General features: G+C 37.9%; 37 protein-coding genes (1 of these 37 cut by a window edge). 21 read left to right on the top strand and 16 right to left on the bottom strand.

The window, feature by feature from the left end; genetic code table 11:
* Together ACFIK4_RS06475 and ACFIK4_RS06480 are read left to right on the top strand one after the other, a co-directional pair.
* Positions 1 to 270, top strand: partial view of a ParA family protein gene (locus ACFIK4_RS06475; protein ID WP_273790170.1) — the 3' end only. The gene continues 528 nt to the left of window position 1, outside the view; only the last 270 of its 798 coding nucleotides appear in the window; its start codon lies beyond the left edge, outside the window; it ends in the stop codon at positions 268 to 270.
* 41 nt (positions 271 to 311) lie between these two features.
* Complete coding sequence (locus tag ACFIK4_RS06480) at positions 312 to 1,208, top strand: ParB/RepB/Spo0J family partition protein (RefSeq protein ID WP_375612765.1); 897 nt, start codon at positions 312 to 314, stop codon at positions 1,206 to 1,208.
* A gap of 23 nt (positions 1,209 to 1,231) precedes the next feature.
* Here ACFIK4_RS06480 and ACFIK4_RS06485 read toward each other — a convergent pair whose 3' ends face one another.
* The 7 genes from ACFIK4_RS06485 to dapF form a co-directional block, all read right to left on the bottom strand.
* Positions 1,232 to 1,699, bottom strand: a complete 468-nt coding sequence (locus ACFIK4_RS06485; protein ID WP_375611337.1) for a hypothetical protein — start codon at positions 1,697 to 1,699, stop codon at positions 1,232 to 1,234.
* Between the two features lie 194 nt (positions 1,700 to 1,893).
* Entirely contained in the window at positions 1,894 to 2,391 is a 498-nt protein-coding gene (locus tag ACFIK4_RS06490; RefSeq protein ID WP_375638140.1) for a hypothetical protein, read from the bottom strand.
* A 2-nt stretch (positions 2,392 to 2,393) separates the two neighbouring features.
* Entirely contained in the window at positions 2,394 to 3,155 is a 762-nt protein-coding gene (gene gloB / locus ACFIK4_RS06495; protein ID WP_375628534.1) for a hydroxyacylglutathione hydrolase, read from the bottom strand.
* Positions 3,156 to 3,217: 62 nt separating this feature from the next.
* Positions 3,218 to 3,904, bottom strand: coding sequence for a septation protein A (locus ACFIK4_RS06500; RefSeq protein ID WP_375620900.1), 687 nt, complete (start codon positions 3,902 to 3,904; stop codon positions 3,218 to 3,220).
* Entirely contained in the window at positions 3,901 to 5,154 is a 1,254-nt protein-coding gene (gene ftsY, locus ACFIK4_RS06505; protein ID WP_375638139.1) for a signal recognition particle-docking protein FtsY, read from the bottom strand. Before ftsY ends, ACFIK4_RS06500 begins: the two co-directional genes overlap by 4 nt.
* A gap of 14 nt (positions 5,155 to 5,168) precedes the next feature.
* The gene (gene mtaB / locus ACFIK4_RS06510; protein WP_375612759.1) at positions 5,169 to 6,452 is read right to left on the bottom strand and encodes a tRNA (N(6)-L-threonylcarbamoyladenosine(37)-C(2))-methylthiotransferase MtaB; all 1,284 of its coding nucleotides are present in this window, start codon (positions 6,450 to 6,452) and stop codon (positions 5,169 to 5,171) included.
* Positions 6,452 to 7,303: a diaminopimelate epimerase gene (dapF, locus tag ACFIK4_RS06515; protein ID WP_375628539.1), complete on the bottom strand. Its 852-nt coding sequence runs from the start codon at positions 7,301 to 7,303 to the stop codon at positions 6,452 to 6,454. The genes mtaB and dapF overlap by 1 nt, the downstream gene beginning before the upstream one ends.
* 225 nt (positions 7,304 to 7,528) lie before the next feature.
* On the opposite strand from dapF, the gene ACFIK4_RS06520 reads away from it, so the two are divergent.
* From ACFIK4_RS06520 to lpdA, 8 genes are all read left to right on the top strand, one after another.
* Positions 7,529 to 8,074 carry an AprI/Inh family metalloprotease inhibitor gene (locus tag ACFIK4_RS06520; RefSeq protein ID WP_375620904.1) on the top strand — a complete coding sequence of 182 codons (546 nt, stop codon included), beginning with the start codon at positions 7,529 to 7,531 and terminating at the stop codon, positions 8,072 to 8,074.
* A gap of 98 nt (positions 8,075 to 8,172) precedes the next feature.
* Positions 8,173 to 9,372, top strand: a complete 1,200-nt coding sequence (gene zapE, locus ACFIK4_RS06525; RefSeq protein ID WP_375675505.1) for a cell division protein ZapE — start codon at positions 8,173 to 8,175, stop codon at positions 9,370 to 9,372.
* Between the two features lie 289 nt (positions 9,373 to 9,661).
* Positions 9,662 to 10,624 (top strand): malate dehydrogenase, encoded by a 963-nt coding sequence (gene mdh / locus ACFIK4_RS06530; RefSeq protein WP_375628541.1) that lies wholly within the window; start codon positions 9,662 to 9,664, stop codon positions 10,622 to 10,624.
* A gap of 88 nt (positions 10,625 to 10,712) precedes the next feature.
* On the top strand, positions 10,713 to 11,909 hold the full coding sequence (sucC, locus tag ACFIK4_RS06535; RefSeq protein WP_375612755.1) for an ADP-forming succinate--CoA ligase subunit beta: 1,197 nt from the start codon (positions 10,713 to 10,715) through the stop codon (positions 11,907 to 11,909).
* Positions 11,910 to 11,912: 3 nt separating this feature from the next.
* A complete protein-coding gene (gene sucD / locus ACFIK4_RS06540) occupies positions 11,913 to 12,815 on the top strand; it encodes a succinate--CoA ligase subunit alpha (RefSeq protein ID WP_375628543.1) in 903 nt (300 codons plus the stop codon).
* 163 nt (positions 12,816 to 12,978) lie between these two features.
* Positions 12,979 to 15,978, top strand: coding sequence for a 2-oxoglutarate dehydrogenase E1 component (locus ACFIK4_RS06545; protein WP_375628545.1), 3,000 nt, complete (start codon positions 12,979 to 12,981; stop codon positions 15,976 to 15,978).
* Positions 15,979 to 16,010: 32 nt separating this feature from the next.
* Positions 16,011 to 17,222 (top strand): 2-oxoglutarate dehydrogenase complex dihydrolipoyllysine-residue succinyltransferase, encoded by a 1,212-nt coding sequence (odhB, locus tag ACFIK4_RS06550; protein ID WP_375612752.1) that lies wholly within the window; start codon positions 16,011 to 16,013, stop codon positions 17,220 to 17,222.
* 31 nt (positions 17,223 to 17,253) lie between these two features.
* Positions 17,254 to 18,660 carry a dihydrolipoyl dehydrogenase gene (gene lpdA, locus ACFIK4_RS06555; protein WP_375611323.1) on the top strand — a complete coding sequence of 469 codons (1,407 nt, stop codon included), beginning with the start codon at positions 17,254 to 17,256 and terminating at the stop codon, positions 18,658 to 18,660.
* A 1,133-nt stretch (positions 18,661 to 19,793) separates the two neighbouring features.
* Here the strand turns inward: lpdA and ACFIK4_RS06560 are convergent.
* The gene (locus ACFIK4_RS06560) at positions 19,794 to 21,032 is read right to left on the bottom strand and encodes a saccharopine dehydrogenase NADP-binding domain-containing protein (RefSeq protein WP_375675509.1); all 1,239 of its coding nucleotides are present in this window, start codon (positions 21,030 to 21,032) and stop codon (positions 19,794 to 19,796) included.
* Between the two features lie 55 nt (positions 21,033 to 21,087).
* Positions 21,088 to 22,185, bottom strand: coding sequence for a carboxynorspermidine decarboxylase (locus ACFIK4_RS06565; protein ID WP_375612883.1), 1,098 nt, complete (start codon positions 22,183 to 22,185; stop codon positions 21,088 to 21,090).
* 167 nt (positions 22,186 to 22,352) lie between these two features.
* Between ACFIK4_RS06565 and ACFIK4_RS06570 the strand changes: the two genes are divergently transcribed.
* From ACFIK4_RS06570 to mnhG, 7 genes are all read left to right on the top strand, one after another.
* Positions 22,353 to 22,850 carry a BA14K family protein gene (locus ACFIK4_RS06570; protein ID WP_375632101.1) on the top strand — a complete coding sequence of 166 codons (498 nt, stop codon included), beginning with the start codon at positions 22,353 to 22,355 and terminating at the stop codon, positions 22,848 to 22,850.
* 229 nt (positions 22,851 to 23,079) lie between these two features.
* Entirely contained in the window at positions 23,080 to 26,001 is a 2,922-nt protein-coding gene (locus tag ACFIK4_RS06575) for a monovalent cation/H+ antiporter subunit A (protein WP_375612749.1), read from the top strand.
* Positions 26,001 to 26,342 (top strand): Na+/H+ antiporter subunit C, encoded by a 342-nt coding sequence (locus ACFIK4_RS06580; RefSeq protein WP_273790150.1) that lies wholly within the window; start codon positions 26,001 to 26,003, stop codon positions 26,340 to 26,342. Before ACFIK4_RS06575 ends, ACFIK4_RS06580 begins: the two co-directional genes overlap by 1 nt.
* Positions 26,342 to 27,964, top strand: a complete 1,623-nt coding sequence (locus ACFIK4_RS06585) for a monovalent cation/H+ antiporter subunit D (RefSeq protein WP_375611319.1) — start codon at positions 26,342 to 26,344, stop codon at positions 27,962 to 27,964. The genes ACFIK4_RS06580 and ACFIK4_RS06585 overlap by 1 nt, the downstream gene beginning before the upstream one ends.
* Positions 27,961 to 28,446, top strand: a complete 486-nt coding sequence (locus tag ACFIK4_RS06590; RefSeq protein WP_375612748.1) for a Na+/H+ antiporter subunit E — start codon at positions 27,961 to 27,963, stop codon at positions 28,444 to 28,446. Before ACFIK4_RS06585 ends, ACFIK4_RS06590 begins: the two co-directional genes overlap by 4 nt.
* Positions 28,443 to 28,724 carry a K+/H+ antiporter subunit F gene (locus tag ACFIK4_RS06595; protein WP_375606068.1) on the top strand — a complete coding sequence of 94 codons (282 nt, stop codon included), beginning with the start codon at positions 28,443 to 28,445 and terminating at the stop codon, positions 28,722 to 28,724. Before ACFIK4_RS06590 ends, ACFIK4_RS06595 begins: the two co-directional genes overlap by 4 nt.
* Positions 28,721 to 29,131 carry a monovalent cation/H(+) antiporter subunit G gene (gene mnhG / locus ACFIK4_RS06600; protein WP_375675513.1) on the top strand — a complete coding sequence of 137 codons (411 nt, stop codon included), beginning with the start codon at positions 28,721 to 28,723 and terminating at the stop codon, positions 29,129 to 29,131. Before ACFIK4_RS06595 ends, mnhG begins: the two co-directional genes overlap by 4 nt.
* 16 nt (positions 29,132 to 29,147) lie before the next feature.
* On the opposite strand, the gene ACFIK4_RS06605 is transcribed toward mnhG, so the two are convergent.
* The 4 genes from ACFIK4_RS06605 to ACFIK4_RS06620 form a co-directional block, all read right to left on the bottom strand.
* Positions 29,148 to 29,540, bottom strand: a complete 393-nt coding sequence (locus ACFIK4_RS06605; protein WP_375671698.1) for an MliC family protein — start codon at positions 29,538 to 29,540, stop codon at positions 29,148 to 29,150.
* Positions 29,541 to 29,557: 17 nt separating this feature from the next.
* Positions 29,558 to 29,953, bottom strand: a complete 396-nt coding sequence (locus tag ACFIK4_RS06610) for an MliC family protein (protein ID WP_375617422.1) — start codon at positions 29,951 to 29,953, stop codon at positions 29,558 to 29,560.
* 416 nt (positions 29,954 to 30,369) lie between these two features.
* The gene (aroB, locus tag ACFIK4_RS06615; RefSeq protein ID WP_375638134.1) at positions 30,370 to 31,503 is read right to left on the bottom strand and encodes a 3-dehydroquinate synthase; all 1,134 of its coding nucleotides are present in this window, start codon (positions 31,501 to 31,503) and stop codon (positions 30,370 to 30,372) included.
* The gene (locus ACFIK4_RS06620) at positions 31,478 to 32,110 is read right to left on the bottom strand and encodes a shikimate kinase (protein ID WP_375606223.1); all 633 of its coding nucleotides are present in this window, start codon (positions 32,108 to 32,110) and stop codon (positions 31,478 to 31,480) included. Before ACFIK4_RS06620 ends, aroB begins: the two co-directional genes overlap by 26 nt.
* 260 nt (positions 32,111 to 32,370) lie before the next feature.
* Between ACFIK4_RS06620 and ACFIK4_RS06625 the strand changes: the two genes are divergently transcribed.
* The 3 genes from ACFIK4_RS06625 (at position 32,371) to ACFIK4_RS06635 (ending at position 35,134) form a co-directional block, all read left to right on the top strand.
* A complete protein-coding gene (locus ACFIK4_RS06625) occupies positions 32,371 to 33,309 on the top strand; it encodes a site-specific tyrosine recombinase XerD (protein ID WP_375611313.1) in 939 nt (312 codons plus the stop codon).
* A 78-nt stretch (positions 33,310 to 33,387) separates the two neighbouring features.
* Positions 33,388 to 34,344 (top strand): acetyl-CoA carboxylase carboxyltransferase subunit alpha, encoded by a 957-nt coding sequence (locus tag ACFIK4_RS06630; protein ID WP_375611312.1) that lies wholly within the window; start codon positions 33,388 to 33,390, stop codon positions 34,342 to 34,344.
* Between the two features lie 40 nt (positions 34,345 to 34,384).
* Entirely contained in the window at positions 34,385 to 35,134 is a 750-nt protein-coding gene (locus tag ACFIK4_RS06635) for a L,D-transpeptidase family protein (RefSeq protein ID WP_375628563.1), read from the top strand.
* A gap of 890 nt (positions 35,135 to 36,024) precedes the next feature.
* On the opposite strand, the gene ACFIK4_RS06640 is transcribed toward ACFIK4_RS06635, so the two are convergent.
* The 3 genes from ACFIK4_RS06640 to ACFIK4_RS06650 form a co-directional block, all read right to left on the bottom strand.
* Positions 36,025 to 37,086, bottom strand: a complete 1,062-nt coding sequence (locus ACFIK4_RS06640; RefSeq protein ID WP_375675517.1) for a CobW family GTP-binding protein — start codon at positions 37,084 to 37,086, stop codon at positions 36,025 to 36,027.
* A 405-nt stretch (positions 37,087 to 37,491) separates the two neighbouring features.
* Positions 37,492 to 38,589: a D-alanyl-D-alanine carboxypeptidase family protein gene (locus ACFIK4_RS06645; RefSeq protein WP_375611309.1), complete on the bottom strand. Its 1,098-nt coding sequence runs from the start codon at positions 38,587 to 38,589 to the stop codon at positions 37,492 to 37,494.
* 691 nt (positions 38,590 to 39,280) lie between these two features.
* Positions 39,281 to 40,087: a lysophospholipid acyltransferase family protein gene (locus ACFIK4_RS06650; protein WP_375628565.1), complete on the bottom strand. Its 807-nt coding sequence runs from the start codon at positions 40,085 to 40,087 to the stop codon at positions 39,281 to 39,283.
* Between the two features lie 129 nt (positions 40,088 to 40,216).
* Between ACFIK4_RS06650 and thiD the strand changes: the two genes are divergently transcribed.
* A complete protein-coding gene (gene thiD, locus ACFIK4_RS06655) occupies positions 40,217 to 41,071 on the top strand; it encodes a bifunctional hydroxymethylpyrimidine kinase/phosphomethylpyrimidine kinase (protein WP_375612742.1) in 855 nt (284 codons plus the stop codon).
* The last annotated feature ends 435 nt before the right edge of the window (positions 41,072 to 41,506 follow it).

Raw genomic sequence — 41,506 nt, forward strand, 5'->3', positions numbered from 1 at the left:
CTTAATCCATCTTTAGAGATCCAAGGTATTGTTCTAACAATGTATGATGGACGTAATAACCTTTCAAATCAAGTTGTTGAAGATGTACGTTCTTTTATGGGAGATAAAGTTTATCGTACTGTTATTCCACGAAATGTAAGAGTATCAGAAGCGCCTTCTTTTGGCAAACCTGTATTGCTTTATGATCTTAAATGTGCTGGGAGCCAAGCTTATTTGCGTCTAGCATCAGAAATGATTCAACGTGAAAAACAAGCACGTGCTGCTGCTTAAAAATGTAAAATTTTTTGTAAGAAAACTCAAAGAGCAAAATTATGAACGATGATCTATCAAAAAAAAGACTAGGACGTGGATTAGCGGCATTGATTGGAGATATCAATTTAAACAACAATATTGCACGTTCATCAAGCTTTGATAAATTAAATGAATCCGGTAGTCTTTCTGAGCGATTTATTTCTATTGAATCTATTTCATGTAATCCTCACAATCCTCGGCGTCATTTTACTGAAACAGAGCTTGATAATTTGACACAATCAATTCGTCAACACGGTGTGGTTCAACCGGTTATTGTGAGGCCTTTAAGAGATCATCCTCATCGGTTTGAATTGATTGCGGGTGAACGGCGCTGGCGTGCAGCACAACGTGCAAATTTAAGTCAATTACCCGTTATTATTCGTGATGTGGACGATAAAACGGCTTTGGAATTGGCAATTATTGAAAATGTTCAACGTGCAGATCTTAATCCTATCGAAGAAGCAAAGGGATATGAGATGCTTCTAAATGAACATGATTATACGCAAGTAGATTTAGCGCAAGTTATAGGAAAAAGTCGTAGTCATGTTGCAAATACGCTTCGTTTGTTAAAACTTCCAGAAAAAGTACAACAATTCTTAACTGATGGACAACTTTCTGCAGGTCATGCACGTTGTCTTATAACCGTTGATGATCCACAAAATTTAGCTGAGAAAATTATTCGTGAAGGGCTTTCAGTACGTCAAACAGAAATACTTGCATATGAGCAAGCTAATCCTAAAACTAAAAAGCGTACCAATACGGAGAAAGATGCTGAAACAAAATCTTTAGAAAAATTACTTGCAGATGTGATAGGAATGAAAGTTATTATTCGACATGGTAAAAAAGGTGGAGATTTAAAAATACATTACTCTTCATTAGAACAATTAGATGAAATTTGTCGGCGTTTACAAAGTTAATCAATTGTTCTAAAAAGATTTTTTTAACAGTTATCTTTTAAAATTTTTATTATTCTATACATATGCTCTTTAGCAAATTCTATATTTCTTGCAGGTAAAGAGTTTTTTTCATAAGTAGAATTTTCTTCATCAGTAAGTACATACAATGTCGCTTGAAGTGCTAGGTGAGCAACAACAAAATCTTTCGGTGTTATATTATTTTCTTTTAAAATATTTACAAGTTTTGGATTATTAAAAATATAGGAAGCGTATTTTTCAATATTATCATCATAAGTACTGAGATCACTTTTTGTATTTGTTTGTTCTGGTTCTGAAGATAAATTTCTACATTCTGCTTTGATTTTTTCCAGCTTTAAAAGAATATCTTCTGTTAAGGGATAATTTGCAATGAAAGGCGGTATAAAAGAAGGATCATCTATTTCTTGTTTTTTTTCTTGAGCGTATGATACAAAAGGAAAAATGAAGAAAAAACACAATAGAAGTTTAAACATGACGAAAAATTATCCTTTCTTTTTTGAATTTCAATAAATATTTTTCCGTCTGTTATTCTTTATTTTTAGAAAAACATTTGTAAATATAATCGAAATAAAAACAATTATTAGGAATGGTAAAAACACGGTGTTTTTTTAATGCACGTACTTTTTTATTAGATTAATGGGATAATATTTTTTAATCTCATAGCTGATTAGTTGCTCAAAATGAGTTTTTCACAGCTATTTAAAAGAATTGTTGCTTTGTAAAAATGTTTTTTAACAAATTCAAGATTGTTTAGAAATATAGTATTTTTCTCAGTAGAATATTCCTTTTCAGGTACAAATATGAGAAGCGCTGATATTTCTTTAAGTGCTGAGGTTCCCGCAGCAAAATCTTTCGGTGTTATATTATTTTCTTTTAAAATATTCACAAGTTTTGGTTTACTAGAAATATAGGTAGTGTAGTTTTCAATACTAGAGTGGATACTAGAATCATAAGTTATAAGATTATTTTTTGTTTCTGGAAGTAAGTTTTTACATTCTTTTTCAATTTTTTCCAGCTTTAAAAGAAAATCTTCTGTTAAGGGATAATTTGCAATGAGAGGTGCTATAAGAGAAGAATTATCTGTTTCCTTTTCCTCTGCCATTGTTTGTTGAATATGTATCACGAAAAGAAAAAGCAGGAACAAACGTAATACGAACTTACGCATGGTTAAAAATTGTCCTTTCTTCTTCGAACTTCAGCAAAAACTTCTTCATCTGTTTTTTCTTCCATTACAAGGTTCTTTCGCAATACACTATCATCCCAGCGGAGAAAGGGATTGGTGGCTTTTTCTTGCCCTAAGGTTACTGGTAAAGTCATAGCGTTTTTTGCACGTAGCAAAAAAACTTCCTCTATTCTTTGGTGGAGTTTTTTATTATGTGGGTCAATTGTTAGTGCGAAAAGAGCGTTATTTTTTGTATATTCGTGTCCACAATAGAGAAGTGTTTCATCAGGAAGTTTACGAAGTTTTTTTAAAGAATTCAGCATTTGTGCTGGTTTTCCTTCGAAAAGACGTCCACAGCCCAATGAAAAAAGTGTATCTCCAGCAAAGAGTAAATTCTTTTCAGGAAAATAGTAAGATAATGCGCCTAGAGTATGACCAGGTGTTGAAAGAGCTAAAAGAAGGAGTGAGCCAAAAGAAAAACTTTCATCAGGTTGAAGTGTTTTATCAAGATGATTGATCTTTTCTTTTTCTGCTTCTGGTCCGATAACCGTAGCGTTGTAAACTTGTTTTAATTCTGATAGGGCTTCTACATGGTCGTGATGATGATGAGTTACAAAAATAGTGTTAAGTGTCCAATTGTGGCGCTTTAAGGCATTGTGAATCGCTTTGCCTTCAGGAGCATCTATTGCAGCTGTCATACCACTTTTTTCATCATGAAGGAGTACACCGAAATTGTCTTCTCGACAAATAAACTGTTCAATCAACATATTTTTTCTCCCGAACAGTGTTTGGCGATGAATCTATAAAATAATCGGTAGTGATGATTTTTTTAAGAATCAGATTTGTCCTCTTCTGTAAAAAGTCCTTTTGAATGTTTTATAATTATAGGCATTTGGGTAAGCATGAAAAGGACTGTTATAGGCATGACGCCAAATACTTTGAAACTTGTCCAGAAATTATCGCTAAAATTACGCCAAATTATTTCATTCAAAATGGCAAGAAAAATGAAAAAAAACGCCCAACGATAGGTAAGTTTTTGCCAACCTAAATCATCAAGTTTTAAGGTAGAATCAAGAGCATAACGTAAAAGTGGTTTTTTAAAAAACATCCCTCCAAAAAGTATAAAAGCAAATAAGCTATTAATGATTGTTGGTTTCATTTTTATGAAAGTTTCATTATGAAGCCAGAGAGTTAGAAAGCCAAAAACTAAAACAAATATTCCTGAAATAAGAGGCATAATAGGAATTTGTCTTGCAAGGATCCATGATAAGCTTAGGGAAATAATAATAGCCACCATAAAAATAGCTGTTGCAGGGAAAATAGGCTTACTAAAATTTTGAAAAAATCCAATGTTTTTTATCAGCCATTCTCCCTTATAATTGGCAAAAAAGAAGGCAACCAATGGACCCATTTCCAAAAGAAACTTAAGTGTTGGTGAGAGAGAAATTTTTTTATTGTTATTCATCTTTTTTTCAGAATTATTGTGTAAATTAAGATTAGATAAAGGCTGTTTCATGCGTGTTTTCCTGCAATAGTTTCGGCAAAGTCAGAAGCAGAAAAGGGTTGAAGGTCTTCAATATCTTCTCCTATACCGATAAAATAAACGGGTAATTTATATTTTGCTGCGATAGCGACAAGAATTCCTCCTCGTGCAGTCCCATCTAGCTTTGTCATAACTAAACCATTAACACCAGCAATATCACTGAAAATGTCCACTTGGTTGAGTGCATTTTGTCCGGTTGTTGCATCAAGAGTTTGAAGGATTGTGTGGGGTGCTTGGGGGGTGTGTTTTTTTAAAACACGAATAATTTTTGCCAACTCATCCATTAATTCAGATTTATTTTGTAAACGCCCTGCTGTATCAATAATTAATACATCACTGTTTGTTTTTTTTGCTTTTTCATAAGCATCAAATGCTAAGCTGGCGGCATCTGCACCCAATTTTGTCGAAATAACAGGAGAATTGGTACGTTCACCCCAAATGTGTAGTTGCTCAATAGCAGCGGCTCGGAAAGTATCACCTGCTGCCAGCATAACTTTTAATCCCCCTTCTGTTAATTTGGCTGAAAGTTTTCCAATAGTTGTCGTTTTTCCAGTGCCATTTACACCTACCAGCAAAATAACATGAGGTTTATGGCTGAGATCAAGTTCTAATGGTATTGCAACAGGTTCCAGAACTTTTTTGACCTCATCAGCTACAATAGTATGAATATCATCTGGGGAGAGGTTTTTTCCGTAACGACTGGAAGCTAAAGTATTTGTGATGCGTGTTGCCGTCTCTACACCTATGTCAGCTTGGATAAGAATATCTTCGAGCTCTTGCAGTGTATCTTCATCAAGTTTTCTTTTAACAAAGAGATCGCCAATTGATCCGCTTAGGCGTTGTGAAGAAAGGGATAGGCCTTTTTTAAGGCGCCCAAACCACGCTGTCTTTTTTTGTTCAACAGAAGGTTCAGATAAAATTTCTTCATTCTTTTTTTCACGGATGTTGTCTGTGACAATAATTTTACCAGAAAAGGGAATTTTATCAGAATGGGATTCTAGAAATGGAGATTTTTCATCATATTTTGTAAGTATTGACTCTGGATTTTTTGTTTGTTCTTCTTTTTCTGTGTTTATAGAGATTTGATTATTTTTTGTCTTTTCATTTTTGTCTTTATTTTCTTCTATTATATCGCTTTTATCAGGAATAGAAATCTGTTGTTCAATTTCTTGCTCTTGAGATTTGTTAAAAGAGAATATTTTTTTTATAAAAGATTTAGTCATAAGAATTCTCCTGCTCAAGCAGCGTTTAATTTTGGAGGGACAGCAATCAATTTATCGCCATCATGATCAACGATAAGGGCTTGAACAATTGTTCCTGCTTTTGCACCTTTAACTTGTACAAGAGTATAATCTTCTGTTCGTCCGATTTCATCTTTTTCAACGAGAATTGTTTGTAGACTGTTTTGTAAATGAGCAAGATGCTTTTGGTAAGCCATATCACCTGCTTTACGCAATTTTTCAGCACGCAGCTTAACTATTTTACGGTTGATTTGTGGCATACGTGCGGCAGGTGTTCCTTCTCTTGGACTAAAGGGGAAGACATGGAGATGGGTTAAATTACAATCTTTGATTAAGGCAAGACTATTTTGAAACATCTCTTCTGTTTCTGTAGGAAAACCAGCAATTAAGTCGGCACCATAAACCATTGTAGAACGTTTGGCACGCAATTCTTGGCAAAATTGAATGGCATGTTCGCGCAGATGACGCCGTTTCATCCGTTTTAAAATCATATTATCACCTGCTTGCAAAGATAAATGCAAATGGGGCATGATTCTTGTTTCATAAGCTAAAAGATTTATGAGTTCTTCGTCTGCTTCAATAGAGTCAATAGATGAGAGGCGTAATCGGGCTAAGTCAGGGACATGATGCAAAATAGCTGAAGTTAATTTTCCTAGAGTAGCTTTTCCAGGAAGATCGTGGCCATAACTTGTAAGGTCAACACCTGTAAGGACCACTTCTTGGATACCCCCACCTATCAGCTTTTTAATTTGTTCTATGACAGCACCCATGGGAACTGAACGAGATGGTCCTCGTCCATAAGGAATAATGCAAAATGTACAGCGGTGATCGCATCCGTTTTGTACCTGTACAAAAGCGCGGGTGCGCTCTTGCATTGCACTGACCATATGTGGAGCAATTTTTTGTACTTCCATAATGTCATTGATATGCACCTTTTCAGAATGATTAATACCAAAATCAGGAAGTTGACGATAAGAATGAGCGTGAAGTTTATCTTCGTTTCCTAAAACAAGATCTACTTCTGTCATTGAGGCAAAATTTTGTGCTTCTGTTTGGGCTGCACACCCTGTTACAATGATACGCGCATGAGGATTTTCACGTCTTGCTTTGCGGATAGCTTGTTTTGCTTGTCGTACGGCTTCGGCAGTGACAGCACAGGTATTAAAGATAATAGCACCATCTTTAAGTTGATCTAGCCCTGAAGAAGTACTTTCTTTGCGAATGATTTCCGATTCGTAGCTATTAAGTCGACAACCAAAAGTTACAATTTCTATTGCCATCAGGAGTGATCCTTTTTGTAACACCCTGTTAAAGGGCTTAAAAAACCACTAAAGTGATATTTAATTGGTCCTGTCATGATAATATGATCGTCTTCTCGGTAAAAAATATTAAGTTTTCCCTTTGGTAAATTTACATCAACATGGCGCTCTGTAAGTCCACGACGATAAGCAGCCACTGCACTTGCACAAGCAGCACTCCCACATGCTTGTGTTAATCCTGCCCCTCGCTCCCATGTACGTAAATTTAGACTTTTCTTTGACGTTATGCAAGCAATGGAAATATTGCACCGTTCGGGAAACAGGGGATCATGTTCAAGTTTTGGCCCATATTTTTCTAATGGAATATGTTGAATATCATTTTCAACAAAAAAGATAGCATGGAGATTGCCAATGGATATGAGACAAGCGTCTTTTAGGGGACCAGCGATAATTTCTACGTGATTGGTATCAACTATTTCACGTGAAACAGGCATCTCTTTTGCATTGAAATTTGGGCATCCCATATCAACAGAAATGAGATTATCGGTTTGGTATTTTCCTTCAATAATTCCAGCGGGAGTTTCTAAATGAAATTTTTCACCAAAATTGTGATCTTTAAGCCATGCGATGACACAGCGGGTACCATTGCCACAAGCTTTAGCCATTGATCCGTCGGCATTCCATATTTCTATGCGGAAGTCGGTTTTTTTCTGGGTTGGTGTGTGGATAGCCATGATTTGATCAAAATGCATTTCAGGATCTGCCGACAAAGCAAGGATTGCTTGTGGTGTAAGAGCGTATGTGCTTTCACGCATATCAACAACAATAATTTGATTTCCAAGACCGTCCATTTTGCTAAATGGCGTTTTCATGAAACTTCTCTATTTCTAATGATTACTTATAAAAAGATATATGACTGAAAATATTATAAATTTCTAGTGTTTAATAAATATAAAATTGGGCACATAAATTATTTCTTTTAAAATAAGTGATTTTAACCTGTTTTTTTTAATTTGTTAATTTATCTTTGTAACTATAACAAATATTCGCTTAATTTTTTTGTGAACTTATTTATTGTCGTGGGAGAGAGTACAGACATGGCGTTTTCAAAAGTTTCGTTTTTCGTTGCACTATCAACTGTAATGTTTTTAGGGGGATGTTCAACAACACGGTTTGATGGTAATGACGATGGTAACGCATTAGAAGTTTTTTATCCATCTCAACAAATGACAATATTAGAAGCGTCTGATCTGTCGTCTACTTCTTCGTCGATATCTGAAGATGCAAACGCTCCGATGTATGAAAAAGGAGATTCTCAGAGCGATGGACGAATGGCTAGTCTCGAATTGCCAAGTAATGCTACTGATTTATTTCCTGCAAGTGTTGCTGGGGTGTGGAATCTTTCTATGGGAGGAAAAGTTTGCCGGATTGCAACTCCACAAACAAAGTTTGGACAAGGGTACCGTGCTGGTCCTTTACACTGTCCAGGAATTGCTTCCCAAGTGAGATCGTGGGCTGTTAAAGGAAAAAGATTATATTTTTATAATAACTCTGGACGTGTTATCCTCGTTCTTTATTCTTCAAATGTTGATCGTTTTGAGGGACGTACACTTGATGATCATCCCGTTATTTTAAGTCGTTAAATTATTTTTGATCGTTTATGACAAACTAAACTAGACGGACAGATTCTTGAAAAGTATTTGTATTTTTCATTGAGATCGGTTTGAAAAAGGTTTTTTGGATGATTCTCGTTTCAACATGTTATAAGGAGCTTGTTGCTAAAGGAGAGGTTTGTTTTGATCCCGCTCAATTAGCTATAACAGAATATTTTGATCATTTATTAAAAAAAATTGCGGAACAAAATATCTCTCATCCTTTGCCTTGGATATTTTGCTCTTTCTTTAACAGAATATTTAAAAGGAAAAAACAAAATATTTCTTGTGTTGTAAAACAAGGAGATGAAACAGGTTTTTTTCAGGGACTGTATATTTATGGTGAAGTAGGACGGGGCAAAACCATGCTGATGGATTTGTTCTTTTCTTGTTTGCCTAAAGGTCATAAAAAGCGTGCCCATTTTAATGATTTTATGGCTGATGTGCATGAGCGTATTAATTTTTATCGTCAAGCATCTGGGTGTGCAAAATTTAAACAAGATAATCCTATTTTAGCTGTTGCTGAGGATCTTGCACGAGAAGCAAAAGTACTTTGTTTTGATGAGTTTAGTGTAACGGATATTGCTGATGCTATGGTATTGGGGCGGCTTATTTCTGCTCTGTTTGATAAAGGAATTTTCTTTATTGCGACTTCAAATGTGGCGCCAGATAACCTTTATTGTAACGGTTTAAATCGTGAGCTCTTTTTGCCTTTTATTCAAGTTTTGAAAGCATATGTTCGTGTTGTTAATCTTGATGCAAAAACAGATTATCGCCTTGAAAAATCAAATCTACAACAGATGTATGTATCGCCGTTGGGGGTTCAAGCAAATGAATATATGGATCAAGCATGGACACTTGTATTGCAAGGACATAAGGAGATGTCTGATGAGCTTTCTATAAAAGGGCGCTTTATTCCTATTCCGCGCTTTGGTGCAGGATGTGCTCGTTTTGATTATGGGGATTTATGTGCAAAGCCTTTGGCCGCGGCTGAATATTTGTTATTAGGAAAGCATTATCATACGATTTTTATTGATAATGTACCGGTCATGGATGATACATGTCGTAATGAAACAAAACGGTTTATTTTGCTTATTGATATTCTTTATGAGCGCCACATACGGTTGTTTATGTCGGCAGCCGCAGGGATAGGGGATTTGTATAAAGGGCATGCGCAGATTACGGAAACATTTGAAATTCAAAGAACACAATCACGTCTTTTCGAAATGCAAAGCTACGATTATTTAAAACTTTGGGAAGAACATTTTCTTTTGAAGAAGAAGCATTGATTATACTTTTACCTTTACGTAAACTGTCAAAACAATAACTTTTTGAAATTAAAGAAATATAATAATTCTGTTGTATTTTTTTTAAATTCACTTTATCGATACATCGTGATAATTTTCTAATAGTTGTTTCAGCGGAGGGTTGTTGTTTCTGTAAGGAGAGAAATTTGTAAATTTCATTTCTTTACTCCTTTTTATGATATTGTTTGAATATGGTTGAAGTCAAAAATATTCAGTATACGGACGTTGATTGGGTGTGCGCTGAATTATCTAAAAGTTAGGAAAAAATAAAATGGCACGGAAAAAAATAGCTCTCATTGGTTCAGGTATGATTGGTGGTACTTTAGCACATATTATTGGGCTTAAAGAGCTTGCTGATGTGGTCTTATTTGATATTACAGAAGGTGTGCCACAAGGTAAGGCTCTAGATATAGCCGAATCTTCTCCTGTTGATGGTTTTGATATCAGTCTAAAAGGTGCTAATGCTTATGAAGCAATTGAAGGTGCTGATGTTGTTATTGTAACAGCAGGCGTTGCGCGAAAACCTGGTATGAGTCGTGATGAACTTTTGGGCATTAATTTAAAGGTTATGGAACAAGTTGGAGCTGGAATTAAAAAATACGCTTCTTCAGCGTTTGTTATTTGTATTACCAATCCCCTTGATGCGATGGTGTGGGCATTGCAGAAATTTTCAGGTCTCCCTACACATAAAGTGGTTGGTATGGCTGGTGTTCTTGATTCAGCGCGTTTTCGTCATTTCTTATCTGAGGAATTTAAGGTCTCTATTAAAGATGTGACAGCGTTTGTTTTAGGGGGCCACGGTGATACAATGGTTCCTCTCGTGCGTTATTCAACGGTTGGTGGTATTTCTTTGCCTGATCTTATAAAGATGGGCTGGACAACACAGGGAAGAATTGATCAAATTATCCAGCGTACCCGTGATGGCGGTGCAGAAATTGTTGGTTTGTTAAAAACAGGTTCTGCTTATTATGCACCAGCAGCTTCTGCTGTTTCTATGGCTGAGGCCTACCTAAAGGATACTAAGCGTGTTGTGCCTGTTGCAGCTTATCTTTCAGGAGAATATGGGGTTAATGATACCTATGTTGGGGTACCTGTTGTACTTGGTGCAGGTGGTGTTGAACGAGTCATTGAAATTGATCTTGATAAAGAAGAAAGAGGTGCTTTTGATCATTCAGTAAATGCGGTTAAAAAGCTTTGTGAAGCTTGTATTGCTCTTGTACCTAGTCTCAAGTAAATTGAACAAGATTTAATTCATTAAAATAAGTATTTAGAATGTTAAAACTTTAGGATTAATAAGATCCATAAAAGAAAAGGACAAATGCATGAATATCCATGAGTATCAGGCCAAACGTCTGCTTCATGAATATGGAGCACCAATTGCAAATGGTGTCGCTGTTTATTCTGTAGAGCAAGCTGAAAAATGGGCGGAAAAATTGCCCGGACCTCTCTATGTGGTTAAAAGTCAGATACACGCTGGTGGTCGTGGTAAGGGTAAGTTTAAAGAACTTGGTCCTGATGCAAAGGGTGGTGTTCGGCTTGCACAATCTGTTGAAGAAGTTGTTGCAAATGTTCAAGAAATGCTTGGAAAAACTTTGGTAACCAAACAAACTGGTCCAGAGGGTAAGCAGGTCAACCGCCTTTATATTGAAGATGGTGCCGATATTGAACGGGAGCTTTATCTTTCACTTTTGGTTGATCGTAGCGTTGGTCGAATTGCTTTTGTTGTTTCAACAGAAGGTGGAATGGATATTGAAACGGTTGCTGAAGAGACACCAGAAAAAATATTCACGCTTCCCATTGATGCTGTAGAGGGTGTTACTTCTGCTGATTGTGCAAGACTTTGTGATGCGTTGAAACTACAAAGTAGTGCGCGAGAAGATGGTGAAAAGCTTTTTCCGATTCTCTATAAGGCATTTTGTGAAAAAGATATGAGCCTTTTAGAAATCAATCCGCTTATTGTGATGAAAGATGGTCACTTGCGTGTTCTTGATGCGAAAGTTTCTTTTGATAATAATGCTCTGTTTCGTCATCCAGATATTTTAGAATTGCGCGATCTTTCAGAAGAAGATCCAAAGGAAATAGAAGCATCAAAGCATGATCTTGCTTATGTTGCTCTTGAGGGTACGATTGGTTGCATGGTTAATGGTGCTGGGCTTGCTATGGCAACAATGGATATCATTAAGCTTTATGGAGCAGAGCCAGCGAATTTTTTGGATGTTGGTGGTGGAGCATCAAAAGAAAAGGTGACAGCTGCTTTTAAAATTATTACGGCCGATCCAAATGTTAAGGGCATTTTGGTTAACATTTTTGGTGGTATTATGCGTTGTGATGTCATTGCTGAAGGTGTGGTTGCTGCTGTTCGTGAGGTTGGTTTAAAGGTTCCCTTGGTTGTTCGTCTTGAAGGTACTAATGTTGAGCAAGGTAAAGCAATTATCAATGAGAGTGGTTTGAATGTTATTCCTGCTGATGATTTAGATGATGCTGCCCAAAAAATTGTTGCAGCCGTGAAGGGAGCTTAAGCTATGTCAATTCTTGTGAATAAAGAGACAAAAGTTCTAGTTCAAGGGCTTACAGGAAAAACAGGAACGTTTCATACAGAACAGGCGCTTGCTTATCATGGTACGCAAATGGTTGGTGGCGTTAATCCTAAAAAGGGTGGAGAAACATGGGAAGGTTCAGAAGGCGAAACTCTTCCTATTTTCGCTAATGTTGCAGAAGCAAAAGAAAAAACAGGTGCAGATGCTTCCGTTATTTATGTTCCTCCTGCAGGGGCTGCTGCAGCTATTATAGAGGCTATAGAAGCTGAAGTTCGTTTAATTATCTGCATTACGGAAGGTATTCCCGTTATGGATATGGTTAAAGTGAAGGCGCGATTAGAAAACTCAAAGTCTCGTCTTATTGGTCCTAATTGTCCCGGTATTCTTACACCAAATGAATGTAAAATTGGTATTATGCCTGGTTCTATTTTTAGAAAAGGTTCTGTTGGGGTTGTCTCGAGGTCGGGAACTTTAACTTATGAAGCCGTTTTTCAAACGAGTCAGGAAGGTCTCGGACAAACAACTGCTATAGGGATTGGTGGCGATCCTGTTAAGGGCACTGAATTTATTGATGTGTTGGAAATGTTTTTAGCGGATGATGAAACCGAGTCTATTGTTATGATTGGTGAGATTGGTGGTTCTGCTGAAGAAGAAGCAGCACAGTTTTTGCAAGATGAAGCAAGAAAAGGTCGTAAAAAGCCAGTTGTTGGCTTTATTGCTGGCCGTACGGCTCCTCCAGGACGGACAATGGGACATGCTGGTGCTGTTATTTCTGGTGGTAAAGGTGGAGCAGAAGATAAAATTGCGGCAATGGAATCAGCAGGGATTCGTGTATCTTCTTCGCCATCACAGATAGGTAAGACTTTGATGTCAGTTTTGAAAGGCTAAAAGAAAGTTTCACCTGAATAAGAAAAGGTTCTTAGATTCAGGTGAAAAAGCTTGAGTATAAAAAGGTAAAACTTTTTTGAATGTTCGAATCACTGCTTGTTTGTAAGCATTTAAAGGTCAAAAAGAGATATAAGGAGACGGAATAAATGTTCCGGAGAAGTATATGGCAAGGCAGGACGAAATAAATAGCCTTTTTGCACAGACATCATTTCTTTATGGTGGGAATGCGGATTATATAGATCAACTCTATGCTCAATATGAAAAAGATCCTACCAGTGTTGATTCACAGTGGCGTGCTTTTTTTGAAGGACTTCATGATAATAAAGAAGATGTTCTTAAAAATGCTGAAGGAGCAACATGGCAGCGTGATCATTGGCCATTAAAAGCAGAGGGTGAATTGATTTCTGCTCTTGATGGTGATTGGTCTTCTCTTGAAAAATATTTTGGCGATAAATTAAAGGAAAAAGCAATAACAGGTGCTGCACAAAAGGGAAAAACTTCCAGTGAACAAGATATTATTCGTGCAACACGTGATTCCGTTCATGCAATTATGATGATTCGTGCGTTTCGAGAACGGGGACATCTTCATGCGCAACTTGACCCTCTTCAATTGGCCGAAAAACAAGAAGATTATAAGGAACTTTCTCCAGAAGCTTATGGTTTTACTCCAGCTGATTACGAGCGTCCCATTTTTATTGATAATGTTTTAGGGTTGGAATATGCAACTATTCCGCAAATGCTTGAGATTCTCAATCGTACCTATTGTTCAACAATCGGTGTGGAATATATGCATGTTTCTGATCCGGTTCAGAAAGTATGGCTTCAAGAACGCATTGAAGGGCGAGATAAAAAAAATTCTTTCACACAACAAGACAAGAAAGCTATTCTGAATAAGCTTATTCAGGCAGAGGGATTCGAACAGTTTTTAGACACTAAATATAAAGGTACAAAGCGTTTTGGACTCGATGGTGGTGAGGCGCTGATTCCCGCTCTTGAACAGATTATCAAATGTGGTAGTGCTTTGGGGGTTAGGGAAGTTATTTTAGGAATGGCACATCGTGGTCGTTTAAATGTTCTTTCACAAGTTCTTGCCAAACCGCATAGGGCTATTTTTCATGAATTCAAAGGGGGATCTTACAAGCCTGATGATGTGGAGGGATCCGGTGATGTTAAATATCATTTGGGAACTACCGCTGATCTGGACTTTGATGGTAAAAAAGTTCATTTATCACTGTTGGCCAATCCATCTCATCTTGAGATTGTTGATCCGGTTGTTATGGGAAAAGCACGTGCTAAACAAGATCAACTTATGGGACCTGCGCATACTGATTTACTCCCATTAAGTGAGCGTTCAAAAGTGATGCCATTGCTTATTCATGGTGATGCCGCTTTTGCAGGACAAGGCGTTATCCAAGAAACTTTTGGTCTTTCAGGTCTTAAAGGTTATCGTGTTGCAGGCTCACTTCATGTTATTATCAATAACCAGATTGGTTTTACAACATCTCCACGTTTTTCACGTTCTTCGCCTTATCCATCAGATGTCGCAAAAATGATTGACGCACCAATTTTCCATGTGAATGGTGATGATCCTGAGGCGGTTGTTTTTGTTGCCAAAATAGCAACAGAGTTTCGCCAAATTTTCCATAAACCAGTGGTTATTGATATGTTTTGTTATCGCCGTTATGGGCATAATGAAGGTGATGAACCTTCCTTTACGCAGCCGCTTATGTATAAAGCAATTCGTAATCATAAAACAACACTTCAACTTTATAGTGACCAATTGGTAGCAGAAGGAATGATTTCTTCAGAAGAGATTGAGCAACAAAAAAAATTATGGCGCGATAAGCTTGAAGGTGAACTTGAAGCGAGTGCTTCTTATAAGCCTAATAAGGCTGATTGGCTTGATGGAAGCTGGACGGGACTCAAAGCTTTTAGTAGTTCTGATGAGCAGCATTCTAGAGCAACCGGTGTTGAAGTAAAAACTTTAAAGGAAATTGGTCAGAAAATTGTTGAAATTCCGGCGAATTTTCACGTTCACAAAACCATTCAACGTTTTTTAAATAATCGTGCTAAAATTTTTGAAACCGGTGAGGGTGTTGACTGGGCAACCGCTGAAGCTTTAGCTTTTGGTTCACTTTGTTTGGAAGGTGCACCGGTTCGTCTTTCCGGTGAAGATGTTGAACGGGGAACTTTTTCACAACGTCATTCAGTTCTTTATGACCAAGAAAATGAGGCGCGTTATATTCCTTTGAATCATTTACAAAAGGGGCAAGCGCTTTATGACGTTGTTAATTCTATGCTTTCTGAAGAAGCTGTTCTTGGTTTTGAATATGGATATTCTCTTGCTGAACCACGAGGATTAACACTTTGGGAAGCACAATTTGGTGATTTCTCTAATGGTGCACAGGTCATTTTTGATCAATTTATTTCATCCGCAGAGCGTAAGTGGCTTCGTATGTCTGGTCTTGTGTGTTTATTGCCTCATGGTTTTGAAGGGCAAGGGCCGGAGCATTCTTCTGCACGTTTAGAACGGTTTCTTCAACTTTGTGCGGAAGATAATATGCAGGTTGCTAATTGTACAACCCCTGCAAATTATTTTCATATTTTGCGTCGACAAATTAAGCGTGATTTCCGGAAGCCATTGATTTTGATGACACCGAAATCACTTTTACGTCATAAGAGAGCTGTTTCTTTTCTCAATGAAATGGGGCCAGAAACAAGTTTTTGTCGTGTGTTGCTTGATGATGCAGAATGTCTCAGAGATTCTGTCATTAAGTTGCAAAAAGATAATAAGATTCGCCGTGTCGTTCTTTGTACTGGTAAGGTTTATTACGACCTTTATGAAGAACGTGAAAAAAGGGGTATTGATGATGTTTACCTCCTTCGTGTTGAACAGCTTTATCCTTTCCCTGCAAAAGTTTTGGTGAATGTATTATCGCGCTTTTTGCAGGCGGAAGTTTTTTGGTGCCAAGAGGAACCAAAAAACATGGGGGCTTGGTCATTTATTGAGCCTTATTTGGAATGGGTTTTGACGCATATTAATGCGCAATATTCACGTGCTCGTTATGCAGGACGTCCTGCGAGTGCGTCACCGGCCTCTGGGTTAATGGTGAAACACCTTGAACAACTGGCTGCGTTTCTTAAAGACGCGTTAGGTTCTTAATTTATTACTACTCTGATGTATGGAAAAATATTATGACTACTGAAATTCGTGTTCCTACTTTGGGCGAATCGGTTACCGAAGCAACGGTTGGCAAATGGTTTAAAAAACTTGGCGAAGCTGTCGCTATGGATGAGCCTTTGGTTGAATTAGAAACTGATAAGGTAACCGTTGAAGTTCCTTCTCCTGTTGCTGGGAAATTATCTGAAATCATTGCAAAAGAAGGCGATACGGTTGAAGTAAATGCTCTTTTAGGAGTGGTGAAAGCTGGAGAAGCTGGTATCTCCCAATCACTTTCACCTTCTGCTACACTTGTTCCAGCGGCTTCATCTGAATCGGAGAAGCCTGCTTTGAGCAGTGCAATGCCTCCTTCTCCTTCAGCAGCAAAATTGATGGCTGAAAATAATGTTGCAAAAAGCGATATTTCAGGTTCTGGAAAACGTGGACAAATTCTTAAAGAAGATGTTCTTGGTGGATTAAAACAAAGTACAAATGCTCCTACACCCTCTTCTTCTGCGACGAGTTCTTCGGCACCTCCTGTCCAAGAAACACGTGAAGAGCGGGTTCGTATGACGAAATTGCGTCAAACAATTGCTCGCCGTCTTAAAGATGCACAAAATGTAGCAGCAATGTTAACCACATTTAATGAGGTTGATATGTCAGCGGTGATGGATTTGCGCAAGCGTTATAAGGATCTTTTTGAAAAGAAACATGGTGTTAAGCTTGGTTTTATGGGTTTTTTTACCAAGGCTGTTTGTCATGCATTAAAAGAACTTCCTGCTGTTAATGCAGAGATTGATGGGACAGATATTGTTTACAAAAACTATGTCAATGTTGGAATTGCTGTTGGAACGGATAAAGGGCTTGTTGTTCCAGTGGTGCGAGATGCAGATCAAATGTCATTGGCAGAGATTGAAAAAGAGATTGGTCGTTTGGGGCGTCTTGCGCGTGATGGAAAATTAGCCGTTTCTGATATGCAGGGCGGAACTTTTACCATTACCAATGGTGGTGTGTATGGATCGTTGATGTCAACACCGATTTTGAATGCACCACAATCTGGTATTTTGGGAATGCATGCGATTAAAGAGCGAGCAATGGTTGTTGAGGGTCAAGTTGTGATCCGCCCCATGATGTATTTAGCGCTTTCTTATGATCACCGTATTGTGGATGGGCAAGAAGCTGTGACTTTCCTTGTGCGTGTTAAGGAAAGCTTAGAAGATCCGGAACGCCTTGTTCTTGATTTGTAAAATACAGTTTTCAGGATGAAAGGAGAAACGGATGTCTTATGATGTGGCTGTGATCGGAGCGGGTCCAGGTGGTTATGTAGCAGCAATAAAAGCGGCGCAACTGGGACTTAAAGTAGCAATTATTGAAAAGCGTACAACATTAGGAGGAACATGTCTCAACGTTGGTTGTATTCCTTCTAAAGCGTTGCTGCATGCTTCAGAAGTGTTTTCTGAAACCCAGCATGGTTTTGAAACGCTTGGTATTTCTATTGGTAAATCTAAGCTTAATCTTGAACAAATGATGGTTCATAAGAAAGCTGTGGTGACAGCCAATACGAGTGGTGTTTCTTTTTTGATGAAAAAAAATAAAGTTGATACTTTTTTTGGGACAGCCAAAATTTTGAGTGCGGGTCATGTGGAAGTTGTTGCCAGAGATGGTAATAAACAAACAATTGAGACAAAAAATATTATTATTGCTACCGGTTCAGAGAGTTCAGGCATTCCAGGGGTGAATGTTGAAATTGATGAAAAGACTATTGTTTCTTCTACGGGAGCTCTTTCACTTGAAAAAGTACCAACGCATATGATTGTAGTAGGTGCTGGTGTCATTGGTTCAGAACTTGGATCAGTTTGGAGCCGTTTAGGTGCTAAGGTGACCATTATTGAGTATCTTAATAAAGTTTTGGGCTCAATGGATGGTGAAGTTTCACGGCAATTTCAGAAATTAATGGAAAAACAGGGGATTGAATATAAAACGGGTGCAAAGGTAACAGCTGTTACACAATCTGGCTCAACTGCTCAGGTGAGCTTTGAATCTGTCAAAGGTGGTGAATCTGAAACTTTAGAGGCTGATGTTGTGCTTATTGCTACTGGACGTTCTCCTTATACAGAGGGGCTTGGATTACAAGAGGCTGGTGTTCAGTTAGATGAACGCGGATTTATTGCAATTGATGCTCATTGGCAGACGAATGTTCCAGGAATTTATGCGATTGGTGATGTCGTAAAAGGACCAATGCTAGCACATAAAGCAGAGGAAGAAGGCGTTGCTGTGGCAGAAATTTTGGCAGGTCAAAAAGGGCATGTTAATTTTGATGTTATTCCTAGTGTTGTTTATACACAGCCGGAAATTGCGAGTGTAGGAAGGACAGAAGAAGAGCTAAAAACTGCTGGTATTGAATATAATGTTGGCAAATTTCCTTTTATGGCCAATGGTCGTGCACGTGCAATGCAAAAGAGTGATGGGTTCGTTAAAATCCTTTCTGATAAAAAAACAGATCGGGTATTAGGGGGGCATATTCTTGGATTTGGTGCTGGTGAAATGATCCATGAAATTGCAGTTTTAATGGAATTTGGAGGTTCATCAGAAGATCTGGGACGTTGTTGCCATGCACATCCTACCTTATCAGAAGCCGTGCGTGAGGCAGCTTTGGCAACATTTGCTAAACCACTTCATATTTAAAAAGCTTTTAAAAAGTAAATTTTAAAAGGCACATGAGGCAGAAAATATTTGTGAAGCATGCAACAACATTTTAAAACTTTAAAAAAGAATATAACCAATTGTATTGAAATGTTCCATTTGTTGTATGCTTTTCGATAATTACTGTTTTAGATATCTGTTGTGCAGTTTTGATTGATTATTCTGTTGTGCACTATCGTTTAGAGCGGTGGTGTTTAGTCTATGTAAAGTTTTATATATGGGGTAGTTTTTATACTGTTATAAAATATTTAAGATAGGATTCTGAGCCTATCTGGGTGCTTTGTGTTAAGAAGACATCTCTCAAAATGCTCAAATCTACTTCGCGAGGGTGTTCGTGAATGGTATAGCTTATAGCTGTAAAAGTTCCTCTTGAAATATATGAAATTCATTCAAACTGTTATAAGACCTATTGTGCACCATCATCTTTATGTTTAGTAAAAGTACACGCTGGCATTATAATACACTTTTTCAGTTCTTAATATTGCTAAAGCTCTTTATTATTTGAGAATTTTCATTCTGTTCTTTTATCATTTTACCTCACACGCTCGTTTTGTTTGTGATGTGCAGACAAAAGATTTTAATTACTTCAATGTGAGAGAGTTTGTGATTAAGAGAATTTTACAGTATTCAGCGTTATGAATCAAGTTGAAAATGATGATTTATTATTATAAATCAAATCGTTATATATGAAAAGGGAAGTCAAAAGGAATTCACTCAAAGAAATTGAATTGTTTAATGATTGGTGTAGGTTAAGGATCTTTGTCATTTAAGATGAAGAGGTGAGGAATTGAATATTCTACAAAATACCGCTCTTCTTTAAAAGAGCGGTATTTTTATATCTTTTGTTGATAACACTATCTTTTTGATGATAATGACAAGTTATACAGTGTGATTAAATTAGTTTTTTCTTCTCTGTTTTTCTTGATCATTGCTCGCTATATCTTAAAAAGATGCTATGTCTCTTCTTTAGGGTTGTTAAGAAATCGCAATGTTGCCAAAATATAACGAATAGCTAAAATTTTTTCGAAAACCATAATTACACGAGAATATTCAGTTTGTTTTCATTTGGCAGTTTTGTGATAACTTAAAAATCAAGCATATGCTTTCTATAGGTATTAAAATTGTAATTTTTTATCCTCTTGTTGTTCTCTTATAAAAGTGGGAAGCCCCATATGATCAAGATATTTAAGGAAAGGGTGGGGTGGTAATTCTTCCACATTGACCATAGTTTTAACATCCCATTCACCTGTGGCAATAAGAAGAGCTGTTGCCGCTGCTGGTACGCCAGCCGTATAGGAAATGCCTTGTGCCCCAGTTTCATGAAAAGCTTGTTTGTGATCGGCTATATTATAGATAAAAATTTCTCGCAGGTGTCCATCTTTTTCGCCTTTAATAAGATCTCCGATACAGGTTTTTCCTGTGTAGTCTGGGGCGAGAGAGGAAGGGTCGGGTAAGACGGCCTTTACGACTTTCAAGGGCACGACTTCTTGTCCTTCTGCTGTCTTAATGGGCTGTTCAGATAAGAGACCAAGATTTTTTAGAACCGTAAAAACAGTGATATAACGATCACCAAATCCCATCCAGAAACGGACATTCTCTACATCAAGATTTTTGGAAAGTGAATGAATTTCATCATGTCCTGTCATATAGGCTTTTTGTTTTCCCACAACGGGAAGATCCCATTCATGGCTGATTTCAAACATTTTATTGGAAGTCCATTTTTTATTTTGCCATGACCATACTTGTCCTGTAAATTCACGGAAGTTAATTTCTGGATCAAAATTTGTAGCAAACCAACGTCCATGATTTCCGGCATTAATATCAATAATATCAATATCTGTGATTTTATCAAAATAATCATCGCGCGCTAATGCAGCATAAGCATTCACTACACCTGGGTCAAAACCTGCTCCTAAAATAGCGGTTATACCAGCTTTTTCACATTCTTGACGTCGAGGCCATTCATAATTGCCATACCAAGGAGGTGTTTCACAAATTTTCAATGGGTCTTCATGAATTGCGGTATCGATATAAGCGCATTTGGTTTCAATACAAGCTGAAAGAACAGACATATTAAGAAAGGCAGAACCAACATTAATGACAATTTCGCATTTGGTCTTTTGGATGAGCTTTATAGTTTCTTCTACATTCATGGCATTGAGCGAATGGCTTTTGAGAACACCCTGTTCTTTCATTGTGTTTTTTTCTTTAATAGAAGCAATGATGGCTTCACATTTTTTGAGTGTTCGTGACGCAATATGAATTTCACCAAGAATATCATTGTTTTGAGCACATTTGTGTGCAACAACTTGTGCAACACCTCCAGCACCAATAATGAGAACATTTTTTTTCATTGTAGGTCCATCTCCCTTTTTAATACTGTTGTATGACGTTTTTTATGGTTTATCTTTATGAAAGGCTTTCCTGATAGTCGCTATAGCTGAATTGGCGTTGAAGTGTTAATGTACCATCGCACTCTTTGAGAACAATAGCAGGCATTGTAACGCCATTAAACCAGTTTTTCTTGACCATTGTATAACCTGCTGCATCCTGAAAAGACAGTCTATCGCCTATTTTAAGAGGTTTTTGAAATTGAAATGTTCCAAAAATATCGCCGGCAAGACAAGATTTTCCACAAATCATAATTTCGTGTGGTCCTTGATTAGGTTCTAATTTAGCATTTTCACGATAAATGAGAAGATCAAGCATATGTGCTTCAATTGAGCTATCAACGATGGCTAGATTCTTTTCATTATACAATGTGTCAAGAACGCTTACTTCCAGTGTGGTGCTTTTGGTAATAGCAGCTTCTCCTGGTTCTAGAAAAAGAGTGACACCATGAGTTTTAGAAAATTGTTTTAAGCGTTTTGCGAAAGCTTCTAGAGGATAATTTTCAGCCGTAAAATGGATTCCACCGCCAAGGCTTATCCAGTCAACAGCAGAAAAAAGTTCTGCAAATTTTTCTTCCATATACCCAAGCATTTGGTTAAAAAGATTAAAGTCAGCATTTTCACAATTGTTATGGATCATCAATCCGTTGATAAGTGGCAGAATTTCTTTGATAGCGCTTTGGTTTGTTTCTCCTAAGCGGCTAAAAGGGCGTGAGGGGTTGGCAAGATCAAAATTTGATGCGCTCATTCCTGGGTTTAACCTTAAACCTCTTTGAATGGTTTTTGTTGCATCAGAAAAGCGTTGAAGCTGTTGGATGGAATTAAAGATGATTTTATCTGCATAACCACAGGCTTCATCAATTTCATCATCTGCCCAAGCCACTGAATAAGCATGGGTTTCTTTGCCAAATTTTTCTCTTCCTAAACGTAGTTCATAAAGGGATGATGATGTGGTTCCATCCATGAACTCAGACATTAAATCAAAAACACTCCATGTGGCAAAACATTTTAAAGCAAGTAAAATTTTAGCTCCGGACATTTCCCGTAAATGAGAAATTGTTTGCATGTTTTTGATGAGTTTCGATTTGTCTATAAGATAATAGGGGGTTTTTATCATCATTTATTCATTCTTTTTTGAAGGATCTTATTGCCAAGATCAACGTTTAGTACAAAGAGTAACAGAATGTCTCAAGAAAAAAGAATCTTAAGAAAAGAATCTGTTTCTGTCTAGCAAGAGAAAGGCTTTCTGTAATTACTGTTGTTTATTATGTTGAGTTTTTTGTTATGAGTATGAAAAAAAAATTATATTATGCTTTAGCTTTTGTATTTGTTAGCATTTTTTTCATTATAACAACCACTCTTGTTAATTGGGGGCAAAATAGAAGTGACGCTAAAGCCAAACTGGTTACTCATACTTCTGTCCAAGATAGTTCGGTGCCTCTGATTTTTACGGGGCGTAGAGAACTTAATGGTTTCAAAGGTTATCGTCATTATCGGCGTGGTTATCGTAAATACAGTGATAATTGGTGGTATCCTGAAGTGGCATTTGTTACATCACCGCACTTAAGCACAAAAGGCGCATCATTAAAAGTTGTACCAGATGCTAAAAAAGTGTTTTTAACGTCTTCTTCGGAAAAATTAGAAAAAAAAGAGCCATGGATGCTTAAACAACATATTGAATCTTGCCGTGCGCGTTATCGCTCTTATAATAAAAATGATAATAGTTTTCAGCCTTTTCATGGGGGGCGTAGGCAGTGTTTATCACGCTTTTTTAAAGGATAGAAATTAAATAAAATTTTAATTGCTTCTTGTCGTGGGCGTTATTGTTCTTACAATAAAGAGAAGACTTGTGTGGTGCGCAGTATTTTCATGCAAGCATTGTTTTTTTTAAAATTTAAATGCTTTTAAGTTTTATTAAATCTTATTATCATTAAGTGTGGAATGGGGGGGTGAGAATATAAGTTTTTGTTTTGTCGATGACAAAATATTAAGGTAAAATGGAGTTTAAAGAATGACAACACGGGAAGCAATGTTGGTATTGCTCGTTTTGCTTCCTTTTGGTGGAAGTGCTGTCATTGGCTTTTTTCGTTCGACAGCAAAAAATAATGAAGCGTGGTTTGCTGGGGTCGTCGCACTTTTCTGTCTTATTTTTACAATAATGCTTTATCCGGAAGTTCGCGGAAACCACATAGTGCGTTTAGATATTTCTTGGCTTCCAGAATGGGGAAGCGATTTGATTCTCCGCATAGATGGTTTGTCCTGGCTTTTTTGCTTGCTTATTACAGGGATTGGGCTGCTTGTTGTCATTTATTCACGTTATTACATAGATCCAGCGGATTCTGTACCGCGTTTTTTTTCCTTTTTTTTGGCCTTTATGGGATCAATGATAGGAATAGTTTTATCAGGTAATCTCGTCTTTTTGGTTGTTTTCTGGGAACTTACCAGTATTTTTTCTTTTTTGCTGATCGGCTATTGGTACCATAATGCAAGTGCGCGTGAGGGTGCGCGTATGGCTCTAACGATCACAGGTTTTGGCGGCTTTGCTCTTTTTATTGGAGTTTTATTGATTGGGTATACTGTTGGCAGTTTTGATTTGGATAAGGTGCTACAGTCTGGAGATATGATCCGGTCAAGTTCTCTTTATAGTCCTATCCTTATTTGTATTTTATTGGGAGGGTTAACAAAAAGCGCGCAATTTCCCTTTCATTTTTGGCTACCTAACGCGATGGCTGCTCCAACTCCCGTATCGGCTTATTTGCATTCGGCAACAATGGTAAAAGCGGGATTGTTTTTGCTTGTTCGTTTATGGCCTGTGCTCTCTGGAACAGAATCTTGGTTTTGGCTGGTTGGCTTTTCAGGACTCTCAACTCTTCTTCTAGGTGCCTATTTTTCCATGTTTCAGCAAGACTTGAAAGGACTGCTTGCTTACTCGACTATTAGTCATCTTGGATTAATTACAACACTTTTAAGTCTTGGTAGTCCACTTGCATGTGTTGCGGCGATCTTTCATATGGCCAATCATGCTACTTTTAAAGCTTCTTTATTTATGGCTGCTGGCATTATTGATCACGAGACGGGAACACGTGATATGCGTAAACTGTCAGGGCTTTATCGTTCTATGCCTATCACAGCAACTCTTGCTTTAGTTGCGAGTGCAGCGATGGCTGGGGTTCCTTTGTTGAATGGTTTTTTATCGAAAGAGATGTTTTTTGCTGAAGCTGTTGAAACGCATATGGAATCATGGCTCGATTGGATTGCGCCTTATGTGGCAACGCTAGCTAGTCTGTTTAGTGTGACCTATTCTATACGCTTTATTCATGGCGTTTTTTTAGGACCAAAGCCTGACAATTTACCCAAGACTCCCCATGAACCACCGCATTTCATGCGTTTACCAATGGAGCTTTTGGTGTTTATTTGTTTAGCGGTTGGTATTTTTCCTAATTTAACAATAGGACCTATTTTAGATAATGCGGTCGTGTCTGTTTTAGGACCAATGACAATTCCTTATAGTTTGGCTGTTTGGCATGGGTTTAACACTCCATTAGTGATGAGCTTTGTTGCATTATTAGGGGGCGGATTGCTCTATGCTGTTGGGCATCGTTATTTTTTATCCTGTGATGATGGGGCTCCTTTTTTCCGTCACTTAAAAGGACCGCGTATTTTTGAACGCATTCTCGTAATTATTTCTTGGAAATGGGCCCGTGCGGTGGAGTCTGCTTTGTCAACACGCCGTTTGCAGATCCAATTGCATTGGATTTTTTGGGTCTGTTTTGCCTTTGTTGGTCTTTTACTTTGGTGCGATGGTTTCATTCCAGTGGGGACATTACCGCTTTTTCCACTTGATATTCCTTTTCTCGCTCTTTGGCTGGTTGGCGGATTATGTGCGCTTTTAGTTGCTTGGCGAGCAAAGTTTCATCGTCTTGCTTCACTTATGCTTTTAGGGGGAGCTGGTTTGATGACTTGTGCAACCTTTTTATGGCTTTCTGCTCCTGATTTAGCAATAACACAATTGGTTGTTGAGGTTGTTACAGTCGTTTTATTATTGCTTGGTTTACGGTGGTTGCCTAAACGTTTGCATGACCCTGGGCCAGCTGCTGTTCATTTTTGGGTTCGCTTGCGTCGTTTCCGTGATTTCATCATATCCCTTGTAGGAGGTGCTGGTGTAGCATGGCTTTCTTTTGCAGTGATGACACGTCCCCAAGGTACAACGATTTCTGATTTTTTTCTAACGCATGCTTACTCAGATGCTGGTGGTCGCAATGTTGTGAATGTGTTATTGGTTGATTTCCGTGGTTTTGATACCATGGGAGAAATTGTGGTTTTGGGTGTTGTTTCCCTTACTGTTTTTGCACTCTTACGACGTTTTCGTCCTGCGCCTGAGAGTATTGATGCGCCTTTTCAACAACGTATCCAGAAAGCCTTTGATATAGCACAGCCTAATCGAAATGTGGGAGATACAGTATTGAATTATTTAGCTGTTCCTGCTGTTATTATGGGTTGGCTCTTTCCGATTATTATCGCTTTTGCTATTTATTTATTCATGCGAGGGCATGATCTGCCAGGAGGTGGATTTGTCGGTGGTATTACTTTGGCTATAGGATTTATTTTACAATATCTTGCACGCGATATTCGGTGGGTGGAAACGCATTTGAGAGTTTTACCTTTGCGTTGGATAGGCTTTGGTTTATTATTGTCAGTCGTAACGGGGATGGGCTCTTGGTTTTTTGGATATCCTTTTTTAACATCCTTTTTTCGATATATTCATCTTCCGTTAATTGGGAAAGTTCCCATGGCATCTGCTTTTTTGTTTGATTTTGGTGTGCTTTCTCTTGTGTTAGGAGCAACTGTTCTCATTTTAATTGCACTTGCACACCAGTCAATTCGGAGTTACCGAATCGGTAAGAAACCTATTTTAAAAGAGAAGGAAAATTAATGGAAATTGTTCTTTCTTTGGGTATCGGTGTTTTTGTCGGATCAGGTATTTGGCTTGTTTTGCGTCCACGTACTTTTCAAGTCATTCTTGGTTTGTCCTTGATCTCCTATGGTGTTAATCTTTTTATATTTTCAATGAGTAGACCGCGTAGTAATGCTGCTCCAATTGTTGATCCTACCACTGTTATTAATCCAGCTAATTATGTCGATCCTCTTCCACAAGCCTTGGTTTTAACTGCGATTGTGATTGGTTTTGCAACAACAGCTTTATTTTTAGTTATCTTGTTGGTTTCACGTGGTTTAACGGGTTCTGATCACGTTGATGGACGTGAGGTGCAATAATGGAAATAGGAGTGCATCATCTCCTTATTTTGCCTATTCTTTTGCCGTTAATCACTGGAGCACTTCTTCTTTTTTATGATGAACGTCGTGCAAGACTTAAATCATTCATCAGTCTTTCTTCTGCGGGACTGTTGGTCGTTACTGCCATTTTATTGATTATACGTACTCTTGAAATAGCACCGGCTTGCGATGTTTATCGACTTGGTAATTGGCCGTCTTCTTTTGGAATTGTTTTAGTCCTTGATCGCTTAAGCGCTATGATGCTTTTACTTTCCAGCTTGTTGGTGACTAGCGTGTTGGTTTTTGCGCGGGCTCATTGGTACAAAGCTGGTTCTCATTTTCAGTCACTAATGCAATTTTTTATGGTGGGGATAAATGGTGCTTTTTTGACTGGCGATTTATTTAATTTATTTGTGTTTTTTGAAGTTATGTTAACGGCTTCCTATGGGCTTGCTTTGCATGGTTCTGGTCAGACGCGCGTGCGTGCAGGGTTGCATTATGTTGTGGTTAATCTTGTTGCTTCATTATTTTTTTTAGTTGGTATAGCGCTCATTTATGGAGTCGTTGGTACTCTTAATATGGCCGATTTGGCTGTTAAAATAAAATATATATCTTCTACAGATATTGTTTTGTTCGAAATAGGTGTTGCACTTTTAGGTATTGCTTTTTTGCTTAAAGCGGGTATGTGGCCGCTTAATTTTTGGTTGGTGCCAACTTACAGTGCAGCAGCAGCGCCTGTTGGAGCTTCTTTTGCACTTTTGAGCAAGGTTGGTATTTATATTATTTTACGTTTAACGTTGCTATGGTTTGGTCCTGAAAGTGAATATTTTAACCATTTTGGTCATACAGTTTTGTTTTATGGTGGGCTTGCCACTATGATTATTGGTTTTATTGGAGTATTGGCGAGCCAAGTTTTGGTGCGTTTGGCAGCTTATAGCGTTCTTGTCTCTTCTGGCACATTGTTGGCTGCGATCGGGATAGGCAATGCAGCACTGACAGCAGGCGCACTTTTTTATATTGTTTCTTCAACTTTAGCACTGGGAGCTTTTTTTCTTTTGGTAGAGTTGGTAGAACGCTGTCAAGATGTGGCTGCTAATGTTCTTGCTGTCACAATGGAGGTGTATGGTGACGATGAAGAGGAGGAAGAAGATGAAGTTGGCATCTATTTTCCAGTAACCTTGGCAATTCTTGGAGCTTGTTTTGGTATCTGTGCCATTTTGATTATTGGATTGCCGCCTTTTTCTGGTTTTGTTGCTAAATTTATGATGTTCATGGCAATTTTAAACCACAGTAGAGAGGATTTTTCTGCTTCTCTTCCGGTTTACCAAGATTGGCTTTTTGTAGTTTTTGTCACTCTCTCTGGTTTTGCGGCTTTGATTGCATTGACACGAACGGGTATCCGAACTTTTTGGGTTTCTCTTGAAGGGCGTATTCCTCGTGTGCAAGTGATAGAATTTGCGCCTATTGCCGTTCTCCTTGCTTTGTGTTTTCTTATAACAATTGTAGCCAGTCCTGTTAGTCATTATATGTCTGAAACTGCTAAGACTTTGTATGAACCTCAAAACTATATTGGGAGCGTTTTAACGGATTTTTCTCTCGAAAATAGGGAGATAAGTAAATGAATCGTTTTTGTCCTTCCCCTTTTTTCAGTGGTGTCATTGTCCTTATGTGGCTTATTTTAAATGGTTTTAGTTTAGGGCAATTGCTTTTAGGGATTTTAACCGCTTTGTTTTGTGGTTGGATGATACGGCTTCTGGAGCCGGAGAAGGTTGTTATTAAAAGCTGGAGTGCGGTTTTTCGTCTCGTTTTTCGAGTATTTATAGATTCTATATTCTCAAATGTTTCGGTGGCTTGGTTTGTTTTAACAAAAAGGTCTCGAGAGCAGAAATCTGGTTTTATTGTAGTACCTCTTCTGCTTCATAATCGCACTGCTTTGGCTATTTTAGCATGCATCCTTTCGGCAACCCCTGGAACTGCTTGGGTTGCCTATAATAGTAAAAAGGGTGAACTTTTGCTTCATGTCTTAAATTTAAAAAATGGATATGATTACAAACAGTTGATCAAACAACGGTATGAGCAATTGCTTTTGGAGATTTTTTTATGAGTATGGTGATTCTTTATTGGGGGCTTTTCTTTTCACAGTTTTTTTTAAGTTTAGCGGTGATTTTCGCGCTGTTTCGGTTGATTCGTGGTCCACGGGCGCAGGATAGAATTGTTGGTTTGGATGCCCTTTATATAACCACTATTCTTTTGTTTCTTACATTCGATATTCGTTCAGGAACAACCACTTATTTTGTCGCAGCTCTCATTATTGGATTGTTGGGATCTGTCTCAAGCATCGCTTTGGCGAAATTTCTTATGCGGGGGGAGATTATTGAATGAAAGATGATATATCGCTTGTGGTTGCTATTGCTATCACAGTTTTCTTAATATTAGGGTCTGGATTGACATTGATCGCAACGATAGGTTTGGTGCGTTTTTCCAATTTTTATAAGCGTTTGCATATGCTTTCAGTATGTACGAGTTGGGGCGTTGGTAGTATTCTTATTTCTTCATTTCTTTATTCAATATTTGTGGACCATTATTTTGTTTTTCATGAAGTGTTGCTGATGTTTTTTTTGTTTTTAACAGCACCGGTAGCTTCTATGTTGCTCTCACATACAGCAGCTTATCGACATCATTCAGAAGAACAGTCAGAAAAACCGCTGGCTCTTTTATTACACAAGACGGAGGAAAAGTTACCCACGTCAGAAGGAACATCAAGAGATAAGAGCCAGCACGGTTCTTGAAATGTAAGAATCTTCCTTATTCTGTGCTTTTTTCTTCTACACAGTGGCTGGGCTTTTCTTCTTTTGGATCATTAATAAGATCGTAAAATATGGCTTCATTTTTAGTTATCCACCAAATGTATTGTCCACCCACATATTTTCCTCCAGAAGCGGCAATTACATTAGAACCAACGATGCGCTTACCGTTCCATTTTAAATCAACAAGCGCAATATTGCCAGCATTATAATAAGTTGCTTCAACATACTCTTTGCTTGTTCCCATATCGCATTGATAGGAGATGGTCTCTGTTGTTGGTTCTGGATTATCTGGTACTTCAATGACTAAAGAACTTGCTAATGCATTAATTGAACCGAGGAGGAGCACACTTAAAGTAATGAAAAATTGTTTAGTAAAAGAAATTTTTTTCATAATATTTCCCGTGTTATTTAAAATAATAATGTTGACTCATCTTTACAGAGGATAGGTTTTTTTTCTTCTGGATCCTGAGCAAGGTCATAAAGCGTGACTTCTTTGTTCTTCTCCCACCAGATGTACTGAGCTCCTGCAAATTTTGCTCCTGTTGCCGCGATGACATTAGCAGCAATGACACGATCACCGTTCCATTTGAAATCAACCAACGAAATATTGTCAGCATTAAGATAGACTGCCTCTACGCGCTCTTTACCTGTTTCAGTATCACACTGATAGGTAATGGTCTCTGTTTTGGGCTCTGGATTGTCTGGTACTTCAATGATTAAAGAACCAGCTAAGCTATTGTTTGAGCTGAAGAGTGATAAACTTAAAGCGGTGAAAAATCCTAAAATGTGCAAAGTTTTTTTCATGATGCTTCCCTATATTCCTAATATTGTGCACAAAGAATAATTTGACTGATACGATGGTGTCTACGGCAGGATTCGAACCTGCGACCCCAGGATTCATACCACTTCGATTTTCACCGCCAGCCTTATCGGCTGTTTGTGGTCTGGACTGTCTCTTCACCTTGAAGCTTTTGCTCTTTAGGTGCTGCCCGTTCAGTCTCTACACCTTTCTCTCATTTGAAAAGAGACTTGGCTCGGGATTGGCATATAGTCGCCCATGAAGCTTTCCCCGAATTTGAGCAGATTCACTTTGAGGATTTCTCCTCAAAGTGCCCAATTTCTTTAGGAATCCTGTGCTCTATCCTACTGAGCTACGCAGACATCATCATATTTAATCTTTAATAGAAGTATAAAAACGAATCAATTATATTCAATATGAATTAACGAATTTCTGTTAATTTTTGTTCCAAAAAGGATAAAACTGCATCTGGTGAAACATTTTTTGCAATAAATGATTGGCCAAGTCCGCGTGTTAATATGAAAGTCAAATTGTTTTGCGAAACTTTTTTATCTTGGGCAATGAGAGTCATTAAAGTTTCAGCATCTGGTAGAGACCCTGGGATATCCTTTAATTGTGTAGGCAATCCTATAGATTTGAAGTGCGCTTCAATGCGTTGTGTAAGCGTGGGGCTTATTAAATTTAATTGAGCAGAGAATTGATGAGCTAGAATTATCCCAATTGCTACACTTTCGCCATGGATTAAACGGTTGGAGTCATAAGCGGTTGCTGTTTCAAGCATGTGTCCAAATGTATGGCCGAGATTTAAGAGTGCGCGCTCTCCCGTTTCGTACTCATCACGTGCTACAATGGCAGCTTTAAATTGGCATGAGCGAACAATGGCCTCTGTTCGCATAGGGCCATTAGAGAAAATTTTCTGCCCATTTTTTTCAAGCCACTCAAAAAAGTCAGGTTGGTTAATGAGACCGTATTTTACTATTTCTGCGTAGCCAGCGCGAAATTCACGCGGTGGCAGGGTATCAAGAAGACACGTGTCAGCAATAACGCATTGTGGTTGATAAAAGGCACCAATAAGATTTTTGCCATATTGGCTATTGATTCCCGTTTTTCCACCAACAGAAGAATCAATTTGTGCAAGAAGCGTTGTGGGCATTTGAATGAAGTTCATGCCACGGCGGATTATACTTGCCGCAAATCCTGCTAGATCACCAATGACACCACCGCCAAAAGCAATAACACAGTCGCCTCTTTCTAAGCGTGCAGCAAGAATTTGATCGATAACAACTTGCAGGGTTGAAAATGATTTTGATTGTTCTCCCGCTTCTACAATAATAGGGACAGTATGAATTTTATTTTTTGTTAATTCTGCTTGCAATATCTCCAAATGAAGGGAAGCAACATTTGTATCTGTAACAAGTGCCAAGCGCGTTTGATGAGGATCTTTTTTATTAAGAGCATGTTTAATTTGTGAAGCAGCTTGTGTAATCAGACCCGGACCAATGATGATATCGTAACAGTGTTTGTCCAGTTTAACAGTGACGGTTTTGGTTTGCATGCTGGTTATCCCTATTGTTAATTTCTGTGTATAGGTAGTGCTGTACGGATCGTATAACATTTTGTGCTACGGTATGACGGCTTTCTTTATGACTGTTAATTGTTAAGTTTGCCTTTGCATAGATAGGATAACGCTGTTCCATGAGTTTTTGCATGGTTTCTTTAGGATTGGCTGTTTGAAGCAGGGGACGTGTTGGGTGCTTTGAGACACGTTGCATGAGGATATCAAGATCGACTTTTAGCCATATGGATATACCATTTTGGTGAATGGCTTTTCGGATATTTTCATTTATGTAGGCACCACCACCTGTTGCTAAAACAAGGGGACTTTTTTTCATGAGGTTTAGAATAACACGCTGTTCAAGAGCACGAAATTCGGATTCACCATAAATTTCAAAGAGTTCCGTGATTGTCATTTGTGCAGCTTTTTCAATTTCTTGGTCAGAATCATAAAAAGGTAAACGAAGCATGGTGGCGACGCGTTTTCCGATCACTGATTTGCCTGCCCCCATAAGACCAACAAGGACAAGTGCTCTTTTATCAAGGGACGATAAGAGCTGATTCTTTATTTGTGTTATGGGGACGCGTTTTTGTCGATTGCTTTTCATAACTTTATTTCGGCATTTATCCATCTTAAAGTCAATTCCTGTTAATCTTTGTGAGGCATAATACGAGATAGAATATTTTTGGGTAGGTTATTGTCTTATGCCAACATTGACTAGATTTTTGATGATTCTTTTCATTTTGCTTTCTGTTCTTTTCATTATAATGGGTGCTCTTGTGGTTTGGGTTGAACCAGTAACTGTGGATATGTACATTGATGTTCCCTTGAATTCATGGAATCTTTCTACGGAAGCGAATCAATGAAATGAAAAGTGGTGCTGTGATAGATCATTTTCTTGAGATGATGAGTGCGGAGAGAGGGGCTTCGTCTCATACGCTTGCGGCTTATCAGCATGATTTGCAGTGGGCACAAGACGAATTGTCTTCACACTCTGTTTCGCTTTTTTCAGCACAAAAAGAAGATTTAATTACTCTTTTGTCACTTATGCATACTTTTGGTTTTGCGGCATCGTCGCAAGCGCGCCGTTTATCAACTTTGCGTCAGTTTTATCAATTCCTTTATGCTGAAGGGTTGAGAGCAGATGATCCCTCTCATGATATTGATGCACCTCGTCAGAGGCGTCCTTTGCCCAAAATCATGAGTGAAGATGCAGTGATAAAATTGCTTGATTTTGCGGAGTTAGAAGTCAACCAAGCAGACTATGGGTCCAAAGGTTATTTCCGTGCACTGCGTCTTCAGCTATTGATTGAAATGCTTTATGCAACAGGGTTACGTATTAGTGAGTTGGTGAGTCTGCCGGTTCAGTCTGTTCGAAGGAATGAATACAGCGTTTTGGTTCGTGGTAAGGGCAAAAAAGAACGAATGGTGCTGTTATCAAAAAAAGCATGCCAAGTTCTTTCACAGTGGTTAAATTTGCGTGATCAGGGAAAGGACGCTACGAGTTCTTATCTTTTTCCTGCGCATTCCGAGACAGGATATATTGCTCGTCAAGTCGTTGCACGAGAGTTGAAAAATCTCGCTAGAAGAGCAGGGATAGGAAGTGATAGCTTTTCTCCCCATGTGTTGCGTCATGCTTTTGCTAGTCATCTTTTGCAAAATGGTGCTGATTTGCGTGCCGTTCAACATTTGTTAGGTCATTCTGATATTGCTACCACTCAGATTTATACCCATGTGTTGGAAGAGGGACTTTATCGTTTAGTCAATGAGCATCATCCACTTGCCGATGAGCAAAAGGCTCGTTAAAGAAAAGGTGATGTTTTTGAAAAAGACTTTATAAAGCAAATTATAAGTGTATAAGTGACACTGAATGAGTTGACACAAATGTATAATTATCTTGATTTTGAAAAACCAGTTGCTGATCTTGATGGGAAAATTCTTGAATTAAAAAAAATTTCTCAGGAAAAAGGCAGTCTTGATATGAGTGACGAGATTGCTCGTCTTGAAACGCGTTCCCAAACAGCGTTGCGCGATATTTATAAAAAATTATCGCCGTGGCAAAAAACACAAGTCGCTCGTCATCCGGATCGTCCCCATTTTATGGACTATTCTAAACGCCTATTGAGTGACGTTACGCCTTTGGCCGGAGATCGCAAGTTTGCTGAAGATGAGGCTATTCAAGCGGGGTTTGCACGCTTTAAAGGTGAGGCCGTTGCTTATATCGGTCAAGAGAAAGGTCACGATACGCAAACACGTTTGCGCTATAATTTTGGTTCTGCGCGTCCAGAAGGCTATCGTAAAGCTGTACGTATTATGGAAATGGCTGACCGCTTTGGTTTGCCACTCCTCACTTTTATTGATACAGCAGGTGCTTATCCTGGGGTAAGCGCTGAAGAACGTGGGCAAGCGGAAGCAATTGCTCAATCAACAGCTACAACTTTGCGTTTGAAAGTTCCTGTGGTTTCCGTTGTTATTGGAGAAGGCGGTTCTGGAGGGGCGATAGCAATCGCGGCTGCCAACAAAGTTTATATGTTGGAGCACGCAATTTACTCTGTTATTTCACCAGAAGGAGCAGCTTCTATCTTATGGCGTGATCCAGCTCGTGCAAAAGATGCTGCAATGAATATGCGTATTACCGCTCAAGATTTGTATCGCTTAAAGATTATTGATGGCATTATTTCGGAACCTTTAGGGGGAGCGCATCGTGGCAAAGAGATTGTCATTGATGCAACGGGTGATGTTATTTCAGAAGCTTTAAAAGCTATGGCTGGAAAAGATGGTCAAGTGCTTAAACAAGAGCGAAGGGAAAAATACCTTCAAATTGGTCGATCTCTAACATAGGTTATTTTTTGTGAGGGGTGTTGGATTGGAGTTTTATTCGATGACATTTAGCAGATTCCTTGCTGTGTGTGTGTTGTTTGTAATGGGACTATTGACAGCATGTGAAGGAAGATTACCAGCCTCTATTCGCGCTAAAGTTGAGCAGCCGTTGCCGCAAGAAATCAAAAATAGAATGGTTCTGTATGATATAGATCCCTATGCACCGATTATGATGCGGTTTTTTAAGGAAGAAAATCTTGCTGAAGTTTGGAAGCAATCTCGTTCAGGACCTTTTATCTTGGTTGCTCGCTATGGCATTTGCAAATGGTCTGGTAAGCTTGGACCTAAATATAAAGAAGGGGATCTTCAGACACCAGAGGGTTTTTATACTATTAGCGCAAACCAAATGAATCCTTATTCAAAATATTATCTCTCTTTTAATATAGGATTTCCTAACCTTTATGATCAGGAAAATGGTCGCACAGGAAGCAATCTTATGGTGCATGGTTCTTGCTTTTCCGCAGGTTGTTATTCTATGAGTGATAAGAACATGGCTCAGATTTATGCGTTTGCACGGGATGCTTTTAAAGGAGGACAAAGAGAGTTTCAGTTGCAGGCTTTTCCTTTCCGCATGACCAAGGATAATATGTCACGTCATAGCAAGAATCCTCATTATCAATTCTGGGTTATGCTTAAGAAAGGTTATGATTTTTTTGAAAAAAATCGTCAACCTCCAACTGTTGAGGTTTATGGAAAACGTTACGTTTTTAATCGCGATATTGATAAAAATTCAGTTTCTCTAATGCAGTGAGTGTTATTGTATCCTACAGCACCGTAAACACTATCACTTAATAATGGTGATACAGGATATGCAAAAACTTTGCACATAAGGTGTTTAAGTGAGTAGTCAATATTTTAAAGCGCAGAGTTTTTTCATAGAGCTTTATGTAAGTAAATCATATGAAGTGGGAAGCCAAGAGGAATTTTCTCAAAGAAGTTGGATTGTTTGCACATCGTTACTGGTATCAATCTTCGTTTTTAGTGAAGAGTAAGTTAACATGAAATGTACCTCTCTTTTTATTTCTTTCAAAGAGTTTTATTCTTTTATGCTGTAAAATATTGTCTTGTCGTGCTGTTATATAAGATACATTCACATATTTTAAAATGCGATATTGCCTCTGTCTGATTTTGGTTTTTTTCTTAACAGGGATTTTGATTTCAATTAGCTTGAGTAAACATAGAGTTGAGCAGAATATTTTAGAACCAAGAATTTGGCCAATCGGTCTGTGAAATGAATCATATGAAGTGGTTTGCAGATGAAGCGCATTTAGAGAGAAAACAATCTGTTTGCAGATTGATGGGTATTAAATTTTTTATCATAACAATTTGATTTATAATGATAATTTAGTGTTATTCAAGTTAAATTAGAACCCTGAATACCGTAAGATTCTCTCATTTCAAAGCCGTTCCATGTTGAATAAATTAAAACCATTTTCTTGCACGTTACAAGCGGGGATAACCGCGTGGGTGAAACTGTGCAAGAAAGACTAAAATGCTTTTTACAAACCGTCTCAAGTACCAAGGGCTTGTTTCAACATTGGGAATTAGCAAAGTGTGTAATGGTGCCGGTTTGCTTCTTTAAAAGCATAAAGATGGTGGTGCCAATGAATTTAATATTATATCATTGAAGGGGAGAAAAAATTAAAATTTTATTCCTGGAATGACCAGAGGATTTTCTAAGAGAGCTGTTTTGTCTGCAGTATCTATTGCTGGTTTATTAAAAAAAGCATTGAGGAGCTTTTGTATTGCGTCTTTTTCAACACCATCGGCAATGATGACAAAACGTGTTTGTTTTATTCCTTTTGGCCATGCCGGCAATCTTATGGGAGGATGAAAAAATGTTTGTACGCCATGTAATACAAGTGGGCGATAAGGGTCATCACGCAATGCGATAATTGCTTTAATACGTAATAATTTTGTACCATAACGCTCTTGTAGGAGATCTAAAAAAGCTTCAATTGTGGCGTAATCAACAGGACCCTCACAGTTTAGTGAAAAGGTACGAATGGTTTTATGGGGGGTATGATCATGTGGGGTAGTCGTAAGATTTTGTTTAAGTTTTGTATTTTCTACTTTTTCATCCCATAATGTGTTATTTATTAATAGATTTGAACAGAAATCTTTAGAATGGGCGTCAATGATTTGTGCTGTAGGATTCATTGTTTTAAGTGTGCTAAGGAGTGCATCTGAAAGCGTTTGTGGGTCTCTAAGATCTGTTTTGGTGAGAATGATTTTATCAGCAAATATTAATTGTTTATATATTTCAGGATAGCGCTTACATATGGAAAGTGGACTTAATGTATCAAATGTTGCAAGAACAGCATTTATGGACAATGTTTGAATAAACAATGGGTGGCTTAAAAGTATTTGTAAAATAGGGGCGGGATCAGCCATCCCTGTGGTTTCAATGATAATATGATGGAGTTGTTTGATCTGTCCTGTCTGAACGCGATTTATTAAATCAATTAATGTGTCGATGAGATCACTGCGTAAATTACAGCATAAGCAACCATTGGCAAGCTCAATAATTCCTTCTGTCGTTTTTTCAACCAGAAGGTGGTCAATACTGATTTTGCCGAATTCATTGATGATAACAGCACATTCTGTTAGAAGAGGGTCTTGTAGCATACGGTTGAGCAAAGTTGTTTTGCCAGAGCCTAAAAAACCCGTAATAAGCGTGAGAGGGATGCGCTTTATTTTCATGTTAATCATCAATCATAGTTTTGTTTTTAAAAAATATATCTCAGTATGTCTAAGCAATTTATAATGATGTCCGTGAGGGATATAATGGTTAATCCCCCATGAAATCCATTGTACCACTATCTTTACGCTTATAAAGGTAGGTGCACGTGGGTATATTATACACTTTTAGCGTCAATGTTATGATAATTTTTGGTTCTTGAAAGGACTTATAGGAAGGATTTTTATTCCTAGTTTTAATTATTTTATCTACATGTTCATCCACCTTGTGGCGCGCAAGAGACTGGTTTTATTGATTCAACAAATACAGATTTGAAATGAGAGAATCTTACAATACTTGTGGTTTTGACATAAGGTACAAAATAATTAATTATCATTATAAATCAAAGTATTATAATTAATTGTAGATTATGATTTATGGCTTTTTATAGAATGGTTTGCGTGCCTTTTATACGGAATATAGGGTTTTCTTAGTGGTTTTACTGTCATTTTAGGTGTTTGTGGCGTACGAATGAGGTGTACTGATAAAGGATGAGAAAAAGAAGGTGGAGCAGTGATAAAAGGTGAGGTGAGAATAATATTTCCTTGATCATCATATGAATTTGCATGCATTTTTATGGCTTCAGGTGTGCATGTTTGTTGTCTCATATTGTTGGCTTGTGTTATGTTGCTCCCATAAGGTTTTAATGTTGCTAGTGTTAATTGGGGGCTTCCTTGGTGCAAAAATCCTATTTCAAGAAGTTGTGCAGCTTTTTCTTCTCTTTCACTTATGTTGTTAGCACCTAGAATGACAGCAATAATTGTACGTTTATTGCGGGTGGCTGAGGCAACAAGATTAAAACCAGAGGCACAAATAAATCCTGTTTTCATACCGTCTATCCCATAAAAACGGCCAATGAGGTTGTTTGAGTTATGTTGGATTTTTCGATTATTACCAAAATCAATGGCTGGAATAGAAAAATAATGAGCATATTGTGGAAATTCTCGACGTATTTGAACGGCTAAAAGAGCAATATCGCGTGCCGTGGAGTAGTTTTGAGGATCTGGTAAACCACTTGCGTTCGCAAAATGGGTGCCAAACATGCCTAAACGTTTAGCTTCGCTATTCATTTTACGTACAAAATCTTTCTGTGAACCCGCAACAGCTTCACTCATGGCAATGGCTAAATCATTGGTAGATTTAACCATGGTGATACTTAAGGCTGTATCAAGTGTGAGTACAGAACCAGCTTTATAGCCTGAACGATATGAGGGAGCTTTTGCGGCGTATTCGCTGATGGTGATATGTTTGTTTGGTGAAACTTCCCCTCGGCTCATGGCACGAAAAATAACATAAGCGGTCATTAATTTTGTCAAGGAAGCAGGATACCAACGCTCAAAAGCTTGATTATGTTTTAAGATACGCCTCGTTGTAACATCAACAGAAATAAAAGGCTGCGCTAGAGCAACAGCGCTGGATAAACTCAAAATCACAGAAAAAAATAAATTATAGAAGAGACGTCGCATTAATTTAAATCTAGTTCCCTCTTATTCGTTATTTAGAATTGTTTTAATGTAGCACACAAAGCATTTAAGTCTAGGATAGGAAGGAAAGATGGTTAATTGCTGTATCCGTTGTGTCTGTGGGATAAAAACCAATTCTCATTTTTATTTTCCCCTTGAATTTGGTTTGATGATTTAAGTATCTCAAGAAATACTTTTTAAATAATGAAGATTGTACAAGATTTCAGGCTCTTGGAGGGATTGAATTTCTCAGAAAGGAATGAATCTGCATAATCATGCATTTTTCTTGCTCTCCTGTTAGGATAGCCCTTGGCACTTGAGACGGTTCGTAAAAAGCATTTTAATCTTTTCTTGTATCGTTTTATTCACACAGATATCCCCGCTTGTAATGTGTAAGAAAATGATTCTAATTGATTCAACCTAGAATAGATTTGAAATGAGAAAATCTTACGGTATTCAGGGTTCTCATTCAAGTTGAATAACGCTAAAACATCCTTATAAATCAATGAGATGTATGTTATTTAAATGATTTTAAAGAGAGGAAGAATTCTTTTTCAAAAAAATTTACACATTGATCATTTCTTATCATGTACAAGTGTTTTACAATTTTAAATTAGAAAGTTTGAAGTATCTTTCTTATATTTTTTTCCCTATACTCCGCTCAATATACAAAGTTATGCATTATTCTTATCAATCAGTGCATTGTTTCATGTTGATTTAGTTTTTGAAGTTTCTGAACAGCGTATGGTGGCATAGGAGGAGGGGTAGGGTCTTGAGCTGCTAAGAGAAGCAGTTCATCACACGCTTTTTCAGTTTTTTGGACAAGTTGATCTAGAAAATCACGTTTGCTTAAACCAGCCTCTATCGGGGGAAGAATACGGACACGAATTGTTCCGGGATAGCGGCGAAAATTATTGCGTGGCCAATATAAACCCGCATTATGTGCAATAGGAACAACTTGAAGTCCTAATTCATTATAGAGCGCGACAATTCCTGACTTATAATCTGGTTCTTGACCGGGTTGTCGGCGTGTTCCTTCGGGAAAAATCAAGATTTGGCGCCCTTGTTTTACTTTCTCTTTTGCTTTTTGTATAATCATTTTTAAGGCTTTGATGGGTGTTGTGCGGTTAATGGGGATAATTTGCGTTTTTGCCATATACCAGCCAAACAATGGAATCCACATCAATTCACGTTTTAAAATGAGAGTGGGATCATCAAAATAAGGAACAAGACTGAAAGTTTCCCAAGCCGATTGATGCTTTGGAGCAATGATATAGGGTCCTTTGGGAAGATTTTCTAAACCTTCAATCTCATAACTTGTGCCTGCGATGTATTTTTGCAAAAAGAGTGTAACGCGCGCCCATGTTTTAGGGACAATCCATGCCTTTTTGCGGGGCATTAAAAAATAAACGGGAGCGTAAAGAATCATTTGTATGAAAGTTGTTGTATAAAAAGCGAACGTAAAAAGAATAGAACGAAGGATAAGCACTACATTTTCCATTTTATATCTATAAGAAGACTTCATATATAATATAATTCACATGAGAAAACATCTTCTTTATGTTTTTTCAAGCATCTATTTTTTCGGTAACTCATTTTCCGATATTTAAAAACAGAAGGAAAGAGGTTGATGGAATTACAAAAAGATAAACTTTTTATTCCACGGATTTTATCTATTGCGGGAACAGATCCTTCTGGTGGCGCTGGAATGCAGGCGGATTTGAAGGTTTTTTCAGCTATGAAAACTTATGGTATGAGTGTGGTTACAGCTGTTGTTGCACAAAATACTCAGGGTGTGCGTTCTTTTCAGGCATTAGATGCTTCTTTTGTTGCAGATCAAATTGATTCTGTTTTTGAGGATATCCATGTTGATGCCGTTAAAATTGGTATGGTTGCAAATGCTCAGATTGCACAGGTTATTGCAGAACGTCTTGCTTATCATAAAGCGCGTTTCATTGTTTTTGATCCGGTTATGGTTGCAAAAAGTGGTGATGTTCTTTTAAAGTCTGATGCAATTGAAATTATGCGTGATGTTCTTGTGCCGATGTCAACTTTGATCACGCCAAATTTGCCTGAAGCTGCACTGTTATTGGGGCGTGAAGTGCAATGGTCTTTAGAGACTATGTATCAATATGCTCCACGACTCTTGGCGCTAGGGTGTCATGCAGTTTTGTTAAAAGGGGGACATTTGAATACGCTGACCAAAAATAGTACAGAAAATTACGATTGTTCTAGTCCAGATCTTTATTGTGATTGTGAAAACCTTGTTATACTTGAAGCCTCTCGTCTTTCAACTACTCATGATCATGGGACAGGGTGTACCATTTCTGCTGCCATTGCAGCTCTGTTACCTACCCAACCTTTGGATTGCGCTGTTAAACAAGCAAAAGATTATTTGCATGGCGCTTTAACTGCCTCAGATGCTTTAAAAGTAGGGAAAGGGCGAGGGCCGCTTCATCATTTTTATGCATTATGGAAAGATTAATACAACGGTTGATAGTGAAAAATCTTCACTCTATGAATTTGTTTCGTCATTATATGATGTTTTGGACTTATGACTGATAAATGTTAGCGTATTGTAGCTTAACAGTTATTTTGTATTAAGAAGGATAAGAAAAAATGTTATAATTTGCTTCTTTTATATATTTTTTACGATTAATCTATCCTGTTTTAGAGGCAATTTTGAGTATAAAAAAGAGAGCAAGGAATTGTAAAATCAGGATTTGATAGCAAAAAGAGTAGAGGGAAAGACCTTTTACAAGGCGATATTAAAGCTAGCGGATCCACTATATTCGCTGTTTCTTATATTGGTGGCAAAACAGCCATTCAACCGATTGCACAATTTGCGGGGGCTTCTCCTGTAAATTCATCTGCGAGAGAGCAAAGAGACAAAGACCGTTCCCCCATCACACACAATCAA

The organism is Bartonella sp. AP9QHHD (assembly GCF_042195625.1).
Classification (GTDB): Bacteria; Pseudomonadota; Alphaproteobacteria; order Rhizobiales; family Rhizobiaceae; genus Bartonella.

Excerpts from the sequence above, each read along its gene's own strand:
- lpdA (WP_375611323.1), top strand. The coding sequence starts at position 17,254 with ATGTCTTATGATGTGGCTGTGATCGGAGCGGGTCCAGGTGGTTATGTA.
- ACFIK4_RS06605 (WP_375671698.1), bottom strand. The coding sequence starts at position 29,540 with ATGAAAAAAATTTCTTTTACTAAACAATTTTTCATTACTTTAAGTGTG.
- ACFIK4_RS06595 (WP_375606068.1), top strand. The coding sequence starts at position 28,443 with ATGAGTATGGTGATTCTTTATTGGGGGCTTTTCTTTTCACAGTTTTTT.
- ACFIK4_RS06635 (WP_375628563.1), top strand. The coding sequence starts at position 34,385 with ATGACATTTAGCAGATTCCTTGCTGTGTGTGTGTTGTTTGTAATGGGA.
- ACFIK4_RS06565 (WP_375612883.1), bottom strand. The coding sequence starts at position 22,185 with ATGATAAAAACCCCCTATTATCTTATAGACAAATCGAAACTCATCAAA.
- ACFIK4_RS06580 (WP_273790150.1), top strand. The coding sequence starts at position 26,001 with ATGGAAATTGTTCTTTCTTTGGGTATCGGTGTTTTTGTCGGATCAGGT.
- ACFIK4_RS06610 (WP_375617422.1), bottom strand. The coding sequence starts at position 29,953 with ATGAAAAAAACTTTGCACATTTTAGGATTTTTCACCGCTTTAAGTTTA.
- mdh (WP_375628541.1), top strand. The coding sequence starts at position 9,662 with ATGGCACGGAAAAAAATAGCTCTCATTGGTTCAGGTATGATTGGTGGT.
- ACFIK4_RS06645 (WP_375611309.1), bottom strand. The coding sequence starts at position 38,589 with ATGCGACGTCTCTTCTATAATTTATTTTTTTCTGTGATTTTGAGTTTA.
- ACFIK4_RS06650 (WP_375628565.1), bottom strand. The coding sequence starts at position 40,087 with ATGGAAAATGTAGTGCTTATCCTTCGTTCTATTCTTTTTACGTTCGCT.
- odhB (WP_375612752.1), top strand. The coding sequence starts at position 16,011 with ATGACTACTGAAATTCGTGTTCCTACTTTGGGCGAATCGGTTACCGAA.
- ACFIK4_RS06630 (WP_375611312.1), top strand. The coding sequence starts at position 33,388 with ATGTATAATTATCTTGATTTTGAAAAACCAGTTGCTGATCTTGATGGG.
- ACFIK4_RS06520 (WP_375620904.1), top strand. The coding sequence starts at position 7,529 with ATGGCGTTTTCAAAAGTTTCGTTTTTCGTTGCACTATCAACTGTAATG.
- gloB (WP_375628534.1), bottom strand. The coding sequence starts at position 3,155 with ATGTTGATTGAACAGTTTATTTGTCGAGAAGACAATTTCGGTGTACTC.
- thiD (WP_375612742.1), top strand. The coding sequence starts at position 40,217 with ATGGAATTACAAAAAGATAAACTTTTTATTCCACGGATTTTATCTATT.
- sucC (WP_375612755.1), top strand. The coding sequence starts at position 10,713 with ATGAATATCCATGAGTATCAGGCCAAACGTCTGCTTCATGAATATGGA.
- ACFIK4_RS06485 (WP_375611337.1), bottom strand. The coding sequence starts at position 1,699 with ATGTTTAAACTTCTATTGTGTTTTTTCTTCATTTTTCCTTTTGTATCA.
- aroB (WP_375638134.1), bottom strand. The coding sequence starts at position 31,503 with ATGCAAACCAAAACCGTCACTGTTAAACTGGACAAACACTGTTACGAT.
- ACFIK4_RS06500 (WP_375620900.1), bottom strand. The coding sequence starts at position 3,904 with ATGAAACAGCCTTTATCTAATCTTAATTTACACAATAATTCTGAAAAA.
- mnhG (WP_375675513.1), top strand. The coding sequence starts at position 28,721 with ATGAAAGATGATATATCGCTTGTGGTTGCTATTGCTATCACAGTTTTC.
- ACFIK4_RS06640 (WP_375675517.1), bottom strand. The coding sequence starts at position 37,086 with ATGAAAATAAAGCGCATCCCTCTCACGCTTATTACGGGTTTTTTAGGC.
- ACFIK4_RS06490 (WP_375638140.1), bottom strand. The coding sequence starts at position 2,391 with ATGCGTAAGTTCGTATTACGTTTGTTCCTGCTTTTTCTTTTCGTGATA.
- zapE (WP_375675505.1), top strand. The coding sequence starts at position 8,173 with ATGATTCTCGTTTCAACATGTTATAAGGAGCTTGTTGCTAAAGGAGAG.
- sucD (WP_375628543.1), top strand. The coding sequence starts at position 11,913 with ATGTCAATTCTTGTGAATAAAGAGACAAAAGTTCTAGTTCAAGGGCTT.
- mtaB (WP_375612759.1), bottom strand. The coding sequence starts at position 6,452 with ATGGCAATAGAAATTGTAACTTTTGGTTGTCGACTTAATAGCTACGAA.
- ACFIK4_RS06585 (WP_375611319.1), top strand. The coding sequence starts at position 26,342 with ATGGAAATAGGAGTGCATCATCTCCTTATTTTGCCTATTCTTTTGCCG.
- ACFIK4_RS06625 (WP_375611313.1), top strand. The coding sequence starts at position 32,371 with ATGAAAAGTGGTGCTGTGATAGATCATTTTCTTGAGATGATGAGTGCG.
- ACFIK4_RS06590 (WP_375612748.1), top strand. The coding sequence starts at position 27,961 with ATGAATCGTTTTTGTCCTTCCCCTTTTTTCAGTGGTGTCATTGTCCTT.
- ACFIK4_RS06620 (WP_375606223.1), bottom strand. The coding sequence starts at position 32,110 with ATGAAAAGCAATCGACAAAAACGCGTCCCCATAACACAAATAAAGAAT.
- ACFIK4_RS06545 (WP_375628545.1), top strand. The coding sequence starts at position 12,979 with ATGGCAAGGCAGGACGAAATAAATAGCCTTTTTGCACAGACATCATTT.
- ACFIK4_RS06570 (WP_375632101.1), top strand. The coding sequence starts at position 22,353 with ATGAGTATGAAAAAAAAATTATATTATGCTTTAGCTTTTGTATTTGTT.
- ACFIK4_RS06575 (WP_375612749.1), top strand. The coding sequence starts at position 23,080 with ATGACAACACGGGAAGCAATGTTGGTATTGCTCGTTTTGCTTCCTTTT.
- dapF (WP_375628539.1), bottom strand. The coding sequence starts at position 7,303 with ATGAAAACGCCATTTAGCAAAATGGACGGTCTTGGAAATCAAATTATT.
- ACFIK4_RS06560 (WP_375675509.1), bottom strand. The coding sequence starts at position 21,032 with ATGAAAAAAAATGTTCTCATTATTGGTGCTGGAGGTGTTGCACAAGTT.
- ACFIK4_RS06480 (WP_375612765.1), top strand. The coding sequence starts at position 312 with ATGAACGATGATCTATCAAAAAAAAGACTAGGACGTGGATTAGCGGCA.
- ftsY (WP_375638139.1), bottom strand. The coding sequence starts at position 5,154 with ATGACTAAATCTTTTATAAAAAAAATATTCTCTTTTAACAAATCTCAA.